At 69.4% G+C, this 52,324-nt stretch carries 55 protein-coding genes and 2 riboswitches (1 of these 57 running past the window's edge); of the genes, 23 read left to right on the forward strand and 32 right to left on the reverse strand.

Going from position 1 to position 52,324, the window contains the following annotated elements; translation table 11 throughout:
- The 10 genes from ACZ3HL_RS32645 to ACZ3HL_RS32690 form a co-directional block, all read right to left on the reverse strand.
- On the reverse strand, positions 1-216 hold the 5' end (the start) of the coding sequence (locus tag ACZ3HL_RS32645) for a TIM-barrel domain-containing protein (RefSeq protein ID WP_465535222.1). The gene continues 2,919 nt to the left of window position 1, outside the view; only the first 216 of its 3,135 coding nucleotides appear in the window; the start codon lies at positions 214-216; its stop codon lies beyond the left edge, outside the window.
- Between the two features lie 195 nt (positions 217-411).
- Positions 412-1,197 carry a DeoR/GlpR family DNA-binding transcription regulator gene (locus ACZ3HL_RS32650; protein WP_034316006.1) on the reverse strand — a complete coding sequence of 262 codons (786 nt, stop codon included), beginning with the start codon at positions 1,195-1,197 and terminating at the stop codon, positions 412-414.
- A 126-nt stretch (positions 1,198-1,323) separates the two neighbouring features.
- The gene (locus tag ACZ3HL_RS32655) at positions 1,324-3,180 is read right to left on the reverse strand and encodes a DUF5107 domain-containing protein (protein ID WP_465535223.1); all 1,857 of its coding nucleotides are present in this window, start codon (positions 3,178-3,180) and stop codon (positions 1,324-1,326) included.
- The gene (locus ACZ3HL_RS32660) at positions 3,177-4,244 is read right to left on the reverse strand and encodes an ABC transporter ATP-binding protein (RefSeq protein WP_465535224.1); all 1,068 of its coding nucleotides are present in this window, start codon (positions 4,242-4,244) and stop codon (positions 3,177-3,179) included. The genes ACZ3HL_RS32655 and ACZ3HL_RS32660 overlap by 4 nt, the downstream gene beginning before the upstream one ends.
- A gap of 6 nt (positions 4,245-4,250) precedes the next feature.
- Entirely contained in the window at positions 4,251-5,180 is a 930-nt protein-coding gene (locus tag ACZ3HL_RS32665) for a carbohydrate ABC transporter permease (protein WP_465535225.1), read from the reverse strand.
- Between the two features lie 10 nt (positions 5,181-5,190).
- The gene (locus tag ACZ3HL_RS32670; RefSeq protein ID WP_465535226.1) at positions 5,191-6,141 is read right to left on the reverse strand and encodes a carbohydrate ABC transporter permease; all 951 of its coding nucleotides are present in this window, start codon (positions 6,139-6,141) and stop codon (positions 5,191-5,193) included.
- Positions 6,141-7,541: an ABC transporter substrate-binding protein gene (locus ACZ3HL_RS32675; protein WP_465535227.1), complete on the reverse strand. Its 1,401-nt coding sequence runs from the start codon at positions 7,539-7,541 to the stop codon at positions 6,141-6,143. Before ACZ3HL_RS32675 ends, ACZ3HL_RS32670 begins: the two co-directional genes overlap by 1 nt.
- 81 nt (positions 7,542-7,622) lie before the next feature.
- Positions 7,623-8,504 (reverse strand): class II fructose-bisphosphate aldolase, encoded by an 882-nt coding sequence (locus ACZ3HL_RS32680; protein WP_465412922.1) that lies wholly within the window; start codon positions 8,502-8,504, stop codon positions 7,623-7,625.
- A gap of 10 nt (positions 8,505-8,514) precedes the next feature.
- Complete coding sequence (locus ACZ3HL_RS32685; RefSeq protein ID WP_465535228.1) at positions 8,515-9,405, reverse strand: 1-phosphofructokinase family hexose kinase; 891 nt, start codon at positions 9,403-9,405, stop codon at positions 8,515-8,517.
- 7 nt (positions 9,406-9,412) lie between these two features.
- Complete coding sequence (locus ACZ3HL_RS32690) at positions 9,413-10,294, reverse strand: SIS domain-containing protein (protein ID WP_465535229.1); 882 nt, start codon at positions 10,292-10,294, stop codon at positions 9,413-9,415.
- Positions 10,295-10,436: 142 nt separating this feature from the next.
- Between ACZ3HL_RS32690 and ACZ3HL_RS32695 the strand changes: the two genes are divergently transcribed.
- From ACZ3HL_RS32695 to ACZ3HL_RS32715, 5 genes are all read left to right on the forward strand, one after another.
- Positions 10,437-11,285 carry a cobalamin-binding protein gene (locus ACZ3HL_RS32695; protein ID WP_465535230.1) on the forward strand — a complete coding sequence of 283 codons (849 nt, stop codon included), beginning with the start codon at positions 10,437-10,439 and terminating at the stop codon, positions 11,283-11,285.
- Between the two features lie 77 nt (positions 11,286-11,362).
- Complete coding sequence (locus ACZ3HL_RS32700; protein ID WP_126734146.1) at positions 11,363-11,836, forward strand: carboxymuconolactone decarboxylase family protein; 474 nt, start codon at positions 11,363-11,365, stop codon at positions 11,834-11,836.
- 100 nt (positions 11,837-11,936) lie between these two features.
- The gene (locus ACZ3HL_RS32705) at positions 11,937-12,389 is read left to right on the forward strand and encodes a MoaF C-terminal domain-containing protein (protein WP_465412918.1); all 453 of its coding nucleotides are present in this window, start codon (positions 11,937-11,939) and stop codon (positions 12,387-12,389) included.
- Between the two features lie 92 nt (positions 12,390-12,481).
- Positions 12,482-12,604, forward strand: a complete 123-nt coding sequence (locus ACZ3HL_RS32710) for a hypothetical protein (protein WP_465535231.1) — start codon at positions 12,482-12,484, stop codon at positions 12,602-12,604.
- Positions 12,605-13,031: 427 nt separating this feature from the next.
- Positions 13,032-14,477 (forward strand): APC family permease, encoded by a 1,446-nt coding sequence (locus ACZ3HL_RS32715; RefSeq protein WP_465535232.1) that lies wholly within the window; start codon positions 13,032-13,034, stop codon positions 14,475-14,477.
- Here ACZ3HL_RS32715 and ACZ3HL_RS32720 read toward each other — a convergent pair.
- Entirely contained in the window at positions 14,457-15,206 is a 750-nt protein-coding gene (locus ACZ3HL_RS32720; RefSeq protein WP_465535233.1) for a GntR family transcriptional regulator, read from the reverse strand. The two genes, ACZ3HL_RS32715 and ACZ3HL_RS32720, sit on opposite strands and share 21 nt — an antisense overlap.
- 109 nt (positions 15,207-15,315) lie before the next feature.
- On the opposite strand from ACZ3HL_RS32720, the gene ACZ3HL_RS32725 reads away from it, so the two are divergent.
- Both ACZ3HL_RS32725 and ACZ3HL_RS32730 read left to right on the forward strand, forming a co-directional pair.
- Entirely contained in the window at positions 15,316-16,185 is an 870-nt protein-coding gene (locus ACZ3HL_RS32725) for a Cgl0159 family (beta/alpha)8-fold protein (RefSeq protein WP_465535234.1), read from the forward strand.
- Positions 16,186-16,204: 19 nt separating this feature from the next.
- On the forward strand, positions 16,205-17,689 hold the full coding sequence (locus tag ACZ3HL_RS32730) for a CoA-acylating methylmalonate-semialdehyde dehydrogenase (protein WP_465535235.1): 1,485 nt from the start codon (positions 16,205-16,207) through the stop codon (positions 17,687-17,689).
- Between the two features lie 56 nt (positions 17,690-17,745).
- Here ACZ3HL_RS32730 and ACZ3HL_RS32735 read toward each other — a convergent pair whose 3' ends face one another.
- A complete protein-coding gene (locus ACZ3HL_RS32735; RefSeq protein WP_465412913.1) occupies positions 17,746-19,134 on the reverse strand; it encodes an amino acid permease in 1,389 nt (462 codons plus the stop codon).
- Positions 19,135-19,306: 172 nt separating this feature from the next.
- Between ACZ3HL_RS32735 and ACZ3HL_RS32740 the strand changes: the two genes are divergently transcribed.
- From ACZ3HL_RS32740 to ACZ3HL_RS32755, 4 genes are read left to right on the forward strand one after another with little or no spacing between them, the layout of a single operon-like run.
- Positions 19,307-20,212, forward strand: coding sequence for a glutaminase (locus tag ACZ3HL_RS32740; protein ID WP_465412912.1), 906 nt, complete (start codon positions 19,307-19,309; stop codon positions 20,210-20,212).
- Positions 20,213-20,249: 37 nt separating this feature from the next.
- Complete coding sequence (locus ACZ3HL_RS32745; protein WP_465535236.1) at positions 20,250-20,732, forward strand: MSMEG_6728 family protein; 483 nt, start codon at positions 20,250-20,252, stop codon at positions 20,730-20,732.
- On the forward strand, positions 20,729-20,938 hold the full coding sequence (locus tag ACZ3HL_RS32750; RefSeq protein ID WP_465535237.1) for a hypervirulence associated TUDOR domain-containing protein: 210 nt from the start codon (positions 20,729-20,731) through the stop codon (positions 20,936-20,938). The genes ACZ3HL_RS32745 and ACZ3HL_RS32750 overlap by 4 nt, the downstream gene beginning before the upstream one ends.
- A complete protein-coding gene (locus tag ACZ3HL_RS32755) occupies positions 20,935-21,261 on the forward strand; it encodes a DUF3140 domain-containing protein (RefSeq protein ID WP_465535238.1) in 327 nt (108 codons plus the stop codon). Before ACZ3HL_RS32750 ends, ACZ3HL_RS32755 begins: the two co-directional genes overlap by 4 nt.
- Position 21,262: 1 nt before the next feature.
- On the opposite strand, the gene ACZ3HL_RS32760 is transcribed toward ACZ3HL_RS32755, so the two are convergent.
- From ACZ3HL_RS32760 to ACZ3HL_RS32775, 4 genes are all read right to left on the reverse strand, one after another.
- Positions 21,263-21,679: a hypothetical protein gene (locus ACZ3HL_RS32760; protein WP_465535239.1), complete on the reverse strand. Its 417-nt coding sequence runs from the start codon at positions 21,677-21,679 to the stop codon at positions 21,263-21,265.
- Between the two features lie 28 nt (positions 21,680-21,707).
- Positions 21,708-22,136, reverse strand: coding sequence for a winged helix-turn-helix transcriptional regulator (locus tag ACZ3HL_RS32765; RefSeq protein WP_465412910.1), 429 nt, complete (start codon positions 22,134-22,136; stop codon positions 21,708-21,710).
- A 9-nt stretch (positions 22,137-22,145) separates the two neighbouring features.
- A complete protein-coding gene (locus tag ACZ3HL_RS32770) occupies positions 22,146-23,039 on the reverse strand; it encodes an MBL fold metallo-hydrolase (RefSeq protein ID WP_465535240.1) in 894 nt (297 codons plus the stop codon).
- Positions 23,040-23,130: 91 nt separating this feature from the next.
- Complete coding sequence (locus ACZ3HL_RS32775) at positions 23,131-23,991, reverse strand: LysR family transcriptional regulator (protein ID WP_465535241.1); 861 nt, start codon at positions 23,989-23,991, stop codon at positions 23,131-23,133.
- 82 nt (positions 23,992-24,073) lie between these two features.
- On the opposite strand from ACZ3HL_RS32775, the gene ACZ3HL_RS32780 reads away from it, so the two are divergent.
- Positions 24,074-24,967 (forward strand): MBL fold metallo-hydrolase, encoded by an 894-nt coding sequence (locus tag ACZ3HL_RS32780; protein ID WP_465535242.1) that lies wholly within the window; start codon positions 24,074-24,076, stop codon positions 24,965-24,967.
- A gap of 187 nt (positions 24,968-25,154) precedes the next feature.
- Here the strand turns inward: ACZ3HL_RS32780 and ACZ3HL_RS32785 are convergent, their stop codons facing one another.
- Positions 25,155-25,520, reverse strand: a complete 366-nt coding sequence (locus ACZ3HL_RS32785; protein ID WP_465535243.1) for a hypothetical protein — start codon at positions 25,518-25,520, stop codon at positions 25,155-25,157.
- Positions 25,521-25,753: 233 nt separating this feature from the next.
- On the opposite strand from ACZ3HL_RS32785, the gene ACZ3HL_RS32790 reads away from it, so the two are divergent.
- Both ACZ3HL_RS32790 and ACZ3HL_RS32795 read left to right on the forward strand, forming a co-directional pair.
- Positions 25,754-27,403 (forward strand): glutamate--tRNA ligase, encoded by a 1,650-nt coding sequence (locus ACZ3HL_RS32790; protein ID WP_465412905.1) that lies wholly within the window; start codon positions 25,754-25,756, stop codon positions 27,401-27,403.
- A 661-nt stretch (positions 27,404-28,064) separates the two neighbouring features.
- The gene (locus tag ACZ3HL_RS32795) at positions 28,065-28,289 is read left to right on the forward strand and encodes a hypothetical protein (protein ID WP_465412904.1); all 225 of its coding nucleotides are present in this window, start codon (positions 28,065-28,067) and stop codon (positions 28,287-28,289) included.
- 4 nt (positions 28,290-28,293) lie between these two features.
- Here the strand turns inward: ACZ3HL_RS32795 and ACZ3HL_RS32800 are convergent, their stop codons facing one another.
- From ACZ3HL_RS32800 to ACZ3HL_RS32815, 4 genes are all read right to left on the reverse strand, one after another.
- A complete protein-coding gene (locus ACZ3HL_RS32800; protein WP_465535244.1) occupies positions 28,294-28,527 on the reverse strand; it encodes a hypothetical protein in 234 nt (77 codons plus the stop codon).
- A 146-nt stretch (positions 28,528-28,673) separates the two neighbouring features.
- Complete coding sequence (locus ACZ3HL_RS32805) at positions 28,674-28,970, reverse strand: hypothetical protein (protein ID WP_192741519.1); 297 nt, start codon at positions 28,968-28,970, stop codon at positions 28,674-28,676.
- Positions 28,971-29,084: 114 nt separating this feature from the next.
- Entirely contained in the window at positions 29,085-29,705 is a 621-nt protein-coding gene (locus ACZ3HL_RS32810) for a hypothetical protein (RefSeq protein WP_465535245.1), read from the reverse strand.
- A gap of 36 nt (positions 29,706-29,741) precedes the next feature.
- Positions 29,742-30,374: a TetR/AcrR family transcriptional regulator gene (locus ACZ3HL_RS32815; RefSeq protein ID WP_465535246.1), complete on the reverse strand. Its 633-nt coding sequence runs from the start codon at positions 30,372-30,374 to the stop codon at positions 29,742-29,744.
- A 107-nt stretch (positions 30,375-30,481) separates the two neighbouring features.
- Between ACZ3HL_RS32815 and ACZ3HL_RS32820 the strand changes: the two genes are divergently transcribed.
- On the forward strand, positions 30,482-31,081 hold the full coding sequence (locus ACZ3HL_RS32820) for an SRPBCC family protein (protein WP_465535247.1): 600 nt from the start codon (positions 30,482-30,484) through the stop codon (positions 31,079-31,081).
- Positions 31,082-31,107: 26 nt separating this feature from the next.
- A complete protein-coding gene (locus ACZ3HL_RS32825) occupies positions 31,108-31,464 on the forward strand; it encodes a hypothetical protein (protein WP_465535248.1) in 357 nt (118 codons plus the stop codon).
- Here ACZ3HL_RS32825 and ACZ3HL_RS32830 read toward each other — a convergent pair.
- Genes ACZ3HL_RS32830 through ACZ3HL_RS32855 form a run of 6 tightly spaced genes read right to left on the reverse strand, consistent with a single transcriptional unit; the run spans position 31,397 to position 38,930 of the window.
- Positions 31,397-32,275, reverse strand: coding sequence for an ECF transporter S component (locus tag ACZ3HL_RS32830; RefSeq protein WP_465413162.1), 879 nt, complete (start codon positions 32,273-32,275; stop codon positions 31,397-31,399). The genes ACZ3HL_RS32825 and ACZ3HL_RS32830 overlap by 68 nt on opposite strands.
- Positions 32,276-32,289: 14 nt before the next feature.
- Positions 32,290-33,885, reverse strand: coding sequence for an ABC transporter ATP-binding protein (locus ACZ3HL_RS32835; protein WP_465412898.1), 1,596 nt, complete (start codon positions 33,883-33,885; stop codon positions 32,290-32,292).
- Positions 33,882-34,994 carry an energy-coupling factor transporter transmembrane component T gene (locus ACZ3HL_RS32840; protein ID WP_465535249.1) on the reverse strand — a complete coding sequence of 371 codons (1,113 nt, stop codon included), beginning with the start codon at positions 34,992-34,994 and terminating at the stop codon, positions 33,882-33,884. The genes ACZ3HL_RS32835 and ACZ3HL_RS32840 overlap by 4 nt, the downstream gene beginning before the upstream one ends.
- Entirely contained in the window at positions 34,994-35,893 is a 900-nt protein-coding gene (locus tag ACZ3HL_RS32845) for an ABC transporter substrate-binding protein (RefSeq protein ID WP_465535250.1), read from the reverse strand. Before ACZ3HL_RS32845 ends, ACZ3HL_RS32840 begins: the two co-directional genes overlap by 1 nt.
- Positions 35,894-35,910: 17 nt before the next feature.
- Entirely contained in the window at positions 35,911-36,489 is a 579-nt protein-coding gene (locus tag ACZ3HL_RS32850) for a flagellar hook-length control protein FliK (protein ID WP_465535251.1), read from the reverse strand.
- Between the two features lie 11 nt (positions 36,490-36,500).
- Entirely contained in the window at positions 36,501-38,930 is a 2,430-nt protein-coding gene (locus ACZ3HL_RS32855) for a hypothetical protein (RefSeq protein WP_465535252.1), read from the reverse strand.
- 67 nt (positions 38,931-38,997) lie between these two features.
- Positions 38,998-39,112, reverse strand: a riboswitch (cobalamin riboswitch).
- 86 nt (positions 39,113-39,198) lie between these two features.
- Positions 39,199-39,325: riboswitch (cobalamin riboswitch) on the forward strand.
- A gap of 32 nt (positions 39,326-39,357) precedes the next feature.
- Between ACZ3HL_RS32855 and ACZ3HL_RS32860 the strand changes: the two genes are divergently transcribed.
- The gene (locus ACZ3HL_RS32860; RefSeq protein WP_465535253.1) at positions 39,358-40,362 is read left to right on the forward strand and encodes a prenyltransferase/squalene oxidase repeat-containing protein; all 1,005 of its coding nucleotides are present in this window, start codon (positions 39,358-39,360) and stop codon (positions 40,360-40,362) included.
- Between the two features lie 38 nt (positions 40,363-40,400).
- On the opposite strand, the gene ACZ3HL_RS32865 is transcribed toward ACZ3HL_RS32860, so the two are convergent.
- Together ACZ3HL_RS32865 and ACZ3HL_RS32870 are read right to left on the reverse strand one after the other, a co-directional pair.
- The gene (locus ACZ3HL_RS32865) at positions 40,401-42,785 is read right to left on the reverse strand and encodes a helix-turn-helix transcriptional regulator (RefSeq protein ID WP_465535254.1); all 2,385 of its coding nucleotides are present in this window, start codon (positions 42,783-42,785) and stop codon (positions 40,401-40,403) included.
- A 48-nt stretch (positions 42,786-42,833) separates the two neighbouring features.
- Positions 42,834-43,430 (reverse strand): QsdR family transcriptional regulator, encoded by a 597-nt coding sequence (locus ACZ3HL_RS32870; protein ID WP_465412891.1) that lies wholly within the window; start codon positions 43,428-43,430, stop codon positions 42,834-42,836.
- Positions 43,431-43,570: 140 nt separating this feature from the next.
- Here ACZ3HL_RS32870 and bdeA point away from each other — a divergent pair, with 140 nt between their 5' ends.
- The 6 genes from bdeA to ACZ3HL_RS32900 all read left to right on the forward strand — a co-directional run bounded on the left by bdeA (position 43,571) and on the right by ACZ3HL_RS32900 (position 49,274).
- On the forward strand, positions 43,571-44,428 hold the full coding sequence (gene bdeA / locus ACZ3HL_RS32875; RefSeq protein ID WP_465535255.1) for a bis(hydroxyethyl) terephthalate hydrolase: 858 nt from the start codon (positions 43,571-43,573) through the stop codon (positions 44,426-44,428).
- A gap of 59 nt (positions 44,429-44,487) precedes the next feature.
- Entirely contained in the window at positions 44,488-45,258 is a 771-nt protein-coding gene (locus tag ACZ3HL_RS32880) for an ABC transporter ATP-binding protein (protein WP_465535256.1), read from the forward strand.
- Positions 45,245-45,949, forward strand: a complete 705-nt coding sequence (locus tag ACZ3HL_RS32885; RefSeq protein WP_465535257.1) for an ABC transporter ATP-binding protein — start codon at positions 45,245-45,247, stop codon at positions 45,947-45,949. The genes ACZ3HL_RS32880 and ACZ3HL_RS32885 overlap by 14 nt, the downstream gene beginning before the upstream one ends.
- Positions 45,950-46,088: 139 nt before the next feature.
- Positions 46,089-46,967, forward strand: a complete 879-nt coding sequence (locus ACZ3HL_RS32890) for a branched-chain amino acid ABC transporter permease (RefSeq protein ID WP_465412888.1) — start codon at positions 46,089-46,091, stop codon at positions 46,965-46,967.
- A gap of 1 nt (position 46,968) precedes the next feature.
- Positions 46,969-47,970 (forward strand): branched-chain amino acid ABC transporter permease, encoded by a 1,002-nt coding sequence (locus ACZ3HL_RS32895; protein WP_465412887.1) that lies wholly within the window; start codon positions 46,969-46,971, stop codon positions 47,968-47,970.
- Positions 47,967-49,274 (forward strand): ABC transporter substrate-binding protein, encoded by a 1,308-nt coding sequence (locus ACZ3HL_RS32900; protein ID WP_465412886.1) that lies wholly within the window; start codon positions 47,967-47,969, stop codon positions 49,272-49,274. The genes ACZ3HL_RS32895 and ACZ3HL_RS32900 overlap by 4 nt, the downstream gene beginning before the upstream one ends.
- A 256-nt stretch (positions 49,275-49,530) precedes the next feature.
- Here ACZ3HL_RS32900 and fahA read toward each other — a convergent pair whose 3' ends face one another.
- The 3 genes from fahA to ACZ3HL_RS32915 form a co-directional block, all read right to left on the reverse strand.
- The gene (gene fahA / locus ACZ3HL_RS32905; protein WP_465412885.1) at positions 49,531-50,706 is read right to left on the reverse strand and encodes a fumarylacetoacetase; all 1,176 of its coding nucleotides are present in this window, start codon (positions 50,704-50,706) and stop codon (positions 49,531-49,533) included.
- Positions 50,703-51,545 carry a hypothetical protein gene (locus ACZ3HL_RS32910; RefSeq protein ID WP_465412884.1) on the reverse strand — a complete coding sequence of 281 codons (843 nt, stop codon included), beginning with the start codon at positions 51,543-51,545 and terminating at the stop codon, positions 50,703-50,705. Before ACZ3HL_RS32910 ends, fahA begins: the two co-directional genes overlap by 4 nt.
- Before the next feature lie 80 nt (positions 51,546-51,625).
- A complete protein-coding gene (locus tag ACZ3HL_RS32915) occupies positions 51,626-52,159 on the reverse strand; it encodes a MarR family winged helix-turn-helix transcriptional regulator (RefSeq protein WP_465412883.1) in 534 nt (177 codons plus the stop codon).
- Positions 52,160-52,324: the final 165 nt, after the last annotated feature.

The following is a 52,324-nucleotide window of genomic DNA, read 5'->3' on the forward strand; positions in this document are numbered from 1 at the left end:
CAGCCAGACCCGGACGGCGCCTTCGGCCGGGAAGCTGACGCGCACCGCCGCGCTTCCCGACTTCAGGGTGACCGTGGGGCCCTCGGCGGAGATCCCGGTCAGATCGCCCAGTTTGCCGGAAGCCGCCGCGGCCGGATCGGCGTGTGCGGCGACCGGGGAAAGCCCGAGTAAGGCCACTGCGGCCAAACAACTCAGGGATTGCGCAACTCTGCTCATTCGAGACACCTTTCGCGCATGAATACGCAAGATGGTCTCTGTATAGCGCACCGTTCGCGCAAAGTCATCCGCCGAAGCGGTGCTGCCGACTTTCGTCGGGTCGGCCGAAGATCCTTATGTCACAAGGAGTGCGCAAAGACGTGAAGGCCTCCTTCCCTACCCTGAAGGTAGGCAAGGAGGCCTTCACGGACTTGGTCAGACGGCTTGGACCTCGACTCCGGCGGCCTCGAACGCCCGCAGCACCTTCGGGTCGGCGTTCGAATCGGTGACCAGGGCGTGCACCTGCGGAGTCGCGCAGATCCGCGCGAACGCCCGCCGGCCCAGCTTCGAGCCATCGGCGACGGCGACGACACGCTCGGCGCGCTCGACCATCAGCCGGTTGATACTCGCCTCGCCCTCGTGATGCGCGAAGGCGCCCGCGTCCGCGTCGAACGCGTCGACGCCGAGGAACAGCAGGTCGATCGTCAGCTCACTGAGCACGCGAGTGGCCAGCGGGCCACTGAGCTCGAACGACTGCGGACGCGCGACCCCGCCCGTGACCACGATCTTCACATGCGGCCGGACCGCGAGTTCGTGCGCGATGTTCAGCGCGTTGGTGACCACCGTGAGCCCGGGCGAATCACGGAGACCGGCCAGATCGGACCGCGTCGCCAACGATCGCGCGACTCCGGCCGTCGTCGTCCCGCCGTTGAGGCCGACCACCATGCCCTGCGCGACGAGCGCCGCCGCGGCGACGCTGATCCGCTGCTTCTCGGGCACGTGCCGAGCGGTCTTGTACCGCAACGGCAGGTCGTAGGCGAGGTCGTTGGCCACCGCACCACCTCGGGTGCGGGTGAGCAACTGCTGCTCCGCCAGGTGATCGAGGTCGCGCCGGATCGTGGCGGCGGAGACGTTCAGCTCCTCGGCCACGTCTTCGACGTCGATCTTTTCCCGCTGCCCCAGCAGGTCCAGCAGGGTGCTCAGCCGTTCGTGCCGGGCCATCGGCGCCACTCCTAGCTCGCTGCGGCCTATCGCGCATGACGTTGCGCTGTTGGCCACTGTTTCGAGCAGTATGCTGCATCGCGGCTGTCCGCCGCGAGCGGCACGCCGGTCGAGTGGCCCGGCCGGTCACTTCATCCGGAAGTCGTGCTGTTCCGGCAGCGGTTCCTCGGAAACCGCCGCCCAGGTGTCCGACAAAGACGTTTCCCCTTCCCTGATGTTCGCGACCTCGAAACCCGTGTCGTACACGGCCTTGGCCCCGGCGACGTCGCCGAGGGCGAGCCGCGTGCGAGCGGTCAGCAGGGCGATCCGCCCCTCCACGGGCAGCCCGTCCAGCAGCTCGCTCGCTTCGCCCGGGAGACCCGCGGCGAGTTGCGCCGCGATGGCCTCGACGACCAGAGGGCGCAGTGACGGCGCGAGCGCGACCGCCCGCCGGTACAGCCAGGCGGCCTCGTGCCCGGCCGTGACGACCGCGAGATTCCGCAGTGCCCAGGGGTTCTCGGCCGCCGAGACGGACTCGCGCCAGGCGCCGACAGCGTCGGAATGCCGTCCGGCGGCCCAATGCGCGACGCCTCGGTGGTACCAGGTCAGCCAGTTCTTCGGCGCGAACTCCATGAGATCCGCCCAGTACCGGTTCACCAGCGTCGGCGGCGGCACGGCGAGCGGATCCCCGTCCGGCGGCGTCCCGTCGAGCAACGCGAGCCACGGCTCCTGGTCCGGCCCGAGGGACTCGTCCGGGAACGGCGTACCGGGCAGGCACATCGGCGCGCGCCGGTTCTCCAGCGCGCCCCAGCCGGAACCGGTGGCCAGAAAGGATTCCGGGGTGACGTCGGCGATCTTCCGCCAAGCGTCGTGGTACTCGTCGAGGGTTTCCGCGGACGGCAGACCGGCGGCGACGGCTTCGCGGGCCGCCGTCCAGTCTTCGCCGTGCACCGCGGCCGGATCGGCGGCGACCGGACCGTAGGCCTCCAGCCAGTCCCAGCTCTCCCCCGGCGGCAAGCGCAGGTGCTCCAGCTGGGTGCGGGCCAGCCCGGCTTGGATCTCCAGGTAGCCGCCCGCGCCGGGAGCCAGCCACTCCTGCCAGCGGCGGCCACCGGTGGACTCGCCCCACAGGAACAGCTTGCGCCCCCGCAAGCGGCCGGTCGACGACTGCGCCAGCCCCGAACCGTCGGCCTCGACGGCCGCGACCCACGGCCTTCCGGTCACCTCGAAGAAGTAGTCCGCCGCGGCCCCGGCACGCGCTGGATACGTCAGCTCGCCGGGCACATCGACCAGGTCGAGCCGTCCCGAGTAGCCGTAGTGCCAGGCCTGTGTCGCGGGCGCCAGTACGCGGGTGCCTTCGTTCTGTGGCACCGCGATGTTCGACCACCAGTACACCGGGACGTCGTAGGGATGCGGGTTCCGCACGCGCACCGCCACGAGCAGGTGTTCCGAACCGTCGGGCAGCCAGAAGTCGACCTGGTACGGCAGGTCGCGGGTGCGTTCCCACTCCCACAACCGCAGCACCGGTGTGCCGTCCGGGCCCTCCATCTCCGCGGCGAACATCGGCTCGCAGGTCAGCGTCGTATGCCCGGTGCTGCCGAGGTTCCACTCGACGCCACCGGCGAACCACGCGTCCCGCAAGGCGAGGTTCGCGGGCTGGAAGACCGGATTGCGGTAGAGCAGTTCGCGGCCGGACGGTTTGTGGAAAAGCGAATACAGCCGTCCGCCCAGCGACGGCAGCACGGTGGCGCGGAGCTGGTCGTTCTCCAGCACCAGCGCCGGGAGCTCGCGTTCCGTGCGCTCCCGCGTATAGCCGTCCTGAAGCAGACACGGCAGCGGGGTGTCCAGGCGGCCGTACCCGATGTTCTCCGCCAGGTCCGGTGGCAGTTCGTCCACATTGGACACCTTGGCCACCGCTTCGGGTTTCCGGAGCGGAGGCAACGGGTTCTCCGGCCCCAGCTCGGCGGCCGGCAGCGGCAACCCGGTGCGGTACAGGCGGGTCATGCGTCCGGGAGCCGATCGCCGGTGGCGGCGTCGAACAGGTGCACCGCGCCCGGTTGCGGCGTCAGGGTGATCGGCTCGCCGCGCTGCCACGGCGCCATCCCCGGGGTGCGGACGGTCAGCACGCGGTCGCCGTCCCGGCAGTAGAGGTACTGGTCGCTGCCCAGCTCCTCGACGACCTCGACGACGGCTTCGAAACCGCCGTCCCCGATCGTCCAGCCCTCGGGCCGGACGCCGACGACGATGCCGGGGCCGGTCAGCGCCGAACGCTGCGCCGGGGTCAGCGGCAAGCGCGTACTACCGGCGACGGCACCACCGGTGTCCACTGTGGTCTCCAGCAGGTTCATCGCGGGCGAGCCGATGAACCCGGCGACGAACACGTTCACCGGCTTGGCGAACAGCCCGACGGGAGTGTCGCACTGCTGCAGGATCCCGTCCTTCAGCACGGCGACCCGGTCTCCCATGGTCATCGCTTCGACCTGGTCGTGGGTGACGTAGAGCGTCGTGATGCCCAGCCGCCGCTGCAGGGAGGCGATCTGGGTCCGGGTCTGCACCCGGAGCTTCGCGTCCAGATTGGACAGCGGTTCGTCCATCAGGAACACGCTGGGCTCACGCACGATCGCCCGCCCCATCGCGACCCGCTGTCGCTGTCCGCCGGACAGTTTCGCGGGTTTGCGGTCGAGGTACTCGGTCAGGTCGAGCACGGCCGCGGCCTCGCGCACCTTGCGTTCGCGTTCGGCCTTGGAGATCTTGGCCAGCTTCAGGTGGAAGCCGATGTTCTCCCCCACCGTCATATGCGGGTAGAGCGCGTAGTTCTGGAACACCATCGCGATGTCCCGGTCCTTCGGCGGGAGTTCGGTGACGTCGCGGTCGCCGATGTGGATGGAGCCGTCGTCGACGCCTTCCAGCCCGGCGAGCATCCGCAACGTGGTCGACTTCCCGCAGCCGGACGGGCCGACCAGCACCAGGAATTCGCCGTCGGCGACCTCGAGGTCGAGCCCGTCGACCGCGGGGCGTTCCACTCCGGCGTAGAACCGGGTGGTGTCGGAGAAGGTCACGGTGGCCATCAGGTCCTACTTTCCGGCGCCGAGGGTCAGGCCGGTGATGATCCGGCGGGCGAGCACGAGGTAGAGCACCAGCATCGGGAGCACGACGATCGCCACACCGGCGATCAGGCCGCCGTACTCCGACTGGTAGCTCGCGGCCCCGTAGAAGGTGAAAAGCGCGCGCGACAACGTGAAATGCGCCTGGTCCTTGAGGAACACGATCGCCAGCAGCGTCTCGTTCCACAGCCCGATCGCGTTCAGCGTCAGCGCGGTGATCATGCCGCCGCGGGTCAGCGGCAGCATGACCGAGAAGAACGTGCGCGTCGGTGAGGCGCCGTCGAGCGCGGCCGCCTCCTCCAGTTCATCCGGCAGCGACCGGAAGAAGCCCGTCATGAGGAACACCGTGAACGGGATGGACAGCGCCACGTACAGCACGAACAGGCCGTACTCGTTGTCCAGGTGCACCTTGCTGAGCACCACGAACAGCGGGATGATCACGGTCTGGAACGGCACGCCCATGCCGATCGCGACGACGTTCGTCATCGGGCCGGCCCCACGGACACCGAGCCTGGTCAGGGCGTACGCGCAGGGCGCCGAGACGGCGACGGTCACGACCGTCGCCAGTCCGACCAGGAGCACGGTGGTCAGCACCGCTTGCCCGAAACCGGCGTTGTTCCAGGCGTAGATGAAGTTCCGGAACGGCTTGCCGACGTGGAACCACTGGTACGGCAGGGCGAACGGCTTGGTGAAGATCTCCACCGGCGTCTTGAACGACGCCGTGAACAGCCAGTACAGCACCAGGATGTTGCCCGCGGTGAACAGCCACACGATCGTGGAACCCAGTACCCGCAACGGGCTGAACCGTTTGGACCCGGGCGCCGGACGCGGTTTGCGTGGCGGCTTGCGCACCGGTTTCGGCGACGGGCGCGCGGGCGCCTCGACGTCGGTGACGGACATGTGATCTCCCTCAGAACTGGATCGCGTCACGGCGCATCAACCGGCGGAGCAGGACGACGAGCACGGACACCAGCGCGATCATCGCCACCGCGCAGGCACACGCGGCGCCGAAGTCCGGGGTGCCGTTCGAGCCGAAGGTCCGGTCGAACACGTAGATCCCCAGCGTCCACGCCTCGTTGGGCGGGGCGTAGGTGCCCGGCCCGGCCAGCACGAAAACCAGCTCGAAGATCTTGAGCGCGTTGATCGTCCACAGCACCCCGGCGACCCCGACGACGTCCCAGGTCATCGGCAGCGTGATGTTCTTGAACTTCTGCCACGGCGACGCGCCGCCCAGTTCCGCGTCCTCGTAGAGGTACGGCGGGATGCGGTCGACCGCGGCCATCAGGATGGTGATGTAGAACCCCGAGCTGGCCCAGATCAGCGAAGCCGTCACCACACCGGTCACATTGGACGGTGCGAGGAACTTCGCCGCGTCCGCGCCGAGGCTCTCCAGCACGTAGTTCGCCAGCCCCTGCTTGCCCGGCTGGTACTTGAACACGAAGCCGAGGAACATGCCGAGCGCCACCGGCGCGACGATGTTCGGGAAGAACAGGATGGCGCGGACGATCTTGCCGCCCTTCATGTCCCGCAGCACCATCGTGAACAGGAACGCCAGCGCGAACGTGCCGATCCCGCCGAGGAACACGTAGATCAGCGTGTTGCGGAAGGCGTACTGGAACGAGTCGCTCGCCCACATCTGCGTGTAGTTGGTGACGCCGTTGGGTTCCGGCGTGTCCCCCGCCCCGGCCCAGCTGGTGAAGCTCAGCACGACGGTCGCGATCGTCGGCAGGACCAGGAAGGCCAGGTACAGCACCAGCGCCGGCGCGGCGAACGGCCAGAACAGCCGTTTCTTGCGACTGAGGTGCGCCCCGGCCTTCACGGCCCGCGCCGGCGGTTTCGCCGGAGTCGTGACTGCCGCCATCAGCCCTGGTTCTTCCAGAACTCGGCGCCCTTGGTGGCGAGCTGGTCCACGAACTGCTGCGGGGTGATCTGGCCTTTCAGCAGCGCGATGTCGGCGGGGTCGAAGACGTCGGTCTGCCATTTGCCGCCGGCGATGCCGTCGATCCCGTCGTACTGCAGGACGTGTTCCTTCTTCGGGTCGTCCAGCGCGGCCTTGACCTGCTTGAGGTCGTCCGGCACGGCGAGGTCGGCACGCGGCACGAGGTTGTCGGCCACGATCGGGATCCCGGCGAGCAGGTCCTTGTTGAGGAAGTAGGCGATGAACGCCTTGGCCGCCTCGGGGTGTTTGGCCTTCTTGGTCACCGAGAAGCCGATCGACATCTGCTCGACGGTGTCGTGCGTGGCGCCTTCGGGCATCGGGAACTGGAAGGAGCCGTAGTTGATCTTCGTTCCGGCGCCCTGCTTGTCGAGGTACTCACGGGTCTCGCTCGGCGCCCAGCTGCCGACGTAGAGGAACCGGGAGTCGCCGTCGGCCCAGCGCTGCTGCACCTGCGGGAACTTCGCCGCGTCCCAGCCGTCGATGAAGTACTTGGGCAGCTTCGCGGTTTCGGTGGCGGCCTTGAGGAAGCCGGGGTCGGTCTTCCACGTCTGGCCGGTCTTGTCGGTGGCGGCCTTGTACAGCCCGCCCGGGCCGACGTACCGCTCGGCGAGCTGGGTGTAGAAGTACATGTTGTAGAACGGGATGTCGCCGTCGAGGCTGATCGCGGCCTTGCCGTCGGCCTTCGCCTTGTCGAACAGGCCGATCAGCTCGTCCATCGTCTTCGGCTGCTGGATGTCACCGGCGGTGTCCTTGTTGAACCACCAGGCGCTCGACTGGATCGTGTACGGGACCATGAAGTTGTGACCCTCGCGGTCCTTGTTCTGCGGGAAGTCGTACGAGCTGGGCGAAAGCACGTCCTTGACGGTCTTGTCGCCTTCGCCGACCTTCATCCCGAACACGTCGTCGACGCTCTGCGTGCCGCCCGGCGTCATCACCGCCGCGCCGACCTTGCTGACGTCCTGGTCGAACAGATCCGGCACGGCGTCGGTGTTCAGCGCGGGCACCAGGTTCTGCGTGTAGGCCTTGCGGCCCAGCCACTGCACGTCGACCTTGACGCCGGTCTTCTCCTGGAAGCATTTGAAGGCCTTCTGGAGGACCTTGCCCTGCGGCTCGTCGGCCGTCCACATGGACCAGTAGGTGAATTCCTTGTCCGTCACGGGTTTCACCCCCGCCTCCGGACAGGGCGCGTTGAGGAACTGGTCGACGCCCGGGAGCGCGTTCTCGCCGGTGCCACCGGCCACGTCCCCGCCGCCGCATCCCGCGAGCAGGAGCGCCGCCCCTGCCGTCGCTGACATCGCTGCCGTGAGCCTGCCTACCCGCATCCGCCACCACCTGGATCGAAGATCACACAAGTTCTGCTTGTTGTTGCGCAGTTTTGTGAGGTTTCGCGCACATGTCAACAGTCAATCGCGCAAAGTCTGCTCAATCGTCACCTTGACCGGTTCAACCTGATCAAGCTTGAGCACTCCCAGCAGCCGCCGCACCTCGACGGCGACCGCGGCGCGCCCGGCACCGAGGTACTTGCGCGGGTCGACGCGCTCCGGATGCGCACGCCAATCCCCCACCGCGGCCGCGGTGAACACCTTGTTGAGCTGGGTGGCGATATTGATCTTCGTCATCCCCGCCCGGACGGCCTCGGCCAGCCCGTCGTCCGGCACACCGGACGAACCGTGCAGCACCAGCGGCACCGGCACCCGTTCCCGGAGCCGCGCGATCAGCTCGAAGTCCAGCGCGGCGTCACGGGTGAGCATGGCGTGCGAACTGCCCACCGCCACCGCGAGCGCGTCGACACCGGTGGACGCGACGAACTCCGCCGCCTCGTCCGGGTCGGTGCGCGCGCCGGGCGCGTGGACGCCGTCCTTGCCCCCGACCTCGCCGAGTTCGGCCTCGACCCAGACTCCGTGATCGTGGCAGTACGCGGCGACCTCACGGGTCGCGCGCACGTTGTCGGTGTAGTCCAGTTTGGACGCGTCGAACATGACGGAGCCGAAGCCGAGCGCGACCGCCTCGCGGACGAGGTCGGCCGATTCGGCGTGGTCGAGATGCACCGCGACCGGCGTGGCGGCACTTCTGGCCGCGGCCAGCGCCGCCGCGCCGACCGGCGCCAGCGAGCCGTGGTACTTCACGGCGTTCTGGCTCAATTGCACGATCACCGGCGCTTCCGCCGCCGACGCGCCGTCGACGATCGCGGTGACGTGCTCGAGCTGGATCGCGTTGAACGCGCCGCAGCCGTGCCGTGCCGCCGCGGCGGCTCCGACGATCTCCCCGGTTCCCACCAGAGGCATGGCGATTCTCCTAGTCCGGGTTGGCGCGCACGGCGACCAGCCCCTGTTCGGCTTGGTAGTGCGCGAGGTCGACGTCGCCGGCGAGCGGACCGAGCACGGCCGCCCCGGACAGCGCGACGGCGCGGCGCAGGATGTCCGGCCAACATTCGGCGCGGCTCAGCCCCAGCGCCAGCGCGGCGACGACGGCGTCACCCGCGCCGGTGGTGTTGCCGCGGAGCACAGTGGACGGTGCCGCGTGCCAAGTGCCGGAGCCGGTCACCGCGAGCAACCCCTCGGGCCCGAGCGAGACCACGACGGCGCCCGCCCCGGCCTTGCGCAGTTCGGCCGCGGCGGCCACCGGATCCCGCAGGCCGGTGACCTCGCGCAGTTCGTCCGCGTTCGGTTTGACCACGGACGGCTTTCCGGCGAGTCCGGCGAGCAGCGCGTCGCCGGAAGTGTCCAAGATGGAGGGTGCGTCGCCGAAGAGCCCGGCGTATCCCCCGGCTCCCGGGGGCAGGCTGCCCGAGCAGACGAGCACGTCCGGCTTCCGGCTTCTGACCGCCGCCGCAAGCGCTTGCCATTCGTCCTCGGTGAGCCGTGGCCCAGGCTCGTTGAACAACGTGACGGATCCGTCGTCCGCGAGCACCGTGGTGGTGCGCCGGGTTTCGCCGCCGATCGGCACGACGCCCGCCGGGATGCCCGCCGCCGCGAGATCACCCACGACGGCCGTTCCCGTCGGGCCGCCGGCCGTGAAGATCGCGCGGACGTCGGCGCCGATCGTGTGCAGCACGCGGGCGACGTTGACGCCCTTGCCGCCCGCCCGGTGTCGCACGGTCCGCGCGCGGTGCACGTCACCGGGCCGCAGACCGTCCACTGTGTACGTGACGTCCAGCGCGGTGTTCGGCGTGACGGTGACGATCACGGCGAGCTCAGGTCAGGACGACGGAACGAGTGAGGCTGCGGGGGTTGTCCGGGTCGAGACCCTTGCGAGCGGCGATTGCCCCGGCGACGCGCTGCGCGCGGACCAGGTCCGCCAGCGGGTCCAGGCCGCTCTCGACGAACAGGCCGCCCGCGCGGGCGACGTCGTCGGCCAGCCCCTCCGGCGCCTGCCCGAACATCCAGGTCACCCGGCCGGGCTCGCTGATGCTGATCGGACCATGCCGGTAGTCCCACGCCGGATACGACTCAGTCCACAGCAGGCAGGCCTCGCGGAACTTGAGCGCCGCTTCGTTCGCGATGCCGACGGACCAGCCGGTGCCGAGGAAGCTGAACTGCTCCGCGGTGACCAGTTCGCCGGGCAGCGGTTCGGCGAGCACACGTTCGGCCTGGTCGGCGACCGCGGCCAGGTCCTCACCGAGGTGCGCGCGCAGCATCGCCAGCGCCGTCGTGGCGAACCGGGTCTGCACGACCGAGCGCTCGTCCACCACCGACAGGTCGACGATCGTGTCCGCGGCGGCCTCGATCTCGCGCGGCACGCCGGTGATCGCGATGGTCGGCGTCTTGCCCCGCAGCTTCGCCAGCAGGGCGTGGACCTCGGTCGTCGTACCCGACCTGGTCAGCGCCACGACGTGGTCGTAGCCACGGCCCTCCGGGAACTCGGACGCGGCGAAGGCGTCGGTCTCGCCGAGCCCCGCGGACTCGCGGAGGACGGCGTACGCCTGGCCGATGAACCACGACGTGCCGCAGCCGACGATCGCGACCCGCGCCCCCGGCGGCGGCAGCAGATCACCGTTCGCCGAGGCCAGCGCCGCCGCTTCCCGCCAGCAGCCGGGCTGGCTCGCGATCTCCGCCGCCATGAAGGTCCCGCTCATGAACTCCCCATCCGTGCCAGTTGTGCGCAATAGCTGTCACGTTAGGTGCAGTTTTGTGCAACGTCAATGCTCTGTTAGCGCACTTTCACGCATTTGGTCCGCGCAGATATGCACGATGGCGCTGGTCACCTACCGTGGGCGGATGCGGATCGTCTCGCTGCTCCCCGCCGCGACCGACTTCGTCGCGACCCTCGGGCTCCTGCCGTCGCTGGCGGGCCGGACCCACGAATGCGACTGGCCACCCGGCGCGCTGGACGACGTCCCGGTGGTCACGAGCAGCGCGATCGACCACGACGCGCTGTCGAGCCGGGAGATTTCGGCGGCCGTCGGCGGCGAGCATCGCGGTTCGGCCCTGTACTCGCTCGACGCCGGCCTGCTCGCGGCGGCCGAACCCGACGTCGTGCTCACGCAGGATCTCTGCGACGTCTGCGCGGTCTCCTACCGGCAGGTTTCGGAGACCGTGCGCACGATGGACGGCGACATCCGGGTGGTCAGCCTCGAACCGAGGACGCTCGACGGCATCTTCACCTGCTTGGCCACGCTCGGCGAGGTATTGGGCGTCCCGGAGCGAGCGGCCACGGAGGCGCGTCTACTCCGGGAGCGGCTGGAGGCGGTCCGCGCACGGGTCGCGGGACGACCTCGCCCACGGGTGGCCGCCATCGAATGGCTCGACCCGCTCTGGCCAGCCGGGCACTGGGTCCCGGAGCAGATCGACGCCGCCGGAGGTACCCCTCTGATCGCCGCCGCGGGCGAACACACCCGCCCGATCACCTGGGACACCGTCGTCGAGACGCGGCCCGACGTGCTGCTGCTCATGCCCTGTGGCTTCCCGCCCGAACGGACCGAGGCGGAACTACCGCTGCTGACCGGCCTGCCGGGCTGGGACGAGATCCCCGCCGTGCACATCGTGGACGGGCCCGCCTACTTCAATCGGCCAGGCCCCCGCGTCGTCGACGGCGTGGAGATCCTCGCCGACCTCTTCCGCGCGTGACCGGCGTCACTTTCAATGCTGTCACAACTTCTCGGCCCCTCTCGTCATGTGTGCAGAACCGACCGAGAGGAAAGATCATGGAACCGCGAATCAACCTGTTCGAGAACGACGTCATCCTCAAGTACGTCAAGCGTCTCGGCGCCGCGAACCGCCCGATCGAGGAGTCCTCGCTGCCGCACGCCACCCAGGAACTGGTGAAGCTGCGCGCCAGCCAGATCAACGGCTGCGGTTTCTGCACCGACATGCACAGCAAGGACGCCGCGCACGCCGGTGAGACCTCGGTGCGGCTCAACCTGGTCGCCGCCTGGCGGGAGGCGAACGTGTTCACCGAGCCGGAGCGCGCGGCCCTCGCGCTCACCGAGGAGGGCACCCGGATCGCCGACGCGCACCACGGCGTCAGCGACGACACCTGGGCGCAGGTGCGCAAGCACTACGACGACGAGCAGATCGGTGCCCTGATCGCGCTGATCGCCGCGATCAACGCGTACAACCGGCTCAACGTCATCGCCCGGACGCCTGCCGGCGACTACCAGCCCGGCATGTTCGACTGATCCTCGCGTCCATCGACAACAGGATCGCTTCGCCAGGCAACGATCGAGGTGCGACGGGCTGCTAAACCTGCGGATACCAGCGATCCGGAGGTTTCAGCCCGTGCGACTCGACGTCCGCTTCTTCCCAGTGACCGGGACCCATCCGCTCAGCACCGACCTCGTCGGGCTCCGCGCGAACTTCCACTACGGCTCCGGAAACGTGCTGGAACAGCACTACGCGGACCGGACGACGATGATCTGGACCGGTGTGTCCGGTGATTTCACCGGCGTCCGGCAGAAGGAAGCGACACTGCGCGTCTTCGAAACCGGTCCGGCGCAGTATTTCGTCACCTGGTACGAAACCGGGACCGTCGCGACGGCCGCGCACGGCGAGATCTTCGACGGCGGTTACCCCATCGCGGTGATGGCCGATTTCGGCCGCTTGATCGCGACGGCGGCCTACACGAATCCCCGTGAGGACGGCGGCCAGTATTTCCTGGTCGACCAGGCGACCATCGAGATTCTGGAGAAGCCGCACGGATGGCCTTCCTTTCCCGCGCCGCGCGGGTCTTGAGTGGTGATTTCGTGTTCTGGTGAGGAGTACGCCGAACGTGTCGCGAAAGCCACTTTCGGGACATCAGGCGTCGCGAAAGTGGCTTTCGCGACATGGGCACCGGCGGGGAGATGACGGCGCGGGAGGTCGTGAGTGCCAGGGCCGAAGGCCGCGGACATCCCGGCGAGCCAATGCTCGAACGACGGCACACCCTCATCGAGGACGTGAGCGCGTGACTGCCGACGATGAACCCGTCGGCTCCTTGCCTCGCGACCGCTGCGACGTCGTCCCCGCCCCGGATGCCGAAGGCGGTGCAGACCGGCAGGTCCGGACGAATACGCCGGATGTCGTCGATCCGGCGGCCCAGCCCGTCGTCGATGATGCCCGCCCGTCCGGTCTCGGCTCCTCCCGTGTACCCGGTCAGGTGGAGCGACGTGAGGCGGACGAGCGAATCCGATCGAACGGCCTAAACCGCCGAGAGCGGCCGTATCGGGCTAACCACTCACGCGCGCTCTGAACGCGTCGATTCCGGTCGGCCGCCTCGGGCGAGGACACCCACTCGGAGCGCCCAGCGCTGACGAACAAGCGGTGGGCGCGCAAAGGCAAAGCCCGCACCCGCGGCCGCTCCCATACTGGCCGTCCAGCCGAGACGAGGAGTACCGCATGAGCCGAGACGACACGTCGCTCGCCAAGAACGTCCTGGGCGTGCCGGGCATCGTCTTCCTCGTGCTCGCCGCGGTGGCGCCCCTGACCGGGATGATCGTGATCGCGGCCATCGGCATCGCGGTGGGGAACGGCGGCGGCATGGTCGCGGCGTTCCTGCTGGCGACGGTCGTCCTGCTGCTGTTCGCCGTCGGCTACGCGCAGATGTCCCGGGTGCTCACCAGCGCGGGCGGCTTCTACGCCTTCGTGGTCAAGGGGCTGGGCAGGACGCCGGGTCTCGTCGCCGGGTTCGTCGCGATGCTCGGCTACAACTGTTTCGTCGCGGGCGCGATCGGCACGAGCGGGTTCTTCACCTCCACGGCGATCGACGACGTCTTCGGCCTGAAACTCGATTGGCTGTTCTGGAGCGCGCTTTCGGTCGTGCTGGTCCTCCTGCTCAGCCGCCGGGGAATCGCGGTCAGCGCCAAGGTGCTGGGTGTCTCGCTGATCCTCGAAGTGTCGATTCTGCTGATCATGGACTTCAGCGTGCTGTTCCGGCACGGCTTCTCGTTCGCCGCGTTCAGCCCGTCCGTCGTGTTCCAGGGGGCGGGCGGACTCGCGTTGTTGTTCGCCGCCAACGCTTTCATCGGGTTCGAGGCGACGGCGCTGTTCGGCGAGGAGGCCAAGGATCCCAAGCGGACGATCCCGAAGGCGACCTACATCGCGATCGGGTTCATCGGGGTGTTCGCCGCGTTCACGACCTGGGCCGTGGTCAGCGCGATCGGCGCCGAGCAGGCGCAGGACGTGGCCGCCGCGCATCTGTCGAGCGGGGATCTCGTGCTCTCGGTCGCGCAGGAGTATCTGGGTGGCCCGTTGACGAAGGTGATGTTGCTGCTTCTGGTGGTCAGCCTGTTCGCGGCGCTGCTGGCGCTGCACAATTCGGCCACCCGTTATCTGTACGCCCTGGGCAGGGTCGGCGTTCTGCCGCGATTGCTGGGCAAGACCAGCCCGCGCAACGGCGCGCCGCGTTACGCCTCGATCGTCCAACTGGTCTTCGGTTCGCTGGTGGCGCTGGCGTTCCGGCTCGCCGGCCTCGATCCGGTCGCCGACCTGACCGCGAGCATGACCGGCTTCGGCACGCTCGGGATCCTCACCCTGCAGTTGTTCGCGGCGGTGGCGATCCTGGTCTACTTCCGCCGCACGCGGGATCGCCGGGTCGTGAAGACGCTGATCGCTCCCGGGCTGGGCGCGGTGGGGCTCGGGTTGATCGTGACGCTCGCGATCCTCAACTTCCCGACGCTCGCCGGGTCGAGCAACGGCGTCGTCCCGCACCTGCCGTGGCTGCTCCTGGTGGTCGCGCTGGCCGGGCTCGCGCTCGCCGGCTGGCTGCGGCGGTTCCGCCCTTCGGTGTACGCGGCATTGGAGACCGACCTGGAGCGCGAACCGTCAGAGGTTGTTGGTCAGTGACAGGTTGAACGAATAGCGCGAGGCGCGGTAGACGTGCCACCCGTATTCCACGACCTTGCCGGACTCGTCGTAGGTGGTGCGGCGCATGGTGAGCAGTGCCGCGCCCGGCTTCTCGTCGAGCAGTTCGGCGTCCTCCTCGGTCGCCTGCCGGGCCCCGACGTTCTGCTGGGCGGCGTGCAGGCGGACCCCGGCCGAACGCAGTAGCTGGTAGAGGCCCTTGTCCCGCAGTTCGTCGTCGGCCGGGTCGATGAGGCCGTCGGGCAGGTAGTTGTTCATGATCGCCAGCGGCTCGCCGCCGGTCGAACGCACTCGCTTCAGGCGCCGGATATGGGTCAGGCCCGGCGTCTCGAGGTGTTCGATCGCGTCGTCGCCCGCGGGCTCGACCCGGTTCATGAGGACGACGGACTCCGGCTTGTCGCCGAGCTCGTTCAGGTCGTCGAAGAGGCTGCTCAACCGCAGCGGCCGCGCGACCTTGGTGCGCACGACCTGCGTGCCGACACCGCGCTTGCGGACGAGGAGCCCCTGGTTGACCAGCGACTGGATCGCCTGGCGGATGGTCGGCCGCGAGAGGTGCAGCCGCGCGGCCAGGTCGAGCTCATTGTCCAGTCTGGCGCCGTTGGGCAGCCTGCCGTCGTCGATGGCGGCGCCGATCTGCCGGGCGACCTGGGAATACAGCGGCTCCGGACCGTTCGGATCCACCACGATCTCGCCGGGCGCCCAGGGTTTCATGCGCGGAGCCTACCGCGACCGGCGACTATGACCTTATGTCCATATGTCTTGACAAAGTCTCGCGCCGCTTGCGATGGTCGGAGGACCACGCGAGCCGGGAGGTACGAAGTTGTCGGACACAGTGCGCCGGATAGTCGCCGCGCGGGTGCGTGATCCGGGGGCGATCGCGGTCGCCGCGGCCACCCGGGTCCGGGCGAAATCTCCCTTCAACGACAAGGGCCGCACGATGATCATCGCCGCGGACCATCCGGCTCGCGGCGCGAACGGCGTCGGCGCAGACCCGCTCGCGATGGCCGACCGCGGTGAACTCCTCGACCGCCTCGGCCTGGCGCTGGAACGCCCCGGGGTCACCGGAGTGCTTGCGACGCCGGACATCATCGACGACCTGCTGCTGCTCGGCGCCCTCGACGGGAAGACCGTCATCGGCTCGATGAACCGGACCGGGCTCGCGGGATCGAGTTTCGAGATCGACGACCGGTTCGCCTGCTACGACGCCAAAACGATCGAACGGATGCGCTTCGACGGCGGCAAGACGCTCACCAGGATCTGCCTGACGGACCCGGCGACGCCGAGTGTCCTCGAGAACACCGCGAAGGCGATCGACGATCTCGCCGACCGGAAGCTGATCGCGATGGTCGAGCCGTTCCTCGCGGACTGGGTCGACGGACGCCTCCGCACCGACCTCTCCCCCGACGCCGTGATCCGCTCGATCACCATCGCCTCCGCCCTCGGCCGCTCGTCGGCCTACACCTGGCTGAAACTCCCGGTGGTGAAGGACATGGAGCGCGTGCTGGCCGCGTCGACGTTGCCCGCCGTCCTGCTGGGCGGCGAGGTCAAGGATCCCGACGCCGCGTTCGCCTCCTGGCAACGCGCGCTCGCGCTGCCGACCGTGCAGGGCCTCGTGGTCGGCCGGTCCCTGCTCTACCCGCACGACGGCGACGTCGCCAAGGCCGTCGACACGGCCGTCGGACTGCTGTGAACACTGTGGAGGACAACGCGTGAAGACCATCGACCACTGGATCAACGGCGCCGGGACCACGGCGGGCTCCACCCGCACCGCCCCGGTGTACGACCCGGCCGCGGGACGCGCGCGGGCGGAAGTGCTTCTCGCGGAACCGTCCGATGTGGACATCGCGGTGGCCGCCGCGGGGAAGGCGTTCGCAACGTGGGGCGATTCGTCGTTGTCCCAGCGGACGAAGGTGATGTTCGCCTTCCGCGAGCTGCTGGTGCAGCACGAGGACGAACTCGCCCGGATCATCTCCGCCGAGCACGGCAAGGTGATCGACGACGCGCGCGGCGAGATCGTCCGCGGCCGCGAGATCGTCGAGTACGCCTGCGGGATCGCCGACGCGCTGAAGGGCGGCTTCTCCGACCAGGTCTCGCGCGACGTGGACGTGCACGATTTCCGGCAGCCGCTCGGGGTCGTCGCCGGGATCACGCCGTTCAACTTCCCGATCATGGTGCCGCTGTGGATGCACCCGATCGCCATCGCGGCGGGCAACACGTTCGTCCTCAAACCCAGCGAGCGGGTCCCGTCGGCATCCCGGCTGGTCGCCGAACTGTACGCCGAGGCGGGGCTTCCCGACGGCGTGTTCAACGTGGTCAACGGGGACAAGGTCGCGGTCGACGCGATCCTGGAGCATCCCGATATCGCCGCCGTGTCGTTCGTCGGATCGACCCCGATCGCCAGGTACGTCCACGAACGTGCGACGGCCACCGGCAAACGCGTGCAGGCGCTGGGCGGGGCCAAGAACCACGCCGTCGTCCTGCCCGACGCCGATCTGGAGTACGCCGCGAACCATCTCACGGCCGCCGCGTTCGGCTCCGCCGGACAGCGCTGCATGGCGATCTCCATCGGGGTCGCCGTGGGCTCGGCGGGCGACGGGCTGGTCGAGATCCTCGAGCGGAAGGCCGCCGAGATCAAGGTCGGCCCCGGTCACGAGGCGGGCAACGACATGGGCCCGGTGGTCACGGAGGCCGCGCGGCAACGGGTGATCGACTCGGTCGCCCTCGGCGCGGAGGAGGGCGCGACCGTGGTGGTCGACGGCCGGGACCTCGAGGTCACCGGGCACGAAGAGGGTTTCTTCGTCGGACCGTCCCTTTTGGACCATGTGACCACCGAGATGGCCGCCTACCGTGACGAGATCTTCGGTCCCGTGCTCGGAATCGTGCGGGTGTCCACTTTGGACGAAGCGATCGCGCTGATCAACGCGAACCCGTACGGCAACGGGACCGCGGTCTTCACCGGCAGCGGAGAGGCGGCGCGGCGGTTCCAGCGCGAGGTGAAGGTCGGGATGATCGGGGTGAACGTGCCGATCCCGGTGCCGATGTCGTACTACTCGTTCGGCGGATGGAAGGACTCCCTCATCGGCGACAGCCCGATCCACGGCCCGGCGGGCGTCCGGTTCTACACGCGGGCGAAGGTCGTCACGACCCGGTGGCCGCATTCCGCCGCCGGGTTCAACTTCCCGACGTCCAGCTGACGACCGCATTTCGTCCTCTAAATGCGTTACGCATTCAGAGGACGAAATGCGGGTGTTCAGCGCACCTCTTGCCGTTGCCGTTTCCCGACGATCCGCCAGCCGACCGCCAGCACCACGACCAGCACCGGGATCGAGTAGAACGCGATCTTCTCGGCGCCGTCGGAGAAGCCCATCAGGACGACGACCAGCGCGAGGAAGCCCAGCGTCGCCCAGCCGCTGTAGGGCGCCCAAGGCATCCGGTAGGACGGCCGTTCCAGCTCGCCGCGCAGTGCCGCCTGCCGCAGTCGCAGCTGGCAGAAGATCAATGTCGCCCAGGTGGTGATCACGCCGAGCGAGGCGATCGCGATCGCGATGTCGAAGGCGTCCTTCGGCACCAGGTAGTTGAGCACCACGCCCAGCACATAGGCGCCGGAAGTGAACAGGATGCCGCCGTAGGGCACGTGACGGCCGCTCATCCGGCCGACGAACTTCGGCGCCTCGCCCTTGTCCGCGAGCGCGCGCAGGATGCGGCCGGTCGAATAGAGGCCGGAGTTGCAGCTCGACAACGCGGCGGTGAGCACGACCGCGTTCATCACGTCACCGATGCCCGGGATCCCGAGCCTGCTGAACACGGTGACGAACGGGCTCTCACCGCCGTTGTAGAAGGGCCACGGCAGGAGCATCGCCAGCAGCAGCACGGATCCCACGTAGAACACGCCGATCCGCCAGACGACCCCGTTGATGGCCTTCGGCAGTACCTTGCGGGCGTCCTTGGTCTCGCCGGCCGCGATACCGACGACCTCGATCGCCGAATACGCGAAGATGACCGCCTGCAGGGTCATCAGCGCGATACCGATACCGGCCGGGAAGAATCCATTGTGGGCGGTCAGGTTGTGCACGCCCGCCGTGGTGCCGCCGATGTCGGCGCCGGTGAGCACCAAGCCGGCCGCGGTGACCAGGAAGACCACGATGGCCAGCACCTTGACGACCGAGAACCAGAATTCCAGCTCGCCGAACAGTTTCACCGAAAGCAGGTTCACCACGATCAGCACCCCGAGCGCGACGAGCGCGGTGATCCACTGCGGCACGTCGGGCAGCCACTTGTGCACGTAGATGGCCACCGCGGTGATCTCCGCGATCCCGGTCATCGCCCAGTTCACCCAGTACATCCAGCCGGAGACGAAACCCGCCCACGGACCGATGAACTCGCGGGCGTAGGTGACGAAACTGCCGGAAGTCGGCTGGTGGAGCACGAGCTCACCGAGAGCGCGCATCACGAAGTACGCGGCGATACCGCAGAGCGCGTACGACAGGACCAGCGACGGCCCGACCTGGTGGAGCTTGCCACCGGCACCGAGGAACAGCCCGACGCCGATCGCGCCGCCGATGGCGATCATCTGCACTTGGCGGTTGCCCAGTGCTTTTGAGTAGCTTTCACCCTTTTCGGTGAGCAGCGAGGAATCCATGGTTGCCAGACGCTAGAGCGTGTGCGGCACGTCACCCAACATTGCTAAGGAAGACTTAAGGTGTGCGGGAAGTCACTCCGGCGGTTTTTCCGGGTATTTCCCTTTTCGATTTGACAGATTAACCCGCGAACCCCGATTTTGGCGCGCGAAGGGACACTTCTACGCTACGGCCGTGGACCTCGCAGCGCTGCTGGACCGGATCGCCGACGACGTCGCGCCGGAGATCGGCCGCGGCTCCGTCGCGGACTACATCCCCGCCCTGGCCAGGGTCGAACCGGGGCGATTCGGCATGGCGGTGGCCGAAGTGGACGGTGGGCTGCACGGCGTCGGCGACTGGGAGACGCCGTTCTCCATCCAGAGCATGTCGAAGGTCTTCACCCTGGCGCTCGCGCTCTCCCACGGCGACGGCGTGTGGGAACGGGTGGGCCGCGAGCCGTCCGGCAACCCGTTCAACTCGCTGGTCCAATTGGAGAACGAGGACGGGATCCCCCGCAACCCCTTCATCAACGCCGGCGCGCTCGTGGTGACCGACGAACTGGCCCATCACGGTGACGCCGCGGAGACGCTCCTTCGGTTCCTTCGCGAGGAAAGCGGCCGCGCGGACATCGGGATCGACACCGAGGTCGCCGCCTCGGAGGCCGCCCACGCCGACCGCAACCGCGCGCTCGCGTATTTCATGGCGTCGTACCGGAACATGCGTCATCCGGTGCCCGCCGTCCTCGACCAGTACATGCGCCAGTGCTCGATCGCGATGAACTGCCGCGACGTCGCGCGCTCGGCGGTCTTCCTCGCCCGCCACGGCGTGCGCAACGACGGCACCAGGCTGCTCGGGCAGAGCGCGGCCAAGCGCGTCAACGCGGTGATGCTGACCTGCGGCACCTACGACGCCGCGGGCGAATTCGCCTATCGCGTCGGGCTTCCCGGCAAGAGCGGGGTCGGCGGCGGCATCGTCGCGATCGTCCCCGGCCGATGCGCGATCTGCGTGTGGAGCCCGGGGCTGGACCCACGCGGCAACTCCGTCGCGGGCGTCGCCGCGCTGGACCGGTTCACCACCCTGACCGGCTGGTCGATCTTCTGAAGCGGTTTGAACCCGCGACGACGGGGAAGCCGCCAGTGTGCAGACGTTTCTCCCCTGTCCTGACTTCCGCGCCTCCGCTTCCGTGCTCGACCAGCGGCGGCTCGGGAAACAGCGCGTGGAGACCATTCAGGTGCTGCGCGCACTGACGGTGCCGGGGTACGGCTGGCGTCATCACCCGGCCGCGGCGATGTGGGCGGGCTACGAAGAGGCGCTCACCCGCTACGGCTTCGACATCTGCGAAGTCTGGTGCGCGACCGGCCGCCAGGACACCTGCCGGCAGACACTGCGGCTCGACCTGCTCAGCGCCACCGGGATCCACGAGGTCCGCACTCAGGACAGCCTCGCGGAAGCGAAGGAACTGCCGCCCTGGCTCGGCGACCCGGATTTCCACCGCAGCCACCAGTCCGCGCTCGTCCGCAAAGAGCCGGAGCACTACCGCCCCAGATTCCCGGACGTCCCCGACGACCTGCCCTATGTCTGGCCGGCGTCGGACCGGCCACGACGAGAAGGAGTGCGATGACCAAGCGATTCCGCAAAGGCGACAAGGTCCGCTGGAACAGTCACGGCGGGCAGGCCGAAGGTGAAGTCCTGAAGGAGATCACCGCCGACACCGAGGCGGGCGGCCGTACGGTGCGCGCGTCCGAAGAGGAGCCGCAGTACCTGGTGCGCAGCGAGAAGAGCGGTGGCGAAGCGGTGCACAAGCCCGAGGCATTGGAGAAGCTGTGAGCGAGGACAAGGACGTCCGGGCCGAGTTCGGCGAAGCGGTCAACATGACCGCCGGCGAACTCGAAAAGTGGCTGAAGACCGATGAGTCCCGCCAGGCGGGGCAGCACAAGAACGGCGGCGAGTCCGTCGGGCACGAGTCGGGCCGCCGGATCGTGACGATCCTACGCACGAAGAAGGCGGAGTTGTCCGAACAGGACGAAGAGCACATGCGCAAGGTGATCGGCTACGTGCACCGGCATCTCGCGCAGCGCCCGTCCGGCGACATCGAGGACACGACCTGGCGGCACTCGCTGATGAACTGGGGCCACGATCCCTGCAAGTAGCTCAGCCGCTCGGCCGCCCCATCTCGTGCCCCGGCCGTCCCTCGGTACGCCGCCGGCGTTTGATCCGCTCTTCGTGCAGGTGCCGCCGCCCGCCGGTCAGGTCTTCCGTGACCTCCCGCGTCATGTCGCGGTAGGCCTGGTAGTAGCCGTTGTCGTACTCCTCGATCACCTGGAAGGTCCACCTGTCCGGCAGCACGTTGAGCCCGATCAGCTCGGTCTCGATCCGATCGGCCCAGTCCGCGTGCCCGGCCTTCCGGAGCCCTTCGACGGCCTCGCCGAGCGCGAAGTCGGCGGTTCCCGTGAGGTGATGGAACGCGTACAGGTGACCACGCGCCTGTTCGACCGTTTCGACGGCGAAGATCAGTTTTCCGACGGCGTCGACGGTCGCCTCGTCGGGTTCCGATGGTGAGTCCGGCATGCCGGTGAATGCCCCGGAACCGGTGTTCCTACACCCCGCCGTCGAACCGCGTCCTGGCGTCGTTGATCTCGTTGATGTGGATTTCGGCCCAATCCCGGATCACCGCCAACGGTGCGGTGAGGGTGTGGCCGAGCTCGGTCAAGGTGTACTCGACCTTCGGCGGCACCGTCGGATGCACGGTGCGCGTGACCAGGCCGTCGCGTTCGAGGCCGCGCAGGGTCTGGGTGAGCATCTTCTCGCTGACACCGTCGATCGCGGCGCGCAGTTCGCTGTAGCGCTTGGTCCCCGTGGACAGGCAGCCGACGATGAGCGCGGTCCATTTGTCCGCGATGCGATCCAGGACCTGTCGCGAGGGGCATGGCGCGCTGTACACGTCGGCGGGCCTGCCGTCCGGCAACCAGGCCAGCACCTGGCCTGGAGTACCTGGACGGGGACGGCGGCGAGATGGCTCCGGCATGCGCCGACGTTATCCGGTGGCCTGGCCGGCGGCCCAGATCCGGCGCGACGCGGGCGGCAGGACCCGGCCGAACACCTGCCCGGCGAAATGCCCGCCGGCGAGGATCGTCCGGTCGTCCTCGATCTCCTTCAGCAGGCGCTCACGGGTGGCGACGCCCTCCGCCGGATCGACGTCGAACGCGAACGTCCAGTGGCTTTCGGTGATCTGCACCTGGCAGTGCATGACGTCGCCGAGCACGACGACGCGGCGGGGATCCTCCTCGGCCGGGTCGGTGACCACGAGGCTGCTGTGGCCGGGCGTGTGCCCCGGCGTGGCGAGTATCCGCACACCCGGCGCGACGACGTCGCCGTCCGCGAAGAACCCGATCACCTCGGCCAGCGGTTGCTGCACGGCGAGCGGATCCGGACCGACCGGGTCGTTGGTGCCGGACCAGTGCGCCCATTCGCTCTCGCTGACGAGATGCCGCGCCGCCGGGAAGGTCAGCCCGGTCACCGGCGCGCCCGTGCCGTCCGGGGTGGGCGGGACGTCCGTCGTCCAGCCGACGTGGTCGTGGTGCAGATGCGTGTAGACCACGGTGTCGACGTCTTCGGGTGCCAGGCCCTCCGCGGCCAGGGCGTCGAGCAGGCCACCGCCGTGGAACTCGGCGGCACCGGGCATGGTGAAGTCGGCCGCGCCGAGCCCGAGGTCCACCAGGACGGCCCGGTCGCCGGTGCGGATCAGGAAGGAGCCGATGCTGACCGGGAACCATCCGCGTTCGTCGAGGAACGCGTCGTGCGCCGCCCAGCCGGACGGGACGCTCGATGGCAGGAAAACGGCGGGGTTGAGCCAGGCGTGGCCGTCGGGCAGGTAGGTGACGGTGGTCCGGCCGACCCGGATCCGGGACCTGGCGGCGGGTCTCGACATGACGTGGACTCCCTTGTGGATGGTGAGCGAAGCTGTGACTCACTTTCGGGGAGCCGCTCTCCAAAGGGAAGTACGCACTTGCAAGTGCGGTCTAGCGGTGGCTTTCGACGGCGATCCGCGCGAACGACCGGATCAGCGGATCCTCCCGCGCGGTCACCCAGGCGACGACCAGCGGACTCGGGGGCATGTCGGCCAGCGGCACCCAGGCGAGCCCGTCGGGCAGCGCGTGCCCGAGCGGCGCGATCCCGGCCGAGCCGTTCCAGAGGACGGCCTGAAGACATTCGCCGACCGTGCGCACCACCGGCCCGGCGGGACGCTCCCCGATGGGCGTGGCCCCGTTCCAGTACTCGCGCCACCGCGGATCCGTGCCCTCCGGCAGCTGGAACCAGGGCCGGTCGGCGACGTCGGCCAGCCGGAGCGACGTACGGCCGGCGAGTGGATCGCCGGTGCGCACCACCAGCCCGACCGGGTCGGAACGCAGGACGCGGACGCTGAGGCCGGTCTCGTCGAACGGCGACCGGGTCAGCGCGACATCGGCCAGCCCGGCACGCAGTCCGGTGGTGGGATCGGTGAAATCCGTCTCGCGGAAGCGGATCGAGACCTCGGGATGCCGTCGCCGGAACGCCGCGGCCAGCCGGGTGCCCGACTCGCCCGCACCGTCGGCCAGGGTGCCGACGGTGAGCGTCGCGGGCCCGGCCGCCTCCAGCACCCGGGCGCGAGCACGTTCTGCCTGGTCCAGCAGGGTGCGGGCTTCGGCGTACAGTGCGGCCCCGGCGGCGGTGGGCTCGACGCCGGCGGCCGATCGGAGCAGCAGCACGACACCCAGGCCGTTCTCCAGCTGCCGGATGGCCCGGCTCAGCGGCGGCTGGGTCATGTGCAGCCGCGCGGCGGCCCGGCCGAAGTGCCGCTCCTCGGCGACGGCCACGAAGTAACGCAGCAGACGAAGCTCCATCACCAGCGATGATACCCATCAGGTATCAGGCGGTGGAGATCGGACTTGGACGGCAACACGGGACCGGTCCGAAGGTGGGGTCATGCCCTTCGAACCTCTCACCCACGAACCCGCCGTCGAGCCCGGCAACGCCCGGGAGATCGCCCGCGACCTCGTGGTGATCCCGGATCCCGGCGTCGACCTCGTCCCCAACATCGGGGTCGTCGGCGGCTCCCACTCGGTGCTCGTCGTCGACACCGGGCTCGGTCCTCGCAACGCCGAGAAGGTGCTCGCCTTCGCGGCCGAGCACGCCCGCGGGCGCAGGCTTTACCTGACCACCACGCATTTCCACCCCGAGCACGCGTTCGGCGCGCAGGTCTTCGCGGACGAGGCGACCTACCTCGTCAACAGCGCGCAGGCGGCGGACCTGGTCCACAAAGGACCGGGCTATCTGGAGATGTTCCGCGGCCTCGGCGCCCCGGTCGCACGGGCGCTGGACGGCGTCACCCTGGCCACCCCCGACGTGGTCTACGACGACACGTACGAACTCGACCTCGGCGGGCGGGTGGTGCGGCTGGAGGCCACCGGGCGTGCCCACAGCAAGGGCGACCAGGTGGTGACCGTGCCCGACGCGGGCGTGCTGTTCACCGGGGATCTGGTCGAGGCGGGCCAGTTCTCGATCTTCCCGTGGTTCCCGCCGCACGACACCGACGTCTCGGGATCGCGCTGGATCGAGGTGCTGCGACGGCTGGCCGCAGCCGGGCCGGACATCGTCGTCCCCGGCCACGGCGCCGTCTCCGGAAGCCGGGTCCTGAGCGAAGTCCGCGAGTACCTCGAACTGCTGCGCGACGAGACCTGGACGCGGCGTGACTCGTCTCTTTCCGAAGAGACCATCGCCGCGGAGGTCGAAGCGCTGATGATCGAACGCCGTCCCGAGTGGGAAGGCCGGGACTGGATCGCGAAGGGCGTCGGCTGTTTCTGCGCCGACGCCGGGTAATGAGGGGTAAGGCAAACGTTTCCGGTGGGGTGGTTCGCTCGTGGCCCCCGTCGGCTTTCGCGACTCGCGTCCACACCGCCCGGGCAGACCGCCGAGGTTGCGAAAGCCACTTTCCCAACCTTCAACGTTGGGAAAGTGGCTTTCGCAACACGCCACTTTCCTTACCTCTCAACGACCCTCTTATCGCTCACGACCTCGGCAGCGCCGGATCCCCTGTGAGGACCGGACCGCTCGAGGCTTCCCGGGCCTGCGACTCTTGCGCGTAACGCCGGTACGTGGCGAGGACGATCGGGCTGGTGAACGGCCGGCGCGCGGATCCCGTCCACTCGTTGGCCCTCGACCGCCGGACGAGACCGGCGGCGGGCTCGCCCGACAGGAACACGAAGTCGTACTGGCTGAGGTCGTGCGTGGCGATGTCCCGCGATCCCGTCCTGGTCACGTGGACCCGGATGTGGTGCCGCATCAGGATTTCCTGGACCTTCGCGTCCTCGAAGAGATCCGATTTCGAGCCCATTTTGCCGCGCAGGACCAGCGTCTGCCGGAACGGCACCACGACGGCGCGGAAAGAACGCCGAGTGAGCTGGGGTTATTCACGAAGCGAGCTATCGGTGGTCACCGATTTCCTCCCCGAATGTCCGGCAAGGCCTATTTACCGGGGTGCACCGACGAAAAAGCACGTCTCGATCCGGCTTCGGGACCACCCTCACCAGGCCGGGAGGCCGGACGGTTAGGCTCTTCGGTGGCGAAAACCGCCATGCACCACGACGCCGGGAGATCTGAACCGCCATGCTGGACCGAGCAGTCATCGACGCCCTCTTCCCCGCCGACCTGCCCGAGCCCGAGCACTGGGAACAGCGGTACCCCGCCCGCGAGCTCCCCGAGGGCGCCCTGGTCACCCGGTTCGGCCCCTCGCCGACCGGGTTCGTCCACATCGGCGGCGTCTACGTCGCCACCATCGACCAGGACGTCGCCCGCCGCAGCGGCGGCCGCTACCTCGTCCGGGTCGAGGACACCGACCGGTCCCGCGAGGTCGAAGGCGCCATCGACCAGTTCGAGCGCGGGTTCGCCTACTTCGATCTCGCCGCCGACGAGGACATCCACCGCGGCGGCGACTACGGCCCGTACCAGCAGTCCGAGCGTGAGCAGATCTACCTGACCTACGTCCGTCACCTGCTTCGCACCGGCCGCGCGTACCTCGACTTCGCCACCAAGGACGAACTGGCGGCGATCACCGCGCGGCAGCAGGCGACGAAGCTGCCGACCGGCTACTACGGCTCGTGGGCCATCTGGCGCGACGCCGACCCCGCCGACGTCCAGGCCAAACTCGACGCCGGAGACCCGTACGTCGTGCGCTTCCGCGCGCCCGACGACACCGGCGCCCGCGCCAGGTTCACCGACGCCATCCGCGGCCCGCTGGAGGCCGAGGCCAACCGCAACGACGTCGTCATCCTCAAGAGCTCCGACCAGAGCCCCCGGCTGCCGACCTACCACTTCGCGCACGCCGTCGACGACCACCTCATGCGCGTCAACCTGGTCATCCGCGGCGACGAGTGGATCTCGTCGGTGCCGGTGCACCAGCAGCTGTTCGACGCGCTCGGCTTCGAGCCGATCACCTACGCGCACATCGCTCCGCTGATGAAGCAGGAGGGCGGCAGCAAGCGCAAGCTGTCGAAGCGCAAGGACCCGGAAGCCAGCGTCGATTTCTACATCGAGTCCGGCTACCCCACCAAGGCCGTCCTCTACTACCTGCGCGGCCTCGCCAACGGCCGTCTCGCCGAGATGCCGCTCGACCAGGCGCTCGCCGAGCCGATCAAGCTCGAGGAATGCGGTGTCGCGGGCCCGCTGGTCGACCTGGTCAAACTCGACGACATCTCGGCCGACCACATCGCCACGCTGACCGGCGCCGAGATCCTCGACGAGGTCCGCGGCTGGGCGGAGCGGTTCGACCCCGAGCTGCGGACCGTCCTCGACGCCGAGCCGGACCTCGCGCTCCGCGCGCTCGCCGTCGAGCGTGACGGCGCCGAGAACCCGCGCAAGGATCTGAAGAAGTGGAGCGAGTTCCGCGCCGTCTACGGCTTCTTCTTCCCGCAGCTGCACGCCGCCGTCGCGAGCGCCGACGACGAGCGGATCGCCGCCCTCGGCGTCGACTCCGAGGTCGTCCGGGCCGTGGCGCGGGACTTCGTCGAGAACTACCAGCAGCTCGACGACGGCCAGGAATGGTTCCAGCAGATCCGCGAGGTCGCGGCGAAGCACGGCTTCGCGAAGAACGCCAAGGAGTTCAAGAAGAACCCCGAAGGCTTCCCGGGTTCTATCCGCGAGGCTTCGCAGATCATCCGGATCGCGATCACGGGCTCGACCCGGAGCCCGGACCTGCACGCGATCACCCAGGCGCTGGGGCGCGAGGAGACGCTGGGCCGGTTCTCGGGCCTCGTGTGACCTGCTGCCCGTGAGGGCCACCGTCGCCCCAGCAACATCACCAGCCCCAGCAGTCCACAGGGTTGGCGCGGGAAGGACCCTTGCCGAAGTACGTGAAGCCGGGCAAGGGTGGTGGCGACGTGGCGTTTCGGGTTCCCACCTGAAACGCCACCACCGCAAAGTCTTACCGCCGCGTGACCGGTCGGACGACACGCGTGATCCGACGGACGACACGCGTGCCTGGATGGACGACACACCCGTCGCCGGGCTCCCGACGCGAGTCGTCCGTCTGGACACGCGTGTCGTCCGTCCAGTCACGCGAAACTGTCCGTCAGCAGGTGCCTGATACACGGTCAGCCCTAACCCGGAACGCCACTCACGACCAGGGCCGAAGGCTCCCTTCGTCCCACCATCGACCCGACCGGGAACACGCCACGTTTGACATTCGGCTCAAGACCTGGACTGCGGCTTGCGTTCCGTGAAGGCCTCCTTCACGAGGCGGGCAGGAACTGGTCGTAGAAAGCCGTCTTGACCGCGACATTTCTTCCGCGGAATTCACCCGAAGAATCGAATCCGGCGAGGTAATCCGCACCGCGAAGGACGCACATCACAAGAGCGGCGTGAAACGCGCGGACACCGACAGACGACTTACCTGGTACGCAAGTACGGAAAGTTGTGGTCGATGAGCCCTGATCGCGTTGTCCAGCTGCGCTGGGAGCCTCGCCTCGTGGCCGAGGGCGGCGGCGCGGCGTTGTCCTACCCCGGAATCTCCGTCGTCCGGACCAAGCAAGGCGAAGTCGTCGACCGCGTTTGGATACCGGTCGGGGAAGAACCCACCTTCGCCGACGACGAGGCCTTGATCGCCGCCCTGCGCGCCGCCTGGTGCTGGACGAGGCCGGCCGCGTGACCTTCTATTCTTCGCCCGCCCGGTATTTGCGCTGGAGCTCCTCGTCCTGCTCACGCGGCGACCTCTCCGTCCAGCGCCCGTGGACGAGGTCGTTCTCCGTGTAGTCGGCACGTCGCGAGGCCCAGCCCGGCAACATGATCTTGCGTGTCCCGCCCCGGCTCCGGTCCCGCAGATCGGTGACGACGGCGACGCCGATCACCAACAGGAGTATTCCGAGGGCTATCCAGATTCCGACCATGGTCCGCTCCCCCGCAGATCAGTCAGTTTCGACCAGAGTAGCGGGGAGCAGCGGCCGGGTGGGCCTTATTTTTGCCGACGGAAAGCACGAACATGACGGTGCCCGGTATCCGCGAGGTTTCGCGGATACCGGGCACCGGGGGCGGTTCAGCCCCGGGCGTTCGGATCGATCACGTCGCCGGCCAGCCCGGTGGCGGCGTCGCCGAGGGCACCGGTGGAGTCGACGACACCCTGACCGGCGGCGGTGGCCGAGTCGACGGCGTCCTGGCCCGCGGTGGTGGCGCTTTCGGCGAGCCCCTGGCCGGTCTCGGCCAGCCCGCCGGCGGACTGGGTGACCTGATCGGCGGCCCCGGAAAGGTCGACGCCGGTCAGTTCGCCGACCTTGTCGCCCGCTCCGCCGAGAAGCTCGGCGGCCTTTTCCTTCAGCGAGTCGAACAGGCTCATCTGGGGTACTCCTCAAATCGGTCGTGCGCAGGCGGCTGAACGTTCACCGTACAGGACAAAACGGGCACGGCGCGCGAACGTCACCGCTCCGGACAGGTGAATACCGAGGAGTACTCAGAGGCAGGGCGGCCGGTAACGATCGATCGAGAGGCCACGGAAATCGAGCCGGTTCGGCGTTTTGCCAACGAAAACCAGGCCTCGCGCCTCGGCCAGCGCCGAAGCGAAGGAGTAGCCGGGCGTCCCCAGCTCGGGCAGTGTCGTCCAGGCCTTTGCCTTGAAGCTGAAGAACTTCTTCACGAGCTTCCCGCCTGTCGACGGCACTTTGGTGAGCCACTTGTCGCCGCCGCTCCAGTGCGAGGCGGGACGCAGCTGGACGTAGAGGTCGTCGGTAGCGCTGTAGGTCATCCAGAAACCGGCGGATTTCGAAAGATCGGCCTGCGCCTCGAACCGATTCCCCAGCCAGACGACGACCACGTGCCATTCGGCGCCGAGGAAGGCCACCTTGGCCGCATAACCGCCGCGTTCACGGACGAGCAGGCTGCCGGTCGGCGGCACCGTGGTGCCCTCTCCGGAGGCGAGCCAATGCTGCAACCGGTCGATCGACGGGGTGGCGCATTCGCAGCCGTGCCCAGCGGACGCGTTCGCGACGGCGCCGGGGCCGATCAGCGAAGTCAGGAGCACCATCGCGATCACCGCGAGCGTACGACCGAAAGGAACCCTGGATCCTTTGCGCATCCCCAAAAGTTAGCACAGCGAGCACCTATGCCCCGCTCACCGGGAATCGTCCTTTATGGACAAACAGTCGAGCTCGGCGGCGAACAGCACGGCGGGATCGAACCCCATACCCGCGAAATGCCCGGCCAGCTCCAGAGAAAGGACTCCGTGAATCCGGGTCCAGAACGTCACGGCACGGCGGAGGACCGCCGAGGAAACCGGCAGTCCGCCCGCCCACTCGCGATGCTCGTCGAGATGGCCGTCGAACGCCGTCACCCGCCCGTGGTCCGGCGCGTCCGCGTGCACCCTCAGCAGTACGGCCATGATCTCGTTCGAGATCTCCGTGGTGTCACCGGGCGCGCGATATCCGGGGATCGGCGTCCCGTAGACGAACAGGTATCGCTGCGGATCCGCCAGCGCCCATTCCCTGATCGCGTAGGCGACTTCGGTCACGCCAGCCGCCCCGTGGACGGCGTCGGCGAGACTTCGGTAGGCGTCGCGGACGAGGTCCGTGATCAGGTCGTCGCGACTGGGGAAATACCGGTACAGCGCGGGGCCGCTCATGCCGACGTGTCTGGCGATCGCATTGAGGGACAACGCGGAGACTCCCGTCGTGCCCAGCTGCTCCCACGCGTACCGCTTGATCTCGGCGCACACCTGGGCCCGGTACCGCTCACGCGAGGCCTTCACGGCAACTCCCTTCAGTTTAGTTAGAAGCTATCACTTTCCCTATTGACACTCACTCCGGTGGAGTTATAGCTTCTAACTATCGCTACTGCAGCTAACAAGGAGTTCGCATGACCCTCCGCCGCACCGCCGCACTCGCGCTTCCCCTGGCGTTCGGCCTGCTGGGCGGCGCTGTGACGCCCGCACAGGCCGCCACGACCGCCCCGCTTTCGTGCCAGGGCAAGACCATCGACACGAAGGCCCCGACCCACTACCGGACCGAGACCCTGATCAACGCTCCCCTGAGCAAGATCTGGCGGCTTCAGACCGACGTCGACCGCTGGCCTGCCTGGCAGGAGCCTGTGCTGAGCAACGAACGCCTCGATTGGGGGCCGCTCCGCAAGAATTCGCGGTTCCGCTGGACCACACCGGCGCCGCCGACCGCCACGACACCCGCCACCACGCTGTCGATCACCTCGACCGTCCACCAGATCCAGCGCGGCAAATGCCTCCGCTGGAGCGGGCCCGCGGTCGGCGAGGGCCTCACCATCGACAACGGCGTCCACGTCTGGACCTTCACCGAGGTCAAGGGTGGCGTGCTCGTCCGTACCGAGGAGAACTGGGCAGGCGGCCAGGTGGAGGCCGACGTACCCACCGCGACCAAATTCCTCGGCTGGGGCCTCGAAGCCTGGCTGAAGGATCTCAAGACCACCGCCGAATCCCACTGCTGACGACATTCCGAACCCCGGAGGAACCGATGTCCACCCAGACGCTCGACCGCGAAACCACCGTCCGCCGCTTCCCGCGTTCCGTCATCGTCTCGGCCTGGGCGGTGCCGGTCATGATCATCGGCCAGTTCGCGATGCTCGCCGTCGTCCCGGTCGCGCTGGTCCTGATCGGCACCCTGCGCGACGCCCGGCTCAAGACGCTCCGCTGGGGCGCGATGGCGCTCACGGCCGTCTACGCAACACCCTTGGCGCTGTGGGCCATCGGCCCAGAACGCGCACAGAGCCTCTCCAAGGACATGCACCCCGTCTTCGCCGCGATCATCGTGGCCGTGGGAGTGGCGTTCGCCGTCGCGTACCACGTCCTGCGCCGGAAGCAGGCTCACTGAACGAAGGAAGCACTCCGAAGGAAGCCTTCCGCGAAGCCCGGCGCAACGTCGCGAGCACGGCGGGCCCCAGCACCAGGATCGCCACCGCGTTCGTGATCGCGCGGCCCGTGTCCCAGCCCGCCGTCGAGGTCAGCAGGGTGAACACGGCGAACCGGTGCAGGTTCTCCAGCAGCGGGGCGCCGGGCACGTAGGAGATGTGCCCGTCGTGGTACGGCACCTCGGCGTCGGTGATGAACGGCCAGAACCACAGGTTCATCAGGAAGCCGAAGACGTACGCGACGAGGATCCCGTATCCCACCAGCATCGCGATCTCGGCTTTGCCGGTGACGCGGCGCGGCAGCAGTCCCGCGCCCATCCCGATCCACGCCGAGCACATCATCTGGAACGGCAGCCACGGCCCCACCCCGGCGGTCAGCAGCGCCGAAGCGAACATCGACGTGCAGCCCAGCACGAAACCGAAGCCGGGACCGAGCACCCGCCCGGCCAGCACCAGCAGGAAGAACACGGTCTCGATACCCGCGGTCCCCGCGCCGAGTGGCCGCAGGGCGGCGTTCACCGCGGACAGCACGCCGAGCATCGCGAGGGCCTTGGAATCCATGCCCCCCTCGGACATTTCGGCCAGCACGATGACGATCAGGATCGGCAGGATCCCGATGAACACGAACGGCGCGTCCGAGCCGTGCTGCATCGACTGCGGCTCGACCCGGACCAGGAGCGGCCAGACGAACATCATCAGTCCCGCGAGCGACGCGAGGCCGAGCACGGTCGCCGAGCGCGGGCCGAGCCGGACCGCCGGGGCCATCGGTGTCATCGGGGCTGCCGCGGTCACGGGACCTCCTGCGGAAGCGCCGATCGGACCTCTTCGACCGTGAGCCAAGGCTCGCCGAGGATTTTCGCGATCTGCGTGGCGAACGCCGGGGAACCGCCGAGCACCTCGCCGGTCGGACCGTCCGAGACGACCTCGCCTTCCGCCATCACGATCACCCGGTGCGCGATCGTCGCGACGAACTCGACGTCGTGGGTGGCCACGACGATCGCCTTGCCCTCGGCCGTCAGCGAAGCGATCATCCGCGCCAGCGCCGCCTTCGCGGTGTAGTCGAGGCCGCGAGTCGGTTCGTCCAGCAGCATGATCCGCGGGGCGGCCGACAACTGCACGGCGAGCACCAGCGCGAGCCGCTGGCCCTCGGACAGGTCACGCGGATGCGACGCGGGGTCGATGTCCGGAGCGAGCCTGTCGAGCAGGCCCCGGCAATGCCCCGGCTCCGCACCCGATTCCGCGTCCGCGGCTTCGCATTCGGCGGCGACCGTCTGGAGGTACAGCAGGTCGCTCGCGGTCTGCGGCACCATGCCGACGAGTGCCCGGGCCGCGGCGCTGCTCAGCGTCTTCGGGTCCTTGCCTTCGACGGTGACCTTGCCGCCCTGCCGGGGCCCGGAGCCCTGCACCGCCCACAGCAGCGAAGACTTCCCGGAGCCGTTGCGCCCCATCATCGCGAGCACCTCGCCGGCGCGCAGGGACAGATCGACCTCCCGCACGGCGACCTTCGGCCCGTACCGCACGACCACCCCGGACGCGGAAAGCAGCTCTTCGCCGACGGTGGTGCTTCGCGCGGCGGGCGTCCCGAGGGTCAGCGACGAAGCGCGCCGCCGGGCGTCACGCACCGACATCGGCAGCGGATCCCAGCCCGCCAACCGTCCCAAGTGGACGATCGGTGGCGCGATCGGCATGTCCTTCAACACTTCCGGCGGCGTTCCGTCGATCACTCCCCCGCTGCCGGGGACGTGGATCATCCGGTCCGCGAAGGGGATCACGCGTTCCATGCGGTGCTCGGCCATCAGCACCGTCGTGCCGAGATCCTCCACCAGCCTGGCCAGTGTCGCGAGCACCTCCTCGGCCGCGGTCGGATCCAGGGCCGACGTCGGTTCGTCCAGCACCAGCACCTTGGGGTGCGTGGTCAGCACCGAACCGATGGCCACCCGCTGCTGCTGCCCGCCGGACAGCGTCCGCAGCGCGCGCCTGCGCAGTTCGGCGATGCCGAGGAGGTCGAGGGTCTCCTCCACCCGGCGGCGCATCACCTGCGGGCTCAGGCCGAGCTGCTCCATGCCGTACGCGAGCTCGTCCTCGACCGTGTCGGTGACGAAGCCCGCGAGCGGGTCCTGCCCGACGACGCCGACCAGATGGGCGAACTCGCGCGGCGGCCGGGACCGCGTCGTCACACCGTCGACGGACACCGTGCCCTCGAGGTGGCCACCGGTGAAATGCGGGACGAGACCGTTGATCGTGCCGAGCAGCGTCGACTTGCCCGCACCCGTCCGGCCCGCGAACAGCACGAGTTCGCCTTCACCGATGGACAGCGTGACGTCGGACAGCACCGGTTCGGCGCGGCCGTGGTAGGTGAAGGAGACGTGGTCGAGTTCGATCATGTGCGGGCTTCTTCTTCTAGTGCGGCGTAAGGAGGTTCGGGGGCCGGAGTCAGGAACGAGGGCAGCACGCCGATCAGCACCCCGAGCAACGGCACCCACGACAACGACGGCCAGGACAGGTCGATCAGGGACGGGTTCATGTTCATCGGGTCCACGCTGGAGGTCACGAACAGGGTCACCGCGACCCCGATCCCGCTGACGGCGACGACGATTTCGGGCAGATGCCAGCGATCTGGCCGGTACCGCGTGCGCCGGACCCGCTTACCCGCCGACCAGAAGCCGACCAGGCCGACCACGACTCCCGCCGAAAGCACCGGCGCGGCGAGGTATCGGGGCGTCGAACCGTCCAAAGTGGCGTAAACGCCGACGCAGACACCGAGCAGGCCGGCGATCATCAGCGTTCCCGTGATCAGCCTGGTCCGCGCCCCGGCCGGTCCCGCCCGGCCGTAGCCACGCGAGTCCATCGACGCGGCCAGCTGCAACGACCGCGAAAGCGCGTCCTCCAGTACCGGGATGAGGACGGTGTGCAGGGTCTTCATCTTCTTCTTGCCCGGACCGCCGCGCAGTTTGCGGGCCCGCCGGACCCGCAGCACGCTTTCGGCCAGCTGCGGGAACACCGACAGCGCGACGATCACCGCCGTGCCCACCTCGTACAACGCCGGTGGCATCGCCTTGAGCAGCCGTTTCGGGTTCGCGAGCGCGTTGGCCGCGCCGAGGCAGATCACCATCGCCGCCAGCCGCATCCCGTCGTAGAGCCCGCCAAGCAACGATTCCGCGGACACGTCGCCGAAGAGCCGGATACCCGCCGCCCACTCCGGCAGCGGGATCTCGGGCAGCCGCAGGATGACTGTCGATCCCTCGGCGCCGCCGAACACGACGCGGAAGAACACGCGGATCGCGACGATGAACGCGCCGAGGTACAGGTAGAGCCGGAACGCCAGCGCCCACGGCGCCTCGCCGCGCCGGGCCACGACGACGTACCCCGCGACCGCCACGATGGTCAGCAGCAGCCACGGGTTCGTCGTGCGGGTCGCGGCGACGGCGAGACCCAGCGCCCACACCCACCACGCGGCCGGATGCAGGTCGCGCGGCAGGAAGTAGGACGTCATCAGACTCCTTGTGCGCGTTTGCGTCTGCGTGCCATCAGGAATCCAGCCAGGCACAACGCCAGTACCGCGGCACCCGCCGCCCAGGGTGCCCAGTCGCTGGCCCCGGACTCGCGTTCCATCGCCGCGTTGACGTCCCCGGCGTTCTCACCGCCGGTGAACGCGACGTTCAAGGACGGGTCCGGTGCCGTCGGCCGGGCAGACGCGCTCGGACGCGGTTTGGGCGGCGGCAGCGCGCCGGTACCCGGACCCGCGGCGGGGGCTTCCCCGGCACTCGGTTCGCCACCAGCCGTTTGCTGCGGACCGTTCCCCGGCTGCGGTCGCTGTTGCCGCTCGCCGGGATCGCCGGTGGCCGGCTTGGCCTCTTCGCGCTGCACGCAAGGCCGGCTCTCGGTGCCGGGCCGCACGGCGGAGACCCGCGGGACGGGGTTGCTCTTGGCGGTGGCGTTCAAGGAGAACGACCAGCCCTCGAATCCACCGGGGGTGAAATCGCGGTTCTTGAGCCCCCACTGGCTGTAGTCCCACGCGCAGTTGTTCGAGGCGTGCCAGTAGGACCAATAGGCCTGCGCGGGAGGCGTGTCGACACACGTCTCCGCGTACTCCCCGCGGCCGCTGACCGGGATGTTCTCGGCCGCGGACGGGCGGTTCTCGATCCGGCAGACGAACGACTCGCCCCAGCGCTGCACCCCGGCGATCTGGAAACCGGCGCCCTTGAGCGCGTCCAGCCCGGTGCCGCGCGTGGCCTGGGGATTGCAGCGGACGATGGCCGTGCCGCCGAGTTGCTGGAAGTCCACCACCACGGTGACCCCGGTGTCGTCCTTGCAGAACCCGGGATACCCCTTGCCCTGGTCGACGGCCTGCGCGGACGGTGCCGTGGCGGCGATCAGGAAGACCGCCGCCACCAAGGGAAGGACCCTCCTCACGGGATGGCCGGGTTCCTCGGCGTGACACCGGGCGGCGGGTTGGTCGTCGCCGACTTGTTCAGTGAGAACGACCAGCCCTCGAAGCCGCCGGGTGTCACGGTGCGGTTGAGGGCGCCCGTAGTGCTGTAGGTCCAGGTCGTGCCGGAGCCGTCGGCGTGCCAGTAACCCCAGTACGCGCCGGGGGAAGGCGTGGTGACGCACGCTTCCTTGTAGTTCGGGTTGGACGACAGCGGGATGGTCTCCGTCGCGGCCGGGCGGCCTTCCAGGCGGCAGACGAAAGCGAGGCCCCAGCGGGCGGTGCCGGCGACCGCGATCCCCGCGTCCTGCAACGCCTTGATGCCCGTACGGGTGGTGCCCGGTGCGGCGTTGGGCGAGCAGCGGGTGATCGTCGGCGCCGCGGTCCCGCCGTTACCGTCCAGCTCCTGGAAGTCGACCTCGACGGTGACGCCGGTGAGCGCGTCGGGCCCGGTGCAGATCCCGTTGTAACCCTTGGTGGTGTCGACCGCGTTCGCGGGTGCGGCGGAAAGCCCGATCAGTCCGATGAGGACGGACGTGACGGCGAGCAGTCTCTTCATGGTGTTGCCCCCTATTTCTTGATGAAACGGCGTAGGACGAAAACCAGGGCGATCGTGGTGAGCAGCAGCAGGACGGCCAGCCCCGCGAGCCCCCAGATGAGCCACGACGGTGGCGAACTGGACTGCTCCGCGGCCAGCACCTGGTTGCCGGACGGAGTCGCCTCGGACAACGGGAGCCGGATCGCGGGCGAGAGCGGCGAATCGGCCGCGGTCAGCCAAGAGCGGCCCGCGACTCCTTGCGCGGCGGCCAGACTGGTCGGGAAATCGCTCTCCCCGGCGGATCCCTTGGCCAAACCACCGTCGGCCTGGACCAGCTTGCCCAGTGACCGCGCCGTTCCGCTCGCGTCGAGGCCGGCGGCCTGCCGCGCGGCCGCGACGGCGGCGCTCAGCGCGACGTCCGGCTCTCCGCCCTCGCCGGTGACGATGCCCTCGCCGGTCGGCCGGACGCCGAGCGCGCCCGCCGCGGCGACGAACGCCGACATCCGCCGCTCGGTCCAGCCGTCGGGGCGCCTGGACGGGGGCGCGGCGTCGGTATGCGGACGGGCGGCCAGCGCGGTGACCGCGGCAGCGGTCGCGGCGAGGTCGCCGGAGCCGCATTCCACGGTGTCGAGGTGCTTCGGGAACGTTCCATCGGCGCACTGGCGGGATAGCAGCAGTTCGATCGCGGGACCGGGATCGGCCACGGTGGCGAGCACCGCCCAAGCGTGCCGCTCCACGGTCTCGTCGGCGTCGGCGAACGATCCGGTGTCGGTGAACTTGCCGTCGGTATCACGCAGCTTCACCAGATCGGCGCGCAATTGCCCGGCGGTATCAGACTTCGCGAACTCGGCGACGAGCACGAGTTTCGCGAGCGGCCCGGCGTACGACGCCTCACCCTGTTCATAGGGCGCGCCGTGGGCGTAGGCCTGGACGGCTTCCGGCTTCAGCAGGAACTGTGACGCGCGGGCGACCGCGTCCGGCTGCTGGTCCAGCGCTCGCAGGGCCAGCACCAGGTCGGCGGTGGCGTCGTAGTCGACGTAGGTCTTGCCGTCCTCGGTCACCTCGACGTGGTCGCCGCCGGCGAGCCGGTTCGCCAGGTAGGCGGCGAGGCGGGCGGCCGGTGTCGCCGTGTCCGGGGTGGCGATCGCCGTCCCAGCCCTCACCTGGACACCGGCGGGCGTGCCCGCCTTCCTGGGTTTGGGCGGCGGTGTCACCGAGGTCGTGATGGTGGTCGTCGTGGGAGCCGGTGCGCCGCTGGTCGGCGGCGGACTGTCACCCTTCGCGAGCGCGTAGAAGCCGACCTGCGCCAACCCGAGCGAAGCCTGGGCACCCGCGCGGATCCAGGTGTCGAGCCCACTGATCCCCGAGGTGCGCGCGGCCTCGTAGGCGGCGGGATTGTAGGCGATCGCGCCGAGCTCACCCGCGAGCTTGGTACCGGCGTCGGCGGCGGCGTTCGCCTGCGCGGATTTGAGGTACCGCACGCCCTTGTCCACCGCCGCGTCCGCGCCGCCGGCGTCGGCGAGTGCCTGGACGATCAGGCCGGTGCTGTTGGTGTTCGGCGCTTCGGTGCTGACGCCACCACCCCAGCCGCCACCGGCGCTCTGGTTCGCCTTGAGCCACGAGACGGTCTTGGCGATCGGGGCGTCGAGTCCGGTCGCGCCCGCCTTCCTTGCGGCCAGCAGCGCCGAGAGCCCGAGACCGGTGGCGTCGCCGTCCGACGGCGACAGGTCGAGCGGTTTCCCCTCGTCGCAGGTCGAGATCTTGCGGCCGTCCGGCGTGACGTGGTCACCGGTCTCGTTCGTCGGGATGTAGTTGAAGACGAGGCGGAAGTAGCCATCGGAACATTGCTGGGCCAGCAACCTGTCGATGGCGATCCGGTCGTTCTCGCCCGCCGCGGCGAGCCCGATGACGCCGAGCGCCTGGCCGAACAGGTTCGCGTCGTTGTTCACCGGGCCGGTGATCTCCGGATCTTTGGTGTAGTCGCTGATCCTGCCCTTGTCGGGGCCCTTGCGCACGATCGCGGCGTGGGTCTCGGCGATCAGGTCGTATCCGTCGACGTTTCGCGGGTCCCGGCCGGAGACCTGGGTGGCGACCAGCATCTTGGCCAGCGAACCGCCGACGACGACCTTGTCGAATCCAGGTGCGGGAACAAGCTTTTCCCAGGTGAAGTAGTCGCTCGCGTGGCCTTCGTCGTCGAGGAACTTCATGATCGGCTCGGCCTTGGCGCCGTCGCCCGACGCGTACAGAGCGAAGAGCACGTCGAGCATCAGGCCGTGGTCGGGCAGTTCGCCGCCGAAGGGGTTCTCGATCGTGCCGTCCGGCTTCAGCTTCGTCGCGAGCCAACGGGAATTCGCCTGCGCGGCACCGGGGTCGTTCGCGGCGGTGGCCGTTCCGGTGAGCAGCGCGGCGACCACGCCGACACTGACGGCGAACGCCGTCGCGGCCAGATACCCGCGGCGCATGACTCCTCCTTGCGGCGTGACGGAGGACGGCGCGGGACGCCGCGGTCACCCCTGTTTATCGCGACAGTGGTTCGTTCATCCGCCCGTTCGGTATCCCGGCTCGCCCTGGTGAAGGGCCTACGGTTGCGCGACAGCGCCGGATTTCGACCGGCTTCCCCGTCACGGGCGGCGGTGTTCTGTTGTCGAGCCAGCCGAGGTTAACACCCGATCACCTCCGGCAGGCACCGCTGACCAGGTCGGTCACCAGGATCACACCGGCCTTTGCGCTCGGCGGTAGTCTTCGGTTCGTCCGATTCAGCGCGGTCGTGGGGGAAGTCCGGTGAGAGTCCGGCGCTGTCCCGCAACGGTGTGCCCTCCAGGCGAGCCCGGTCACCCACGTCGCGCGGTGTCACCGACTCCTGTCGTGGAAGTGCGGGAAAGGGTTCTCATGAGACGTTTGGTTTTCGCTGTCGCCATGCTGTGCGGCATCGGATTGGTCGCCGCTCCGGCGGCGGCCGCGGCCACCCACAACAAGGCGGACGCGGCCGCGGGCTGGCTCGCGAGGCAGCTGACCGACGGGGAGAGGTTCGAGGCCGACTTCGGCGGCCAGAAGTTCCCCGACCAGGGTTTGACGATCGACGCGATCTTCGCGTTCGCCGCGGCCGGGGTGTCGGACGCGAACGCGGGCAAGGCGATCGCGTGGCTGGCGAAACCGGAGATCACCACGGGTTACGTCGGCGGTGGCACGGAGGCGTACGCGGGCGCGCACGCCAAGCTGCTCCTCGCCGCGCAGATCCGCGGCAAGGACCCGGCGTCGTTCGGCGGCGTCGACCTGAAGGCGGGGCTGCTCTCGCTGCTCACGCCGTCCGGCCGGTTCTCCGACCGGTCCGAATACGGCGACTACTCCAACGCCCTCTCGCAGTCGCTCGCCCTGCTGGCGCTGGACCGCATCGGCGACGTGCCGGCGCAGGCCGTGGCGTTCCTCGCGGGCAGCCAGTGCCCCGACGGCGGTTTCCCGCAGAACTTCGGCGAAGCGACGTGCACGAGCGACGTCGACGCGACCGCGACGGTCGTCCAGGCCCTGCGCGCCACCGGTGACGCGGTGAACGCCGCCGAGGGCACCTCCTGGCTGGTCACCAAGCAGCACCCGAACGGCGGCTTCGGTTTCGGCACCAACGCGCCGAACGCCAACAGCACCGGCCTCGCCGCTCAGGCGCTGGCCGGGCATCGCCCCGCCGCAGCCGTCAAGGCGCGGGGATTCCTGCGGTCGCTGCAGACCGGCTGCGCCGGCGCCGAGCCGGACCGCGGCGCGATCGCCTACGACGCCACCGGCCCGAACCCGTCGACCGCCCCGCGCGCGACCGCGCAGGCGATCCTCGGGCTGGCCAGGGTTCCGTTGAGCGACCTGCACGGCGGCGGACGTCCGCAGGCCCCGGTCCTGGCCTGCGCGTGACGAGACCTCGTGAGTGGTAAGGACGGTTCTAACCGTCCTTACCACTCACGAGCAGTTCGCTCCCCGGCGGTGACGCGGCGCGCGAGCTCCACGCGGGACCGCACCCCCAGTGCCGTGAAGATGTTCCGCAGGTGGTGATCCACCGTGCGATGGCTGATCACCAGCCGCCGCGCGATCTCCTTGTTCGTCTCCCCCGCCGCCACCAGCCGGGTGATGGCGTCCTGCTGCGGGGTGAGCCCGGCGAGCGAACGGTGCGGCGAGTCGACGGTCTCGCCGGTCGCCCGCAGCCCGGCCCTCGCCCGTTCGGCGAAGCGGGCGGCGCCGACGTTTTCGAAGCCCCGCAAGGCATCGCGGAACTGGTCGCGGGCATCGCGGGTCCGGCGGCGCCTTCGCAGCAGAGTGGCGTACGCGAACCGGGTCCTGGCGAGTTCCATCGCGCCGCCCGCCCGCCGGTGCGCTTCGATGGCCAGCCGGAATCGCCGTTCCGCGGTCTCCGGATCCGGCGCGGTCAGCGCGTGACAGCGGTGGCTCAGCGCGAGCCAGCAGGGTTCCGCGCCCGCGAGGGTCCAGCGGTCGAACACCTCCAGCGCGGCCGGCGCGCGTTCGGGCCGCCCGGAACAGACGGCCGCTTCGACGAGCTGCGGCGTGGCCAGCACCCGGATCACCGGCTGGTCGCCGGACACACCCGAGGCGAGATCTTCGAGCCTGCTCAACGCGTCGTCGGGCCGGTCTTCGGCCAGGTCCAGACAGGCGTTCGCCCACGCGGCGACCGCGGCGGGCCTGCCGAGGCCGCGTTCGGCGATCCCCTCGGCCGCCTCGTCCAGCTCCGGTACGCGGTCACCGAGCAGGGCGGCGGCCAAGCCCAGCAACGTCAGATGCTCCATCCGCAGGTTGTGCGGTGCGCGCAGCCCGTCGCGGGACGCCGCCCGCGCACAGGGGAGGCGGTCGAGCGCGATGGCCGAGAGCGACAGGTAGATCAGCGCCCACGGCAGCTCGGCGTGCCGTTTGCCGAGGCGCGCGCGGCTCACGGCCGCTGCCGCGTATTCGTGCGCCCGTTCGGCATGCCCGCGGGCGAAGGCCGCTTCGGCCGCCCAGACGGCCCCGGCGACGTCCGAGCCCGCCATCCCCTTGGCGACGGCGTCCGTCAAGGGAGCGACGGCGTCCTCGTGACGGCCGGCGTAAACCGAGGTCAGACCGTGGAAATGCGCGGAGGCCAGCTCGTCGCCCGCCGGGACGGTCCGGGCGAGGGCCCGGTAGCCGCTCAGGTCACCACCGAGCCTCCGCGCCTCACCCGCCAGCAGGAGCGCGCCCGCCGGATCGGGCAGCAGTTCCGCCGCCGCGCCCAGTTCGTGGGTGGCGACGGCGGGATCGCCGTCACGCAGCTCGATCTCCCCGTGCAGCAACGCCACCGCACCCGGTTCGGTGTCTACTTTGGACAGCAGTAGGCGCGCCCAGCCCGGTCTGCCCGCCTGCCAGGCCGCGTCCGCCGCCGCCAGCAGCCGGGCCGCCCGCGTGGCCGGATCGGCGGTCAGGGCGGCGGCGCGTTCGAGCTGCCTGGCCGCGGCCGCGTGATCCAGCGCCGGTGCCGCGGCGAGCGCGTCCGCGAGTGGCTCGGACGGCGTGGCGGCGGCCATCGCGCGATGCCAGAGCGCGTCGGGCCCCTCCTCGGCGGAGGCCAGCCGCGCGTGCGCCGCCCTGCGGTCGGCCGGGGAAGCCGCCGCGTACCAGGTCGCCTTCCTCGCGGAGAAGTCCATGCAGGTGGCGAGAAACCGCAGACGTTCGTCGAGCCGCATCGCGTCGAGCTCGGCCGCGTAACGAGACAGACGCTCCCGCAGGATCGGCGAAACCGGCTCCCGTCCGGCCGCTTGAGCGGGTGTCAGCGAAGCCGCCAGCGCGACCAGGTCGGCCGGGTTCCCGCCACCCAGTTCGACCAGCTGCGGGCGCACCCCGGCGGGTACGCCGCGATCACGCAGGACCTGATCGGCGGCGGAATCGGTCAACGGCGGAAGCTCGACGGAGTCGAACTCGTCGGATCCGGACCGCGAGGCGAGCACCATCCCGACCGGGGCGCCCGCCAGTCGCCTGGCGGCGAAACCGAGCGCCGCCAAGGACTCCGGATCGACCCAGTGCGCGTCGTCGACCCAGCAGATCGTCGGCGCCGAAACCGCGCCGAGCCGGTCCCTCGTCTCCGCGCCGCCGGAGACCGGCGCGCCGAACATCCGCTGCAGGGCGCCGTAGGGCAGCTCGCTTTCCGCCCGCAGGCCCCGCAGACCGACGAGGCGGACGCCGAGGGTGGCGCGCAGCTCGGTGAGCAGGGCGGATTTCCCCAGCCCTTCCGCACCGCGGACGAGCACGGCGCGGCCGTCAGCCGACCGCAGCCCGCCGAAGAGGTCGTCCCTCCCCCGCAGCGGGTACACAGGCATCGGCGCCTCCTCGAAATCCCTTTCGATGAAACACCAGGCGCAAGTGTTTCACAAGGTCTTGCTCGGCACCCGTCCTTCCACGAGCGCTCCGAGCAGCGTCGACGCCGCTTCGAGATCGGGTGTCCGGGACGCGAGGACGTCCGAGTACAGGAACGCCTCCCCGAGCCGCACGATGGCGTAACAGAGGCTGTCCAAGCCGACCGCGGGCTCGAAGCCGCCTGCCTCGACGTCGCGGCGAAGGAGCTCGACGTGCGCCGCGATCACCCTCGGCTGGACGCGTCCGTCCGGGTCGGTCAGCAGCCTGATCGCCAGCACCGGTTCGTCGTCGAGGAAGCGCCGGAACCCGGTACTCGCCGCCAGCACGGACCGGTACTCGCGCATGATCGAAAGACAGCGCAGTTCACCGGCCGCGTTGCGCACCACGTCGCCCTCTTCGCGCTCCCAGGTGCGCGCGGCGGCCGTCAGGGTGCGCTCGGACAGGTAGTAGAGGGCATCACCGAGCAGGTCTTCCCGGTTGCCGACGCGGCGGAACAGGGTGCTGCGCGAGATGCCCAGATCGTGGGCGAAGGCGGAGGTGTCGACGCGGACGCCGCGATCGATCCACCGCGCCGCTGTGCGGACTATGTCCTCGGCTGAGGGGTTCACGATCGCCGATCGTACGGGCGAGGAGCCCGGCGGGAACGGTCGCGGAGCAAGACTGGCGATTTCACCGATGCAGCGCACTCCGGCCGTTTGCCACAGTCCATCACCACGGACCGTGTTCAACGGCGAACGGAGACGGCACCATGCGTAGTACGACCCGGATCCTTTGTGGACTGGCCACCGTCGCGGCACTCACTGTCGCCCCCGCGGCCTACGCCGCCGAGAACCCTTACGAACGAGGACCCGACCCGACGGAAAGCAGCATCGAAGCCTCCCGCGGCTCGTTCGCGGTATCCCAGACCTCCGTGTCGAGCCTGGCCGTCACCGGCTTCGGCGGCGGAACCATCTACTACCCCACCAGCACCGCGCAGGGCACGTTCGGCGCGGTCGCCATCTCGCCGGGGTTCACCGCGACCCAGTCGAGCATCGCGTGGATGGGCCCGCGGCTGGCCTCGCAGGGCTTCGTGGTGTTCACGATCGACACCAACACGATCTACGACCAGCCCGACAGCCGCGGTGACCAGCTGCTGGCCGCGCTCGACTACCTGACCCAGCGCAGCACCGTCCGCTCCCGCGTCGACACCACCCGGCTCGCGGTGGCGGGCCACTCGATGGGCGGCGGTGGCTCGCTCGAAGCGGCACAGGACCGGCCGTCGCTGCAGGCCGCGGTGCCGCTCGCGGCGTGGAACACGCAGAAGTCGTGGTCCTCGCTGCGGGTGCCGACGTTCGTCATCGGCGGCGAGTCCGACACGGTCGCGCCGGTGGCGTCGCACTCGATCCCGTTCTACACCAGCATTCCCGCTTCGTCGGAGAAGGCGTACATGGAGCTGGACAACGCCAGCCACTTCTTCCCGAACACGGCGAACACGACCATGGCCAAGTACACGATCTCGTGGCTGAAGCGGTTCGTGGACAACGACACCCGCTACGAGCAGTTCCTCTGCCCCGCCCCGGACGACCGCACGATCAGCGACTACCGGAACACGTGTCCGCACGCCTGAGTGTCCTCGGTCCCGGCGCGCCCGCGCCGGGACCCCCTCTCTCCGTTGGGAGTTCTTGCGTGACCCTGTCGACCTTCGAGATGTCCGGCGTGTCGGTGACCTTCGGTGGTCTCGTCGCCTTGTCGGACGTCTCCCTGACCGTCGCGCCGGGGCGGGTGCTCGGGGTGATCGGCCCGAACGGGGCGGGCAAGACCACGCTCTTCAACGTCGCGTGCGGTTTCGTCCGCCCGGACACCGGCGCGCTGACCTGGCGCGGGGCGGAACTGCGGCGGCTGCGCCCGCATCAGCTGGCCGGCCTCGGGCTCTCCCGCAGCCTGCAGGAACTCGGCCTGTTCGACCGGATGACCGTGCTGGACAACGTCCTCGCGGGCGCGGGCAGGCACGCGAAATCCGGCTTCTGGTCCTCGCTGCTGGGCATGACGAAGGACGAGAAGGCGCTGACCGAGCGAGCGATGGCCCAACTGGAGGCGTTCGACATCACCGACGTCGCCCATCGGTATCCCGCGAGCCTTCCGTATCCGGTGCGGAAACGGGTCGCGCTGGCACGGGCGCTGGTGAGCGAACCCGACCTGCTGTTGCTCGACGAACCGGCGGGCGGCCTGTCGTCGGCCGAGATCGGCGAGGTCGGCGCGCTGGTCCGCGGCCTGACCGAACGTATGTCGGTGATGCTCGTGGAGCACCACATGGATCTGGTGATGGGCGTCTGCGACGAGATCGTGGTGCTGGACTTCGGCAGGGTCATCGCCCGCGGCACCCCGGACGAGATCCGCGCGGATCCGGCGGTCCAGGCGGCCTACCTCGGCGAGGAGGTGGCCGGTGCTGACCGTTGAGAACCTCTCGGCGGGCTACGGCCCGGTGCGCGCGCTCGATTCCGTGAGCCTTTCGGCCGAGGAAGGCGAGATCACCGCGGTGCTCGGCGCGAACGGCGCGGGCAAGACCACCTTGTTGCGCACCATCTCGGGCCTTGTGCCGCCGACAGGCGGTGGTATCTCCTTCGCGGGCCGAGACTTGCACCGAGTGTCCACAGAGGACCTTCCCGCCCTCGGGCTCGCGCACGTCCCCGAAGGCCGCGGCGTGCTGGCCGAGCTGACCGTCGAGGAGAACCTGCGGCTCGGCGCGCTCGGGGCACGCGGCCGCGCGACGGCGGCCGATCTCCGCCGGATCTACGACCTCTTCCCCGCCTTGGCCGACCGCAAGAACGGTCTCGCGCACGTCCTTTCCGGCGGGGAACGGCAGATGCTGGTCATCGGCCGCGCGCTGCTCTCCCGGCCGAAGGTGCTGTTGCTGGACGAACCGTCCTTGGGGCTCGCGCCCCGGATCGTGACGCGGATCTTCGGCGTGCTGCGCGGTCTCGTACACGACGAAGGGCTGGCCGTCGTGCTGGTCGAGCAGAACGCGCGCAGCGCGCTGTCCATCGCCGACCACGGCGTCGTGCTCAACCTCGGTCAGGTCGTCGTCCGGCGGGACGCGGCCGCGCTCGTCGCGGACGACGCCCTCCGGCACGCCTACCTCGGATTCTGAAAGGGAGCCCCGTGGACCACACGACCATGTCGCGAAAGCCACTTTCGAGACATCAGACGTCCCGAAAGTGGCTTTCGCGACGCCCCCACGGCTCACCGGTGACCGGCTCGGCGCGTCACCCCCGGAGAAAGGGAGCCCTGTGCAGCAACTGCTGACCACCGCGCTCACCGGCCTGACGCTGGGCGTGGTCTACGCCGCATTCGCGCTGGCGCTCGTACTCATCTGGCGGGCGACGCGGATCGTGAACTTCGCGCAGGCGCCGATGGCGATGATCACCACCTACGTCGCGCTGGTCCTGATCGACGCGGGCTGGTCGTACTGGGCCGGTTTCGCCGTGGCGCTGCTTTCGGGCCTGGTGCTCGGCGCGCTCGTGGAACGGTTCGTGATCCGGTTCGTCTCCGGGAAACCCGAGATCAACGCCGTCATCCTCACCCTCGGGCTGTTCATCGTGCTGCACGCGCTGGCGGCGCTGGTGTTCGGCTCGCGGTACCGGTCGTTCCCGGCGCCGTTCGGGCTCACCGGTTTCCGGGTCGGCGACACGACGATCGCGCTGACCGGGTTCGGCGTGTTCACCATCGCCGCCGTCGGGGTGGTGCTGATCGGGCTCGTGCTGTTGTTCCGCGGCACCGATCTGGGCCTGCGGATGCGGGCCGCCGCCTTCGACCGGGAGGTGGCGCGCCTGCTCGGCGTGCGGGTCGGGCGGATGCTCACCCTCGGCTGGGCGCTGGCCGCGCTCGCCGGTTCGCTGTCCGGACTGCTGATCGCCGGCGGTGGCCTCGTTCATCCGTCCTATATGGACGGTGTGGTGGTGTACGGTTTCGTCGCCGCGGTGCTCGGTGGGCTCGACAGCCCGGTCGGCGCGGTCGTCGGCGGCGTCGTCCTCGGCCTGTCGCTGAGCCTGGTGAGCGGCTACGTCGGCTCGGAACTGGTACCGCTCGCCGCGCTGGCGCTGCTCATGGTGGTGCTGCTCCTGAAACCCGGTGGTCTGTTCGCGAGCGTCCGTGAGCGGAGGGTCTGACATGCCACGCCGCACTCTGCTGATCGCGCTCGCCGCGCTGGTCGTCGTCGTACTGGTCCTGGAAAGCTCCGGACCGTTCCTGACCTCGCAGCTCACCACGATGGCGTACTTCGCGATCGCGGCCGGCGGCCTGACCGTCCTGACCGGGCTCAACGGGCAGCTCTCACTCGGGCACGGCGCCCTGATGGCCGTCGGCGCGTACTCGACGGCACTCCTGCTGAAGTCGGAATTCCTTCCGCTGCCGGTGATCCTGGCGCTGGCGATGGTGATCACGCTGGCGGTCGGGGCCCTGGTGGGCGTCGCCGCGGCCAGGCTGCACGGGCCGTATCTCGCCGGGGCGACGCTCGCGCTCGCCGTCGCGGTCCCCGGGATCCCGTTGTTCTTCGGCGAAGCGCTCGGCGGCGAGCAGGGCTTACCCGTGCGGATGCCGGAGATCCCCGGCTGGCTGGCGGACGCGGCGTACTTCGTCACCGGGCAGGAACTCACGTCGATCCGTTACCTCGCTTACCTTTCGTGGCTCGCGGTGATCGTGGTGTTCGTCCTGCTGGCGAACCTTTCCCGCGGCCGCGTCGGACGCGACTGGCGGGCGGTGCGCGACGAGGACGTGGCCGCCGAACTCGCCGGGATCGACCTCGGCCGCACGCGGGTGCGGGCCTTCGTGGTCAGTGCGGGGTGCGCCGGGCTGGCCGGAGCGCTGATGGCGTTGTCAGCGCGGCTGGCGGCGCCGAGCGGGTTCGCGCTGACGTTGTCGCTGCTGCTGGTGTCCGCGGTGGTGCTCGGCGGGCTCGGGAGCCTGACCGGAGCGCTCGCGGGAGCCGCGCTGCTGACCTTCCTGCCGCCGCTGGTGACCGGCGCGGGTACGGATCTCGGCCTGTCCGACGTGCAGGCCGCGCATCTGGCGCCGTTGATCTACGGCCTGGTCACCGTCCTGATCGTGCTGCTCGCACCCGCCGGTCTCGCCGGCGGGCTGCGGAAACTCATTCACCGGAGGAGAACTTCATGAAACGCTGGACCAAGGCCGTGGCCGTCTTCCTGGCCGTCACGGTCACCGCCGCCTGCGGCGCGGGCGGCAGACCCGAGGGCGAGCAGAAGGGTTCGACGGTCGGCGTCACCGACACGACCATCAAGATCGGGGCGCATTTCCCGCTGACCGGGGTCGCCGCGCCGGGCTACAGCGAGATCCCGAGCGGTCATCAGGCCTACTACGACTACGTGAACGCGAACGGCGGCGTCGACGGCCGCAAGATCGAGTTCGTGGTGAAGGACGACGGCTACAACCCGACCACCACGAGCGCCGTCACCGACGAACTGGTGCTCAAGGAGGAGATCTTCGCGATGGTCGGCGGCCTCGGCACGCCGACCCACAGCGCCGTCGTCGATTTCCTGAACAACTCCAAGGTGCCGGACCTGTTCGTGTCGTCGGGTTCGCTGCGCTGGGGCGACGATCCGAAGAAGGCGCCGTTCACCTTCGGCTGGCAGCCGGACTACGAGATCGAAGGCAAGATCATCGGCGACTGGGTGCGGAAGAACCTGCCGAACGCCAAGGTCGGCCTGTTCCTCCAGGACGACGACTTCGGCCGCGACGGTGAAAAGGGCGCCCGGCGTCATCTCGGCCAGCAGATCGTGGAGGTCGCGAAGTATTCGCCCGGCAACACCGACATCGCGCCACAGATCGCGAAACTCAAGGCAGCGGGCGTGGACCTGGTGCTGGGCTTCACCGTTCCGTCGTACACCGCGCTCTCCCAGCTGGCGTCGCTGAAGATCGGTTTCAAGCCGAAGTGGTTCTACAGCAACGTCGGCTCCGATCCCGCGCTCGTCGGATCACTGCTCGCACGGTTCTCCGAAGGCAAGGTCACCAACGGCGCGTCGCTCATCGACGGCGTGGTCACCACCGAGTACCTGCCCGGCGTCGACGCGCCGGACAACGCCTGGACGAAGCTGTGGCAGAACGTCTGGAAGGCGCACGGCAAGGGCGGCGACCTGACGAACTACCGCATTTACGGGATGGCGCAGGCGTACACGTTCGTCCAGGCGTTGAAGGCGGCCGGGAAGGACCTGACGCGTGAGCGTCTCGTCGAGGTGATCCAGCAGTCCGGGAAGACGTTCGAGGGACCGGGTCTGGCGCCGTTCCGCTACACCGGCGACAGCCATCTGGGCATCTCCGGCATGTCGGTGGTCGAACTCCAGGGCGGCGTCGGCAAGGATCTGACACCGGTCCTGGTGACCGACCTCGGCGAGGCACCCATAAAGGCGGACGACTCCGCCGCGAACGACGGGCCGCCGCCCAACGGGATTCCGGGTAGCTGAACGGTGGGGCGTCGGTACCGGGCGGTGCTCACCGGTCCGTGAAGGCCCCCTTCCCTACCCTCAGAGTAGCGAAGAGGCCCTTCACCACCCCACCTGTGTGATCCCTAGTGACAGAGGGGCAACTTTGACGCCAGGTCTCCGGTCACGGACCATCGGCAACCGGCAGCCTGTCGCGAAAGCCACTTTCGGGACATCAGACGTCCCGAAAGTGGCTTTCGCGACACACCACACTTGCTCTAGCAGCCGCCACGTCGGCTCAGTTCGCCGGCAGAACTCGTCCCCGCACCTCGCCGAACCCGATCCGCGAGCCGTTCGCGCCGGGCGCGGTCCCGGTGATCACGACCTCGTCGCCGTCCAGCAGGAAAGTGCGCTCCTCCCCCTTGACCGTGAGCGGTTCCTTGCCGCCCCAGGACAATTCGAGGAACGCGCCGCGCTGGTGCTTCTCCGGACCGGAGATCGTGCCAGAGCCGTACAGGTCGCCCGTGCGCGAAGAGGCGCCGTTGACCGTCAGGTGCGCCAGCATCTGCGCGGGCGACCAGTACATCTCGCGGAACGGCGGGCGGCTGACCTCCTCGCCGTTCCATTCGATGACCAGATCGATGTCGAGGCCCCACGGGTCGCTTTCCCGCAGGTACGGCAGCGGCTCCGGATCCGTCTGGCCGGGCAGCGGGATCCGCGCGGCCTCCAGCGCCAGGATCGGCACCACCCAAGGGGAGATCGACGTCGCGAAGCTCTTGCCGAGGTGCGGGCCCAGCGGGACGTATTCCCAGGCCTGGATGTCGCGGGCGGACCAGTCGTTGAGCAGGACCGCGCCGAAAACGTGACGGGGGAAGGAATCCGGGGTGATCGGGGTGTTCAGCGGCGTTCCGGTGCCGACGACGAAGCCCATCTCGGCCTCGATGTCCAGCCGCGTGCTCGGCCCGAACACCGGCGCCGCTTCGGCCGGGGCCTTGCGCTGGCCGCTCGGGCGCACGATGTCCGTACCGGAGACCAGGACGGTGCCGGACCGTCCGTGATACCCGACCGGGAGGTGCTTCCAGTTGGGCAGCAACGGTTCCGCGTCGGGCCGGAAGAGCCTGCCGACGTTCGAGGCGTGGTGTTCGGAGGCGTAGAAGTCGACGTAGTCCGCGACCTCGATCGGCAGGTGCAGGGTCACCCGTTCGACCGGGTGGACCGCGCCGTCGGGGACGTCGCCGGAGACCAGGCCGCGGATCCGCTCCCGGACCGCCACCCAGCGGTCGTATCCCTGTGCCATGAACGGGTTCAGCGTCGGCGCGGCGAACACGTCGTCGCCGAGCGCCGCGGCCAGATCGAGAACGGAGTCGCCGACGCGGACGCCGACGCGCGGGGAATCGCCGTCGACGGAGAACACGCCGTACGGCAGGTTGTCGATCCCGAACAGCGAGCCTGCGGGGATGTCGATCGTGGTCATGCCTCTCCTCGGGGCGCCTCGAGCAGGCCGAGTCCGGCCAGTTCGGTCAGGGGGTCGGTGATACTGCAGGTGCCGAACGACGTGAAAGCCGCGCGGAGGGCGGCGACGCGATCCGCGTCCAGCTCCCGGAGCCGTCCGGCGACGACGGCGCCGTCTCGTTCGGCGAGAACGGCTTCGGCGTCGCCATCGGTGAGGGCGGCATCGGTCGCGAGCATCAGGTTGAGGAAGCCGTGCTGTTCGAAGCCGGTCTCCGGGTCGGTGTTGCGGAGGGCGTGGTGCAGCCCGGCGGTGGCCTTGAACGGAACACCCGCCCCGATGGCGGCCCGCACCGCGGCGGCGAGCTCCGCTTCGCCGGGGTACAGATCGGCACGGACGCCGCCAGTACGGAACTTCGCGTGGTGACCGGTGCCGGAAAGGGCGCTCAGCAACGGGAGACGCCGGTCGTCGCGCGGGATCTCGACGAAGACCGGTGCGGTGGCACGGGAAAGCGCGGCGAGCACCTCGTCCGGGCCCATTCCCTCGGGGACGGCGATCTCGAGCGCGTCGAGTTTCACCGGGAGCCTCTCCACGGCGTCGAGTACGCCGTCGAGCTGCGCCGGCCCGCCGGGGAGGGTCACCGAGACCGGCAGCGGGTTCGCCCTGTCCCCCAGCACTCCGGCGAGGTCGCCGAGCGCGGTGGCGGCGATGACGAGCGGGCCGACGAGACCGGCGTACCAGGCATCGAGGTGCTGGTCGTGTGCCGTGACGGCGTCCGGCAAAGGGGCCAGGCCCGGCGGGAACACCGCGGCGTCGTCGCACAGCCCGGCGAAGAGCGCGGGAATCCGTCCGCCGTCCACCATGGTCTCCTCCTCGCCGATTTAGTTCATGCTTTTACTATCTCTGGGGCAGGGTAGTCGGGTCTTCCCTGCGACGGGAAGGCCTACTTGCGGCTCCGGGTGCCGAACTCGGCGCGGCTCGTGATCAGCTTGCCCAGCAGCATCACCAGGATGCGCTGTTCGGTCTCGGTCAGCGCGTTGGTCCAGCCGAATTCGCGCTCGTTGTGCTCACGGAAGACCGAGACCATCTCCTCGTGCCCAGCCTCCGTCAGCGACAGCCGCACCGAACGGCCGTCGTGCTCGTCCGGGACCCGGTGGAGCATCCCCTCCGCGACCAGCGTCTTGACCAGATTCGACACCGCCGCCCGGCTCATCCCGGTCAGCCGGGCGGCACTCGTCGGTTCGAGCGGCCCGGCGAGCCAGACCACGAACAGCAGCCGGAACGCCGACCACGACCGGCCGCGCGGCCGGTGCACCGCGGCTTCGAGGTCGTAGGTCACCAGGTCGGAGGCGCGATTGAGGGTCAGCAGCACCTCGGTCGCCAGCTGGTGCCGGAAGCCGTACTCGTGCGCGAGGCGCCGGTTCGCCAGCGCCACGAACGACCAGAAGTCGAGTCCGGCCGCGTCCACGTCCTCCATCGGCGAACCCTAACCCCGTACCGCGAAAATGGTCAAAGTCGAAACTACTTTTGCGCGGGTCCGCGGCGGTGCGACGTTGCGAAAGCCACATTAGCAACGTTGAAGGTTGCGAAAGTGGCTTTCGCAACCCGCCCCAGCGATACCCCCCCACCAAGACAAGGGGGC

This window comes from Amycolatopsis sp. NPDC000009 (assembly GCF_055563465.1).

Coding starts and splice junctions, on each gene's coding strand:
- ACZ3HL_RS32650 (WP_034316006.1), bottom strand. CDS start 1,197: ATGGCCCGGCACGAACGGCTGAGCACCCTGCTGGACCTGCTGGGGCAG.
- ACZ3HL_RS32655 (WP_465535223.1), bottom strand. CDS start 3,180: ATGACCCGCCTGTACCGCACCGGGTTGCCGCTGCCGGCCGCCGAGCTG.
- ACZ3HL_RS32660 (WP_465535224.1), bottom strand. CDS start 4,244: ATGGCCACCGTGACCTTCTCCGACACCACCCGGTTCTACGCCGGAGTG.
- ACZ3HL_RS32665 (WP_465535225.1), bottom strand. CDS start 5,180: ATGTCCGTCACCGACGTCGAGGCGCCCGCGCGCCCGTCGCCGAAACCG.
- ACZ3HL_RS32670 (WP_465535226.1), bottom strand. CDS start 6,141: ATGGCGGCAGTCACGACTCCGGCGAAACCGCCGGCGCGGGCCGTGAAG.
- ACZ3HL_RS32675 (WP_465535227.1), bottom strand. CDS start 7,541: ATGCGGGTAGGCAGGCTCACGGCAGCGATGTCAGCGACGGCAGGGGCG.
- ACZ3HL_RS32680 (WP_465412922.1), bottom strand. CDS start 8,504: ATGCCTCTGGTGGGAACCGGGGAGATCGTCGGAGCCGCCGCGGCGGCA.
- ACZ3HL_RS32690 (WP_465535229.1), bottom strand. CDS start 10,294: ATGAGCGGGACCTTCATGGCGGCGGAGATCGCGAGCCAGCCCGGCTGC.
- ACZ3HL_RS32695 (WP_465535230.1), top strand. CDS start 10,437: ATGCGGATCGTCTCGCTGCTCCCCGCCGCGACCGACTTCGTCGCGACC.
- ACZ3HL_RS32700 (WP_126734146.1), top strand. CDS start 11,363: ATGGAACCGCGAATCAACCTGTTCGAGAACGACGTCATCCTCAAGTAC.
- ACZ3HL_RS32710 (WP_465535231.1), top strand. CDS start 12,482: ATGGGCACCGGCGGGGAGATGACGGCGCGGGAGGTCGTGAGTGCCAGG.
- ACZ3HL_RS32715 (WP_465535232.1), top strand. CDS start 13,032: ATGAGCCGAGACGACACGTCGCTCGCCAAGAACGTCCTGGGCGTGCCG.
- ACZ3HL_RS32720 (WP_465535233.1), bottom strand. CDS start 15,206: ATGAAACCCTGGGCGCCCGGCGAGATCGTGGTGGATCCGAACGGTCCG.
- ACZ3HL_RS32735 (WP_465412913.1), bottom strand. CDS start 19,134: ATGGATTCCTCGCTGCTCACCGAAAAGGGTGAAAGCTACTCAAAAGCA.
- ACZ3HL_RS32750 (WP_465535237.1), top strand. CDS start 20,729: ATGACCAAGCGATTCCGCAAAGGCGACAAGGTCCGCTGGAACAGTCAC.
- ACZ3HL_RS32760 (WP_465535239.1), bottom strand. CDS start 21,679: ATGCCGGACTCACCATCGGAACCCGACGAGGCGACCGTCGACGCCGTC.
- ACZ3HL_RS32765 (WP_465412910.1), bottom strand. CDS start 22,136: ATGCCGGAGCCATCTCGCCGCCGTCCCCGTCCAGGTACTCCAGGCCAG.
- ACZ3HL_RS32770 (WP_465535240.1), bottom strand. CDS start 23,039: ATGTCGAGACCCGCCGCCAGGTCCCGGATCCGGGTCGGCCGGACCACC.
- ACZ3HL_RS32775 (WP_465535241.1), bottom strand. CDS start 23,991: ATGGAGCTTCGTCTGCTGCGTTACTTCGTGGCCGTCGCCGAGGAGCGG.
- ACZ3HL_RS32780 (WP_465535242.1), top strand. CDS start 24,074: ATGCCCTTCGAACCTCTCACCCACGAACCCGCCGTCGAGCCCGGCAAC.
- ACZ3HL_RS32790 (WP_465412905.1), top strand. CDS start 25,754: ATGCTGGACCGAGCAGTCATCGACGCCCTCTTCCCCGCCGACCTGCCC.
- ACZ3HL_RS32795 (WP_465412904.1), top strand. CDS start 28,065: ATGAGCCCTGATCGCGTTGTCCAGCTGCGCTGGGAGCCTCGCCTCGTG.
- ACZ3HL_RS32800 (WP_465535244.1), bottom strand. CDS start 28,527: ATGGTCGGAATCTGGATAGCCCTCGGAATACTCCTGTTGGTGATCGGC.
- ACZ3HL_RS32805 (WP_192741519.1), bottom strand. CDS start 28,970: ATGAGCCTGTTCGACTCGCTGAAGGAAAAGGCCGCCGAGCTTCTCGGC.
- ACZ3HL_RS32810 (WP_465535245.1), bottom strand. CDS start 29,705: ATGCGCAAAGGATCCAGGGTTCCTTTCGGTCGTACGCTCGCGGTGATC.
- ACZ3HL_RS32820 (WP_465535247.1), top strand. CDS start 30,482: ATGACCCTCCGCCGCACCGCCGCACTCGCGCTTCCCCTGGCGTTCGGC.
- ACZ3HL_RS32825 (WP_465535248.1), top strand. CDS start 31,108: ATGTCCACCCAGACGCTCGACCGCGAAACCACCGTCCGCCGCTTCCCG.
- ACZ3HL_RS32830 (WP_465413162.1), bottom strand. CDS start 32,275: ATGACACCGATGGCCCCGGCGGTCCGGCTCGGCCCGCGCTCGGCGACC.
- ACZ3HL_RS32835 (WP_465412898.1), bottom strand. CDS start 33,885: ATGATCGAACTCGACCACGTCTCCTTCACCTACCACGGCCGCGCCGAA.
- ACZ3HL_RS32840 (WP_465535249.1), bottom strand. CDS start 34,994: ATGACGTCCTACTTCCTGCCGCGCGACCTGCATCCGGCCGCGTGGTGG.
- ACZ3HL_RS32850 (WP_465535251.1), bottom strand. CDS start 36,489: ATGAAGAGACTGCTCGCCGTCACGTCCGTCCTCATCGGACTGATCGGG.
- ACZ3HL_RS32855 (WP_465535252.1), bottom strand. CDS start 38,930: ATGCGCCGCGGGTATCTGGCCGCGACGGCGTTCGCCGTCAGTGTCGGC.
- ACZ3HL_RS32860 (WP_465535253.1), top strand. CDS start 39,358: ATGAGACGTTTGGTTTTCGCTGTCGCCATGCTGTGCGGCATCGGATTG.
- ACZ3HL_RS32865 (WP_465535254.1), bottom strand. CDS start 42,785: ATGCCTGTGTACCCGCTGCGGGGGAGGGACGACCTCTTCGGCGGGCTG.
- bdeA (WP_465535255.1), top strand. CDS start 43,571: ATGCGTAGTACGACCCGGATCCTTTGTGGACTGGCCACCGTCGCGGCA.
- ACZ3HL_RS32895 (WP_465412887.1), top strand. CDS start 46,969: ATGCCACGCCGCACTCTGCTGATCGCGCTCGCCGCGCTGGTCGTCGTC.
- ACZ3HL_RS32900 (WP_465412886.1), top strand. CDS start 47,967: ATGAAACGCTGGACCAAGGCCGTGGCCGTCTTCCTGGCCGTCACGGTC.
- fahA (WP_465412885.1), bottom strand. CDS start 50,706: ATGACCACGATCGACATCCCCGCAGGCTCGCTGTTCGGGATCGACAAC.
- ACZ3HL_RS32910 (WP_465412884.1), bottom strand. CDS start 51,545: ATGGTGGACGGCGGACGGATTCCCGCGCTCTTCGCCGGGCTGTGCGAC.
- ACZ3HL_RS32915 (WP_465412883.1), bottom strand. CDS start 52,159: ATGGAGGACGTGGACGCGGCCGGACTCGACTTCTGGTCGTTCGTGGCG.